At 67.9% G+C, this 47,592-nt stretch carries 45 protein-coding genes (1 of these 45 cut by a window edge); 24 read left to right on the forward strand and 21 right to left on the reverse strand.

Going from position 1 to position 47,592, the window contains the following annotated elements:
• Positions 1–328 carry the end of an amidohydrolase family protein gene (locus tag B1790_RS30580; protein WP_079927036.1) on the forward strand. The gene continues 632 nt to the left of window position 1, outside the view, so 328 of the gene's 960 nt are visible here — the last part of the coding sequence; the start codon falls outside the window, past its left edge; it ends in the stop codon at positions 326–328.
• On the opposite strand, the gene B1790_RS30585 is transcribed toward B1790_RS30580, so the two are convergent.
• The gene (locus B1790_RS30585) at positions 317–742 is read right to left on the reverse strand and encodes an HIT family protein (RefSeq protein ID WP_079927037.1); all 426 of its coding nucleotides are present in this window, start codon (positions 740–742) and stop codon (positions 317–319) included. The two genes, B1790_RS30580 and B1790_RS30585, sit on opposite strands and share 12 nt — an antisense overlap.
• A 112-nt stretch (positions 743–854) precedes the next feature.
• On the opposite strand from B1790_RS30585, the gene B1790_RS30590 reads away from it, so the two are divergent.
• Positions 855–1,472 (forward strand): TetR/AcrR family transcriptional regulator, encoded by a 618-nt coding sequence (locus B1790_RS30590; RefSeq protein WP_079927038.1) that lies wholly within the window; start codon positions 855–857, stop codon positions 1,470–1,472.
• On the forward strand, positions 1,469–2,383 hold the full coding sequence (locus B1790_RS30595) for an SDR family NAD(P)-dependent oxidoreductase (protein ID WP_079927039.1): 915 nt from the start codon (positions 1,469–1,471) through the stop codon (positions 2,381–2,383). The genes B1790_RS30590 and B1790_RS30595 overlap by 4 nt, the downstream gene beginning before the upstream one ends.
• Here B1790_RS30595 and B1790_RS30600 read toward each other — a convergent pair.
• The 3 genes from B1790_RS30600 to B1790_RS30610 all read right to left on the reverse strand — a co-directional run bounded on the left by B1790_RS30600 (position 2,370) and on the right by B1790_RS30610 (position 4,671).
• Entirely contained in the window at positions 2,370–3,278 is a 909-nt protein-coding gene (locus tag B1790_RS30600; RefSeq protein WP_079927040.1) for a hypothetical protein, read from the reverse strand. The two genes, B1790_RS30595 and B1790_RS30600, sit on opposite strands and share 14 nt — an antisense overlap.
• Before the next feature lie 127 nt (positions 3,279–3,405).
• The gene (locus B1790_RS30605) at positions 3,406–3,888 is read right to left on the reverse strand and encodes a DNA-deoxyinosine glycosylase (protein WP_079927041.1); all 483 of its coding nucleotides are present in this window, start codon (positions 3,886–3,888) and stop codon (positions 3,406–3,408) included.
• A gap of 27 nt (positions 3,889–3,915) precedes the next feature.
• Positions 3,916–4,671 carry a DUF899 family protein gene (locus tag B1790_RS30610; protein WP_079927042.1) on the reverse strand — a complete coding sequence of 252 codons (756 nt, stop codon included), beginning with the start codon at positions 4,669–4,671 and terminating at the stop codon, positions 3,916–3,918.
• A gap of 90 nt (positions 4,672–4,761) precedes the next feature.
• Here B1790_RS30610 and B1790_RS30615 point away from each other — a divergent pair, with 90 nt between their 5' ends.
• Complete coding sequence (locus B1790_RS30615; RefSeq protein ID WP_079927043.1) at positions 4,762–5,886, forward strand: adenylate/guanylate cyclase domain-containing protein; 1,125 nt, start codon at positions 4,762–4,764, stop codon at positions 5,884–5,886.
• On the opposite strand, the gene B1790_RS30620 is transcribed toward B1790_RS30615, so the two are convergent.
• Genes B1790_RS30620 through B1790_RS30635 form a run of 4 tightly spaced genes read right to left on the reverse strand, consistent with a single transcriptional unit; the run spans position 5,834 to position 10,703 of the window.
• On the reverse strand, positions 5,834–7,993 hold the full coding sequence (locus B1790_RS30620; RefSeq protein ID WP_079927044.1) for a cation-translocating P-type ATPase: 2,160 nt from the start codon (positions 7,991–7,993) through the stop codon (positions 5,834–5,836). The two genes, B1790_RS30615 and B1790_RS30620, sit on opposite strands and share 53 nt — an antisense overlap.
• Entirely contained in the window at positions 7,990–8,190 is a 201-nt protein-coding gene (locus B1790_RS30625) for a cation transporter (protein ID WP_079927045.1), read from the reverse strand. Before B1790_RS30625 ends, B1790_RS30620 begins: the two co-directional genes overlap by 4 nt.
• 42 nt (positions 8,191–8,232) lie before the next feature.
• The gene (locus B1790_RS30630) at positions 8,233–9,780 is read right to left on the reverse strand and encodes a class I adenylate-forming enzyme family protein (RefSeq protein ID WP_079927079.1); all 1,548 of its coding nucleotides are present in this window, start codon (positions 9,778–9,780) and stop codon (positions 8,233–8,235) included.
• Between the two features lie 26 nt (positions 9,781–9,806).
• Positions 9,807–10,703 (reverse strand): AIM24 family protein, encoded by an 897-nt coding sequence (locus B1790_RS30635; RefSeq protein WP_198952163.1) that lies wholly within the window; start codon positions 10,701–10,703, stop codon positions 9,807–9,809.
• Positions 10,704–10,796: 93 nt separating this feature from the next.
• On the opposite strand from B1790_RS30635, the gene B1790_RS30640 reads away from it, so the two are divergent.
• Together B1790_RS30640 and B1790_RS30645 are read left to right on the forward strand one after the other, a co-directional pair.
• The gene (locus B1790_RS30640; RefSeq protein WP_056559742.1) at positions 10,797–11,000 is read left to right on the forward strand and encodes a hypothetical protein; all 204 of its coding nucleotides are present in this window, start codon (positions 10,797–10,799) and stop codon (positions 10,998–11,000) included.
• A gap of 66 nt (positions 11,001–11,066) precedes the next feature.
• On the forward strand, positions 11,067–11,609 hold the full coding sequence (locus B1790_RS30645; protein ID WP_079927047.1) for a hypothetical protein: 543 nt from the start codon (positions 11,067–11,069) through the stop codon (positions 11,607–11,609).
• 67 nt (positions 11,610–11,676) lie between these two features.
• Here the strand turns inward: B1790_RS30645 and B1790_RS30650 are convergent, their stop codons facing one another.
• Both B1790_RS30650 and B1790_RS30655 read right to left on the reverse strand, forming a co-directional pair.
• On the reverse strand, positions 11,677–13,581 hold the full coding sequence (locus tag B1790_RS30650) for an ABC transporter ATP-binding protein (protein WP_079927048.1): 1,905 nt from the start codon (positions 13,579–13,581) through the stop codon (positions 11,677–11,679).
• Positions 13,578–15,311 (reverse strand): ABC transporter ATP-binding protein, encoded by a 1,734-nt coding sequence (locus B1790_RS30655; RefSeq protein ID WP_079927049.1) that lies wholly within the window; start codon positions 15,309–15,311, stop codon positions 13,578–13,580. Before B1790_RS30655 ends, B1790_RS30650 begins: the two co-directional genes overlap by 4 nt.
• Before the next feature lie 144 nt (positions 15,312–15,455).
• Between B1790_RS30655 and B1790_RS30660 the strand changes: the two genes are divergently transcribed.
• Both B1790_RS30660 and B1790_RS30665 read left to right on the forward strand, forming a co-directional pair.
• Positions 15,456–15,995 carry a DUF3558 domain-containing protein gene (locus tag B1790_RS30660; protein WP_079927050.1) on the forward strand — a complete coding sequence of 180 codons (540 nt, stop codon included), beginning with the start codon at positions 15,456–15,458 and terminating at the stop codon, positions 15,993–15,995.
• Between the two features lie 53 nt (positions 15,996–16,048).
• Entirely contained in the window at positions 16,049–16,546 is a 498-nt protein-coding gene (locus B1790_RS30665; RefSeq protein ID WP_369832460.1) for a DUF3558 domain-containing protein, read from the forward strand.
• Here the strand turns inward: B1790_RS30665 and B1790_RS30670 are convergent.
• Entirely contained in the window at positions 16,543–17,046 is a 504-nt protein-coding gene (locus B1790_RS30670) for a histidine phosphatase family protein (RefSeq protein WP_079927080.1), read from the reverse strand. The genes B1790_RS30665 and B1790_RS30670 overlap by 4 nt on opposite strands.
• Before the next feature lie 114 nt (positions 17,047–17,160).
• On the opposite strand from B1790_RS30670, the gene B1790_RS30675 reads away from it, so the two are divergent.
• Positions 17,161–18,312 carry an exonuclease SbcCD subunit D gene (locus B1790_RS30675; protein ID WP_079927052.1) on the forward strand — a complete coding sequence of 384 codons (1,152 nt, stop codon included), beginning with the start codon at positions 17,161–17,163 and terminating at the stop codon, positions 18,310–18,312.
• Positions 18,309–20,927 (forward strand): AAA family ATPase, encoded by a 2,619-nt coding sequence (locus B1790_RS30680; RefSeq protein ID WP_079927053.1) that lies wholly within the window; start codon positions 18,309–18,311, stop codon positions 20,925–20,927. The genes B1790_RS30675 and B1790_RS30680 overlap by 4 nt, the downstream gene beginning before the upstream one ends.
• Here B1790_RS30680 and B1790_RS30685 read toward each other — a convergent pair.
• Entirely contained in the window at positions 20,924–22,285 is a 1,362-nt protein-coding gene (locus B1790_RS30685) for an LLM class flavin-dependent oxidoreductase (protein WP_079927054.1), read from the reverse strand. The genes B1790_RS30680 and B1790_RS30685 overlap by 4 nt on opposite strands.
• 70 nt (positions 22,286–22,355) lie before the next feature.
• A complete protein-coding gene (locus tag B1790_RS30690; protein WP_079927055.1) occupies positions 22,356–23,579 on the reverse strand; it encodes an acyl-CoA dehydrogenase family protein in 1,224 nt (407 codons plus the stop codon).
• A gap of 91 nt (positions 23,580–23,670) precedes the next feature.
• Here B1790_RS30690 and B1790_RS30695 point away from each other — a divergent pair, with 91 nt between their 5' ends.
• Positions 23,671–24,927: an alpha/beta hydrolase gene (locus tag B1790_RS30695; protein ID WP_079927056.1), complete on the forward strand. Its 1,257-nt coding sequence runs from the start codon at positions 23,671–23,673 to the stop codon at positions 24,925–24,927.
• Here B1790_RS30695 and B1790_RS30700 read toward each other — a convergent pair.
• From B1790_RS30700 to B1790_RS30715, 4 genes are read right to left on the reverse strand one after another with little or no spacing between them, the layout of a single operon-like run.
• A complete protein-coding gene (locus B1790_RS30700) occupies positions 24,914–26,584 on the reverse strand; it encodes an ABC transporter family substrate-binding protein (protein WP_079927057.1) in 1,671 nt (556 codons plus the stop codon). The genes B1790_RS30695 and B1790_RS30700 overlap by 14 nt on opposite strands.
• 18 nt (positions 26,585–26,602) lie before the next feature.
• Positions 26,603–28,426, reverse strand: coding sequence for an ABC transporter ATP-binding protein (locus tag B1790_RS30705; RefSeq protein WP_079927058.1), 1,824 nt, complete (start codon positions 28,424–28,426; stop codon positions 26,603–26,605).
• Complete coding sequence (locus tag B1790_RS30710) at positions 28,423–29,304, reverse strand: ABC transporter permease (protein ID WP_198952165.1); 882 nt, start codon at positions 29,302–29,304, stop codon at positions 28,423–28,425. The genes B1790_RS30705 and B1790_RS30710 overlap by 4 nt, the downstream gene beginning before the upstream one ends.
• A 49-nt stretch (positions 29,305–29,353) precedes the next feature.
• A complete protein-coding gene (locus B1790_RS30715; RefSeq protein WP_079927060.1) occupies positions 29,354–30,331 on the reverse strand; it encodes an ABC transporter permease in 978 nt (325 codons plus the stop codon).
• Between the two features lie 192 nt (positions 30,332–30,523).
• Between B1790_RS30715 and B1790_RS30720 the strand changes: the two genes are divergently transcribed.
• On the forward strand, positions 30,524–30,775 hold the full coding sequence (locus tag B1790_RS30720; RefSeq protein WP_142271585.1) for a hypothetical protein: 252 nt from the start codon (positions 30,524–30,526) through the stop codon (positions 30,773–30,775).
• Between the two features lie 4 nt (positions 30,776–30,779).
• Here B1790_RS30720 and B1790_RS30725 read toward each other — a convergent pair whose 3' ends face one another.
• The gene (locus B1790_RS30725; protein ID WP_233165389.1) at positions 30,780–31,223 is read right to left on the reverse strand and encodes a hypothetical protein; all 444 of its coding nucleotides are present in this window, start codon (positions 31,221–31,223) and stop codon (positions 30,780–30,782) included.
• 164 nt (positions 31,224–31,387) lie between these two features.
• Here B1790_RS30725 and B1790_RS30730 point away from each other — a divergent pair, with 164 nt between their 5' ends.
• The 5 genes from B1790_RS30730 to B1790_RS30750 all read left to right on the forward strand — a co-directional run bounded on the left by B1790_RS30730 (position 31,388) and on the right by B1790_RS30750 (position 38,899).
• Entirely contained in the window at positions 31,388–32,092 is a 705-nt protein-coding gene (locus B1790_RS30730; protein WP_056560043.1) for a response regulator transcription factor, read from the forward strand.
• Positions 32,093–32,157: 65 nt separating this feature from the next.
• The gene (locus B1790_RS30735) at positions 32,158–33,717 is read left to right on the forward strand and encodes a sensor histidine kinase (RefSeq protein WP_369832459.1); all 1,560 of its coding nucleotides are present in this window, start codon (positions 32,158–32,160) and stop codon (positions 33,715–33,717) included.
• Positions 33,718–33,740: 23 nt separating this feature from the next.
• Positions 33,741–35,630: a glycosyltransferase family 39 protein gene (locus tag B1790_RS30740; protein ID WP_079927063.1), complete on the forward strand. Its 1,890-nt coding sequence runs from the start codon at positions 33,741–33,743 to the stop codon at positions 35,628–35,630.
• A gap of 55 nt (positions 35,631–35,685) precedes the next feature.
• On the forward strand, positions 35,686–36,966 hold the full coding sequence (locus B1790_RS30745; RefSeq protein ID WP_079927064.1) for a bifunctional glycosyltransferase family 2/GtrA family protein: 1,281 nt from the start codon (positions 35,686–35,688) through the stop codon (positions 36,964–36,966).
• Between the two features lie 25 nt (positions 36,967–36,991).
• On the forward strand, positions 36,992–38,899 hold the full coding sequence (locus B1790_RS30750; RefSeq protein WP_079927065.1) for a glycosyltransferase family 39 protein: 1,908 nt from the start codon (positions 36,992–36,994) through the stop codon (positions 38,897–38,899).
• 67 nt (positions 38,900–38,966) lie between these two features.
• Here B1790_RS30750 and B1790_RS30755 read toward each other — a convergent pair whose 3' ends face one another.
• Positions 38,967–40,211: a sulfotransferase gene (locus tag B1790_RS30755; protein ID WP_079927066.1), complete on the reverse strand. Its 1,245-nt coding sequence runs from the start codon at positions 40,209–40,211 to the stop codon at positions 38,967–38,969.
• 22 nt (positions 40,212–40,233) lie between these two features.
• On the opposite strand from B1790_RS30755, the gene B1790_RS30760 reads away from it, so the two are divergent.
• The 5 genes from B1790_RS30760 (at position 40,234) to B1790_RS30780 (ending at position 45,570) form a co-directional block, all read left to right on the forward strand.
• Positions 40,234–40,809 (forward strand): TetR/AcrR family transcriptional regulator, encoded by a 576-nt coding sequence (locus tag B1790_RS30760; RefSeq protein WP_079927067.1) that lies wholly within the window; start codon positions 40,234–40,236, stop codon positions 40,807–40,809.
• Positions 40,806–41,912 carry a DUF1214 domain-containing protein gene (locus B1790_RS30765; protein WP_079927068.1) on the forward strand — a complete coding sequence of 369 codons (1,107 nt, stop codon included), beginning with the start codon at positions 40,806–40,808 and terminating at the stop codon, positions 41,910–41,912. Before B1790_RS30760 ends, B1790_RS30765 begins: the two co-directional genes overlap by 4 nt.
• Positions 41,913–42,006: 94 nt before the next feature.
• Complete coding sequence (gene cysD, locus B1790_RS30770; protein WP_056559793.1) at positions 42,007–42,936, forward strand: sulfate adenylyltransferase subunit CysD; 930 nt, start codon at positions 42,007–42,009, stop codon at positions 42,934–42,936.
• Complete coding sequence (gene cysN / locus B1790_RS30775) at positions 42,929–44,818, forward strand: sulfate adenylyltransferase subunit CysN (RefSeq protein WP_255407315.1); 1,890 nt, start codon at positions 42,929–42,931, stop codon at positions 44,816–44,818. Before cysD ends, cysN begins: the two co-directional genes overlap by 8 nt.
• Entirely contained in the window at positions 44,815–45,570 is a 756-nt protein-coding gene (locus B1790_RS30780; RefSeq protein WP_079927070.1) for a 3'(2'),5'-bisphosphate nucleotidase CysQ, read from the forward strand. Before cysN ends, B1790_RS30780 begins: the two co-directional genes overlap by 4 nt.
• A gap of 4 nt (positions 45,571–45,574) precedes the next feature.
• Here B1790_RS30780 and B1790_RS30785 read toward each other — a convergent pair whose 3' ends face one another.
• Together B1790_RS30785 and B1790_RS30790 are read right to left on the reverse strand one after the other, a co-directional pair.
• Positions 45,575–45,901: a YciI family protein gene (locus tag B1790_RS30785; protein WP_079927071.1), complete on the reverse strand. Its 327-nt coding sequence runs from the start codon at positions 45,899–45,901 to the stop codon at positions 45,575–45,577.
• Between the two features lie 32 nt (positions 45,902–45,933).
• Positions 45,934–46,329 (reverse strand): PPOX class F420-dependent oxidoreductase, encoded by a 396-nt coding sequence (locus B1790_RS30790; protein ID WP_079927072.1) that lies wholly within the window; start codon positions 46,327–46,329, stop codon positions 45,934–45,936.
• Between the two features lie 237 nt (positions 46,330–46,566).
• Here B1790_RS30790 and B1790_RS30795 point away from each other — a divergent pair, with 237 nt between their 5' ends.
• Complete coding sequence (locus tag B1790_RS30795; RefSeq protein ID WP_158083898.1) at positions 46,567–47,109, forward strand: MarR family winged helix-turn-helix transcriptional regulator; 543 nt, start codon at positions 46,567–46,569, stop codon at positions 47,107–47,109.
• Between the two features lie 77 nt (positions 47,110–47,186).
• Positions 47,187–47,592, forward strand: a 406-nt coding sequence (locus tag B1790_RS30800; RefSeq protein ID WP_079927074.1) for an isochorismatase family protein, incomplete at its 3' end; no start/stop codon positions are given.

Consider the following 47,592-nt stretch of genomic DNA (forward strand, 5'->3'; position numbering starts at 1 on the left):
CGACCTGCGCATCTGCATGCTGCACGGCGGTGGGTGCGCGCCGGCGCTGGTGGGGCGTTGGGAGCACGGCTGGAAGCAGCGGGCCGACGTCCGCACCGCAGAAACCCGTTCTCCGCGTGAGGGTTTTGCCGGCTTGTGGTTCGACACCCTGACCCACGATGCGGCGGCCCTCGAGCTGCTGCGCGCGCAGTCCGATCCCACGCACCTGATGTGCGGCAGCGACTATCCGTTCGACATGGGTCTGCCGAAGCCTCTCGAGCTGCCGCACGCCGCAGGCGTCGACGATGCCACCCTCGAACGCAACGCGCGGAAGTTCTTAGGGCTTTAGGGAATCCAGCGCGTCGCGCAGGATGCGGGCCGTCTCCTCCCGATCGGGATCGCGCCGGATCACCAATCCCTTGGCGAAGGACAGCTTGTCGCCGGTCTTGCGTGGCGTGACGTGCAGGTGGATGTGGAAGACGCTCTGGAACGCCGCCTTCCCGTCGTTGACGACGACGTTGTTGCCGTCGGCGTGTAGCTCCGAGGCGCGCGCCGCCTTGGCGACGCGCTGACCGATCCGCATCATGGCGGCGACCGTGTCCGGCGGGGTGTCGGTCAGGTCCACGGTGTGCGCCTTGGGGATGACGAGCACGTGCCCGCGGACGATGGGTCGGATGTCGAGGATGGCGAGGCACTCGTCGTCCTCGTAGACGCGGATGGCCGGTGCGTCACCGGCGACGATGGCACAGAACACGCAGGGCATGAGGCCACCGTAGCGGCCGGGCTCCGGCGACTGCCTGGCCCACCGGGCTGGTGAGACCCTGTCGTGAATCCGGTGATACTCTCTGTCTGTAACGATCCTTACAGGGAGAGCGATGGCGCGAACGCAAAGGCAAGCCCAGGGTGACACCTCTCGCGGGCTCATCCTCGACACCACCGAACGACTGATGGGCTCCAACGGGTACGCCGCCACGTCGATCAGCGAGATCTGCAAGGCCAGCGGCCTGCCGGCCAGTTCTGTCTACTGGCACTTCGGGTCCAAGGAGGGGGTCCTGGCCGCGGTCATGGAACGCGGCGCCGAGCGCTTCTTCGCTGCGATCCCACAGCGCGACGAGGCCGCAAAGGACGGCGTTGCGCATCAATTCGCCGAAACTGCCCGGCTGCTGTCCCAGCACCCGGACTTTCTTCGGCTGTTCTACCTCCTCTCGCTCGAGCGCAGTGACGATCCAGGCGTCACCACTCTCGTTCGGCGGGTCCGCGACACCGCGATCGCCGGTTTCCGCACCGCGATCGCCGGACTCCTTCCCGCCGACGTGCCCGTCTCGACTGCCGACGGCGTGCTCGACGAACTCACCGCGCTGGCCGTAGCGCTCTCCGACGGCATCTTCATCGCCGACCACCTCGAACCCGACTCGACCGACGTCGAACGGATGTACCGGCGGCTGTTTCAAGCCGTCACCGCCCTGCTGCCAATTCTGTTGGAGGAAGAATGACAACGAGAACGGCCGTGATCACGGGAGCCAATTCCGGACTCGGTTTGGAATGCGCGCGAGCACTATTGGCCGGCGACGAGACGTATCACGTGGTGCTCGCCGTCCGTGACGCCGCGCGGGGGGCGGATGCCGTCACGAATCTCGGTGTGGCGCAACGCTGTACCGTGCTGCCGCTGGACCTCGCGTCGCTGGCTTCGGTCCGCGCGTTCGGCGAGCTGCTGGGTGATGCCGGGCTGCCCCCGCTGCACGCCGTCGTGTGCAACGCGGGCCTGCAGGTCCCGAGTGGAACCAGGTTGACCGAGGACGGGTTCGAAATGACATTCGGTGTCAACCATCTCGGCCACTTCGCCTTGATGCAGGGTCTGGTCCCGCAGCTGACGCGCCCCGCCCGCGTGGTCGTGGTGAGCAGCGGCACGCACGATCCCAAGAAATTCACCGGGATGCCGCACCCCGACTACTCGTCGGCCGAGGCGCTCGCGCATCCACCGGCGGACCCCGAGGGGACGCCAAATGGGCGTAGGCGATACACCACGTCGAAGTTGTGCAACCTGCTGTTCGCCTACGAGTTGGATCGCAGGCTTGGACGTGGGGGCGACGGCATCACGGTGACGTCCTTCGACCCCGGTCTGATGCCGGGCTCCGGTCTGGCCCGGAACTATCCCCCGGCGATGAGGTTGGTGTCCCGCTATCTCTTTGCGGCACTTCGCGTGCTGCCCAACGTGAACGGCACCCGAGAATCGGGCCGGCGTCTCGCGGCACTCGTAGCCGACCCTCGCTTCGACGGTGTATCCGGCGCCTATTTCGAGGGCGAGAAGGCCATCCGCTCCTCTGTCGAGTCGTATGACGAATCGAAGGCGCTCGAGCTCTGGGAAGCCAGTGAACGGTTGGTTGCGCGCGTCAGGCCTTCGTGAACGTGGGAGTGAAGACGGGCTCGGTCGGAGGCGCGTAGACCGGCTCGCCACCGGTCTCGGGGCGGTCGTCGAGCATGGCGACCACGTCCCGGGGCATGGGTGAAAGGTCGGCAGCGCGGACGAAGTCGCGGATCGTCGACCCGGTGCAGCGGCAGTCGACGTTGCGGGCGCCGAGGCCTGCCCTGATGTCGTCGACGTCGACGGTCGCGAAGTCGACCGAGAAGCGGGTCCGGTCACTGTCGTTCGGGACACTGCAGTACAGATGCTGACCGGAGAACTGCAGCATGCCCCCGACGGGAGTCACGAAGGCACTGGCCGAGAACGGGTTCACGGGTTCGGTCGGGCCGGGAAGGGGTGCCGGCCTACCCACGGCGTGGTCGTAGCAGGCGGAGTCGTTGGCGATCGCCTGGCTGAAGTACTCCAGGTGAAGGGCGATGCCGTCGCCGTCGGCGATTTCGTAGACCGGCATCCAGTGGTTGAGCTGTGCCAGGGGAGCGGCGCACCACGTGTCGCGGCGCGGTCGCCAGGCGTCGAGCCCCGCGACGAGGTGCTCATCGCCGGTGCACGCGCGAAGCCGGGGAACGCCGACGTAGGTGGTCTCGGGGTCGCCGCCGCGCTCCGTCACTAGCGCCTGGACGAAACGTCTGGACTCGGGGTGTTGGGTGAACCGTGAGGTGAGCGAGCGGAGGATCGCGGCGTGGTCGGCGGGAAGAAGGTCGAACCGGGCCAACTCGGGATTGCGGCCGCCGAAGGCGTCGCCGATCAACTCCCTGGCGAACATGGCGAACGCCACCGACGTGGGCGACGGGGAGGTGACGTTGACGGTGCCGCCGTACACCAGGGCGCGCGGAATTCGGCCGCCAACTGGCTGGTCGAACTGCACTGCAATCGGCATGGGCCCGATTCCTCTACCCGGTGACGTCACATTGGCTGCGAGTTAACTGAAGCCAACGAACTCAAGCGTAGACGCCCGACTATACCGCCGTCGAGGTTAGCGGCGCGGTTGCCACGCGCGCCGGCCGTCAGGCGGCCTCGCGCCACCTCTCCAGCTTGTCGGCAAACGACATCGGCAACGCTCCGCTGCTCGACGGCAACCGCACGGCGGGTAGTTCGGACTCGACGTGAGCCTCGAACAGTTCGAAGGCAGTCAACCCGTTGACGAAGATCCGTTGGATGCCCGGGTGCCGGCCGAACAGCGGTCCGAAGTCGTTGACTTCCAGCGTCGCCTTGTCGATCTTGGCGTCCATGCTGCCGACCCGGCGGCATCGGTGGACGACGTCCCACAGCGCGACGCCGTGACCCGTCAGCGCGTCGATCCGCTGCTGGTACGGCAGGTCGACGCCGACGTCGAAGATGCCGGCCATCAGTTGCCAGAACTGATTGCGCCGGTTGGCGTAATACTCGCCGGCGACGAGCGACCGTTCGCTGGGGAACGAGCCGAGGATGAGCACCCTGGCGTCGTCGCCGACGACGGGTGGAAGGCATTCTCGCAGCGGTTCGGTCATTCCTGCGATCCTCCCAGAGAACGGTGGTCAGTCGCCGTCGCGCCGTCCGAGTGTCGTCACCGGCGCGGCGCCGGGTCGGGTCCACTGTGGCACCGGTCGGCTGGTCGGCCCCCAGGTGGGGTTCCCGTCGGCGTCCGCGCACCACGACCAGCAGGAGGGCCGTCCCTCGGGCCAGCCGTCGGGGTTGTCCTCCCAGTCTTCGCCGCGGCCGTAGGGGGTCATGTCGAGCAGGCCCATCGAGCCGTTGACCCGTTCGTTGCCCCGTGCGGTCGTGGAATAGGTGAGGAACGTGCGGTCGCCGAGGCGCAGGTAGGAGGTGAGGAACCCCATCGGGCCGCCGGCCGGGCCGTCCACGCCGCGCACCGAATACCACGGCTCGGTGTAGCCCATGAACTGCACGTAGGGCGCAACCTCGTCCCACGCGCCTTCGGTCAGGACGGCGTACGAGACGCCGCGAGCGTTGAGGTAGACGGCGTCCTTCACGTGCCAGGCCGTGGTGGTGCAGCCCCCGCACTGCCCCTGGTGCGGTGCGCCGTCATGCCACATGTGCTTGTACACGACGAGTTCGTCTCGGCCGTCGAACAATTCGAGGAACGGAACGGGGCCCGCGGATCCGACGACCGTGACGGTGCCGTCGAACTCGACCATCGGCAGCCGTCGGCGGGCGGCGGCGATGGCGTCGCCTTCCCGGGTGTGGGCCTTTTCGCGGACCAGCAGCTCGTCGCGGGCGGTCTGCCAGGTGGCCGGGTCGACGACGGGTGGGTGGCCGGTGGGTGTGGTCATCGTGTCCTCCTCGAGCAGCGGTCAACGGTATGGACGAGCCTGCGAGCCGGAACTCATCGCGGCCGGGATGCCGTCGGATACGTTGACCCCGTGGAGGACCTAGGGGACCTGGAAGCGGCCGGCCTGCTGGACGGGTTGGAGGGCACGGCGCGAGGCGAACGGGCCGAGCTCGTCGAGTGGCTCATCTCGAAGGGCTACACCGCCGAACGGATCCGCGAGTCGTTCGCACCGATGCTGCTGGCCACCCGCGGTGCCATGGGAGACGACGGGACGCTGGTGTCGGCCCGGCAGATCAGCGAGGACGCCGGCCTCGATCTTGACTTGCTGGAACGGATGATGCGGGCCGTCGGCCTACCACGGGTGGAGGACCCCGACGCCGTCGTGTTTCCGAGATTCGACGGCGACGCCTTCGCCAATGCACGGAAGTTCCTCGACGTCGGAATCACCGCCGATCAGGTGGTGCTGATCTTGCAGGTGCTCGCCGAGGGATTGACTCGGGCGGCGGAGGTGATGCGGTACGCCGCTTTGGCCGCCGTGCTGAAACCCGGCGCCACCGAGCTCGACACCGCGAAGGCCACCGAGGCCCTGGTGGCGCAGGTGGCGCCGCTGCTTGGGCCGATGGTCGAGGACGCTCTGCGGCTGCAGCTGCTGCACATCATGGAGACCGAAGCAGTCACCAATACCGAACGGGCGGAAGGAGTTCCGCTTCCGGGCGCCCGGCTGGTCACGATCGCGTTCGCCGACCTCGTCGGCTTCACCCAGCTGGGGGAGGCCGTTCCACCCGAGGATTTGGAGAAGCTCGCTCACCGGTTGGCCGACGTGGCGCGCGAGGTCGCGGAGCCGCCGGTTCGCTACGTCAAGAGCATCGGCGACGAGGTGATGCTCGTCAGCAGCGATCCCGTCGCGATGCTCGACGCCGTTCTGGACCTGCTGGACGCCACCGAGGCCGACGAGGACTTTCCGCGGCTGCGGGTGGGGCTGGCCACCGGGATGGCGGTCAGTCGGGCGGGTGACTGGTTCGGCAGCTCGGTGAACCTTGCCAGCCGGGTGACGGGGGCGTCGCGACCCGGCGCGGTTCTGGTGTCGGAGTCCACCCGCGAGGCCATCGGCGAGGCCGACCAGTTCGACTGGTCCTTCGCGGGCGCGCGGCGCCTCAAGAACATCAAGGACGAAGTGAAGCTGTTCCGCGCCCGCCGGGCTGGCGGGAAGGGGTGAACCGCCGCAGCCGCAGGCTGTTGCTCACCACGAACACCGAGCTGAAAGCCATTGCAGCGCTGGCGATCATCGGGTTGAGCAGCCCCAAGGCGGCCAGCGGAATGGCCGCCACGTTGTAGGCGAACGCCCAGAACAGGTTGCCCTTGATGGTGCGCAGGGTGGCGCGCGAGAGCCGGATGGCGTCGGCGGCGGCCCGAAGGTCGCCGGTGACGAGCGTCAGGTCCGACGCCTCGATCGCGACGTCGGTGCCGGTGCCCATCGCCAAGCCCAGATCGGCCTGTGCGAGGGCCGCTGCGTCGTTCACGCCGTCGCCGACCATGGCGACGACCCGGCCCTCGGACTGCAGCCGCTTGACGTGGTCGACCTTGTCGGCGGGCAGCACCTCGGCGATCACGGCGTCGATCCCGACCTCTGCCGCGACCGCTCGCGCCGCGCGCTCGTTGTCGCCGGTCAACAGGATCGGTGTCAGCCCGAGGCGGCGCAGGTCGCGGATCGCCTCTGCGGCAGAGTCCTTCACGGTGTCGGCGACCACTATGACGGCGCGGATCTCGTCGTCGACGGCGATCCACACCGGCGTGCGACCAAGGGATTCGGCGTCGGCGGCAGCCGTGACGAGATCGGCGGGCGGCACCAGCGCGCGCTCGTCGCGCAGCCACGTCAGGCGTCCGGCGGACACGGTCCGGCCCTCGACGACGCCGACGACGCCCTTGCCGCCGTGGTTGGCGAAGGCGTCGACCGGGGGCAGCGCGCCGGCGGCGGCCGCTCGGGCGGCGACGGCGCGGCCGATCGGATGCTCGGAGGCGTTCTCGAGAGCGCCTGCAAGCCGAAGGACGTCGTCGTCTCCCACCACGTCGACGACGCTCATCCGGCCCGTCGTCACCGTGCCCGTCTTGTCGAGCACGACGGCGTCGACGCGCCGGGTGGACTCGAGCACCTGCGGTCCCTTGATCAGGATTCCGAGCTGGGCGCCGCGGCCGGTGCCGACCAGGAGCGCCGTCGGGGTCGCCAGCCCCAGCGCGCAGGGGCAGGCGATGATCAGGACGGCGACGGCGGCAGTCAGCGCGGCGGCCGACGAGCTGCCTGCCAGCAGCCAGCCGGCGAACGTCGCTGCGGCAACGGCGATCACGATGGGCACGAAGATCGCGGAGATGCGGTCGGCCAGCCTCTGAACGTCGGCCTTGCCGCTCTGCGCCTCCTCGACCAGGCGAGCCATCCGGGCCAGCTGGGTGTCGGCGCCCACGCGGGTCGTCCTGACGTGGAGCAGTCCGCCGACGTTGATCGTCGCACCGGTCACCTGGTCGCCGACGGCCACGTCGACCGGCACCGACTCGCCGGTGAGCATCGAGGCGTCGACTGCCGATGCGCCGCTGACGACCATGCCGTCGGCGGCCACCTTCTCGCCGGGGCGCACCACGAAGACGTCGCCGACGACCAAGCGGTCGACGGGGATCCGCTCCTCGCGGGTATCCCGGATGACCGCGACGTCCTTGGCGCCCATGTCCAGCAGTGCTCTCAATGCGGCGCCGGACCGGGTCTTCGCCCTGGTCTCGAAGTGGCGGCCGGCGAGGATGAACGTAGTGACGACGGAGGCCACCTCGAGGTAGAGCTGGTGGTGCACGTCGCCCACGAAGACCTGCTGGGCCGACCACAGATAAGAGGCGAGCACGCCGATCGAGACCAGGGTGTCCATCGTCGTGGCGCCGTGGCGCAGGTTGACGAGCGCAGCCCGGTGAAACGGCCACGCGCCCCAGGTGACGACGGGTGTGGCCAGCGCGAGGGCGAACCACTGCCACCCGACGAATTGCCAAGCCGTCACCATCGACACGACGACCACCGGCACACTCAGGACGGCGGAGACGACGAGTCGGCGCCGGTGTTCGTCGTCGTGGTTGCGTTCGGGGCGGTCCACCGTCGCGGTGTATCCGGTGGCGCGGACGGCGGCCACCAGCTCGTCGGTGGTCACGCCGTCGTCGAAGTCCACGGCGGCCTGTTCGGTCGCGTAGTTGACGCTCGCGCGCACACCGTCGATCTTGTTCAGCCGCTTCTCGATTCGCGCCGCGCACGAGGCGCACGTCATGCCGTCGACGGCGAGGGTGACGGTGCTCATGGTGTCGTGACGTCGTACCCGGCGTCCTCGATTGCCGCGCTGACGACGGCCACGTCGGGGCTGCCGTCGACTCGTACCGTGCCCGCCTCCAACGCCACGTCGACGGCCGTCACCCCTGGCAGCGCGGACACCGCCGAGGTGATGGATGCGACGCAGTGCGCGCAGCTCATACCGTGCACTTCCAATAAGACGCTCATGCCGCCACTATATACCCATAGGGGGTATGGGTAATCGAGGCGTCAGTCACCGGTGGCGAATGACGCGGCCAGTGACTTCTTGTCGACCTTCTCCCCGGCCAGCGTCGGCAGCGGCTGCGCGCGAATCTCCCAGCGCGTCGGGATGGCGAAGTAGGACAGGACTCCCGAGACGTGGCCGGCCAGCTCGTCGGCCGTCGGCGCTGCGGCGTCAGCCTGGTGGACGACCACCGCCACCAACTCCTCGCCGAGGTCGGGGTGGGGTATGCCGAGCGCGGCCACCTCGACGACGCGGGGATGGGTCGCGATCGCCGCCTCGACGTGCGGGCAGGCGATGTTCTCGCCACCCCTGATGACGACGTCCTTGCTCCTGCCGTCGATGAACAGGTAGCCGTCCTCGGTGAGGTGCCCGAGGTCGCCGGAGTGCAGCCAGCCCTCGGCGTCGACGGTCTCGGCCGCCTGTTCCGGCGAGGCGCCAACGTAGCCGTTCATCACCGTGGGTGAGCGGGCCAGCACCTCCCCGACGCCGTCGCCGTCGGGATTCGCGATCCGGATCTCGACCACGGGGTACGGCCGTCCCACCGTCCCGGGGTGAGTCGCAAGATCGCGGGCGTCGGCGACGGTGAGGAAGCCGCCGGCTTCGGTCATGCCCCAGGTGTTGCTCAGGCCCCGCTCGCGTAGCTTCGGCAGCTTGGTGCGGATTCGATCCAGCAGCGCGGTGGTGACCGGCGCCCCGCCCAGCGGCCAGGACTTCAGGCTCGACAGGTCGCGAGACGCGAAGTCGGGATGTTCGAGGACGCGAATTGCCATGGTGGGCACCGCTCCCCAGACTTGGATGCGTTCGCGCTCGATCAGTGCGAGGATCCGTCCCGCGTCGAATCGGCCTTCGGTCATGACGATCTTGCCGCCGGTCAGAAAATGGGTCAGCAGGCTGGACAGCCCGCCGACGTGAAACATCGGCGTCGTCGCCAGGCTGACGACCTGGACCGAGCCGTCGTCGAGCAGGTGGGGTAGCCGGCCGGTGCGCTGCATGATGTCGTGCTGGTTGTAGATCACCGAACGACGGGACAGCTCAACGGCTTTCGGCATGCCGGAGCTGCCGGAGGTGAACAGGACCAGCGCGGCCGCGTCGCCGTCGGATTCGACGGCGGGGGAGGCTTCCATCCCGGGTCCGTCGAACACTGCGCGCAGCTGGTCGAGCGGGCTGACCGGCACCGGCACGTCGAGGGTGGTGTCGGCGAGTGCGTGCGTCGGAGCGAGAACGCGTACGGCGTGGTCGATTTCGGCACCGCTCCACCACCGGTTGGCCAGCACCGGCACCGCGCCCTCGAGCCACAGCGCCCACAGGGTGACGACCCACTCGGGGCTGTTGTAGCCGAAGACCAGCACTCGGTCACCGGGCCGGATGCCGAGGTCCGTGAGGTAGGCCCTGGCTGCCTGGGCGGCGGCGCGGAACCCGGCGAAGGTGACGCGGCGCTCACCGTGGACGAGGAACGTCCTGTCGGTCCACACCTCGGTGCCGGCCATCAACTCGGAGAAGCTGTTCGGCGTTTGGTCGTAGACCAGGCCCGGGTGGCCGCCGTACGTGCTCATCCGGACCTCGGTTCCCCACACGCGCGTCACGCCGTCGGGATCTGAATGCCCTCCGAGGGCTGCACGATGACGAAGCCCTGGCCGTGGAACGAGACCTGGACCGCCTCGCCGGAGCCGCGGCCGATCAGTGCGCCCGCCTTGAAGCTCGCCTTCAACTGAGTCTGCAGATTCGCCGACCACGCGACGACGGCATTGGTGTCGGCAAAGGTCGGCGCTTCGGCGGCGTTCAGCACCACCGGGGGGCCGTCGGTCGTCAGTGCCACCCAGCCGGTGCCGCGCAGGGTGGTGTTGAACAGCCCACCCGTGGCCATGCTGCCGCCCTTCACCCGCTCGATGTTCCACTGCAGGCTAGAGGAGAACGCCAGCACGTTCTTGCCGCTGATCGACAGACCAGAGTTGTTCAGGTTCAACAGGTGTACGTCGTGGGCGAGCTCGGCGAGGAACACGTCGCCCTGCCCCTGGCATCGCATGAGCGGGACGCCCTCACCGGTCAGCGCCTTCTTGATGAACTTCGACGCGCCGCCACCTTCGAAGGAGAAGTCGACGTTGCCCTGGTAGGCGACCATCGAGCCCTGCCGCGCCATGAACGGCTCGCCGAGGCGAACACGAAGCAGCTTCGCGTTCTGGTTGGCGATCGGCTTGGACTCCTTCTCGCTGAACCGGCCGTCGACGAGATCGCCGGTGATGCCCTCGAATCCGTCGCCGCCGACCGACTGGCCGGGGTCGTAGACCGACGCCTGCGGGGCCTGGTCCTGCACCTGCGCTTGGGCTTGGGCTTGCGGCGAGGGTGCGCCGCCAAGTGGCGCCCGGCCGGCCTGGCCCTGGTGGGACACCTGATCGGACCATCCCTGGCCGTCCCACCAGCGGTAGTCGAAGCGGCCCTCGGGGTCGGGCTGCCAGCTTCCTTGTCCGGGTCCAGTCACCGTGTCACTCCTTGGTTCGACGTCAATGTCTCTTGTCCCGACCCTAGGCCAACTCCCACCCTTCGAGGGCCGCCGTCCTGGCATGCTGGGCAGATGTCCAAGGAGATCGACCCGGCGCGTGCCCGTAGCGCCATCGAGGTCGTCAAGCAGCACCCCGGAATGGTTCTCTTCCTCGCCTCGCCGGGAATCGTCGCGGTCGTCGCGGTGTGGCTCCTCGCCGGTGCGGGCTGGGGGATTCTGCTCCTGCTCGCGCTGGTCGTCGGTGGTGGCGTGGCGGTCGCGCGCAAGCTGCGCTGACCCCGTCCCCGTTCGCCCTGGGAGGATTCTGCCCCGCTACGGCTGTAACAACGTAATCATGTAATCATGAAACAACATCACCGCGGCCGCTCCGGCGGCTGGCAACAGTCCCAACAGCCCGACGCCACCGACGCCCCCGACTGGATCGCCGGACGCCTACCCGAGGGCTGGTTCTCGGGTGACCCCACGGTCGTCGTCGACCGCGAAGAGATCACCGTCATCGGCACGCTTCCCGTCACCGACGGCGAGGAGAGCGACGCCCGAGCCTCCGGCCGCGCCGCGCGCTTCCGGGAGGAGACCCGTTCCGAGCGGATGCGCATCGCGGACGAAGCCGAGCACCGCTACGGCCGCAAGGTGGCTTGGGGCGTCGAGGTCGGTACGGAACGAATCCTGTTCACGCACATCGCCGTACCGGTCATGACACGCCTGCGCCAGCCCGAACGCCAGGTGCTCGACACCCTGGTCGACGCCGGGGTCGCCCGCTCGCGCTCCGACGCGCTGGTCTGGTCGGTCCGACTCGTCGGAGAGCATGCCGACGAATGGCTCGGCAAGCTGCGTGACGCGATGACCACGGTCGACGACCTCCGCGCCGAGGGCCCCAAGCTCTAGCGCCCCTTGCGATTTCGGCGCGCTCGTCCGCGGTGAGCGCGGATCAGCGCGCCGAAATCGCGACTGGCTAGGCCTGGGTCATCGACCAGTACTCGCCGTGGCGGGCGATCAACTCGTCGTGAGTGCCCCGCTCGACGATCCGCCCCGCCTCCATCACCAGGATGACGTCAGCGTCGCGGATCGTCGAAAGGCGGTGCGCGATGATGAAACTCGTCCGGTCGCGGCGAAGTTCGGCGGTGGCCTGCTGGATCAGCAGCTCGGTGCGGGTGTCGACGGAACTGGTGGCCTCGTCCAGGATCAGCAGGCTCGGTTGCGCCAGGATCGCCCTGGCGATGGTGATCAGCTGCTTCTCGCCGGCGCTGATGTTGCCGCCGTCGTCGGTGATCCAGGTCTGATACCCCTTCGGCAGCGTCGCGACGAACCGGTCGACGTGCGCGGCCTGCGCGGCCTCGATCACCTGCTCCTCGTCGGCGTCGGGGCGACCGTAGGCGATGTTGTCGTAGATGGTGCCGCCGAACAGCCAGGTGTCCTGAAGCACCATGCCGATGCTGGACCGCAGCGCGTGGCGGCTCATCGCGGTGACGTCGACGCCGTCGATCGTGATGCGGCCGGAGTCCACCTCGTAGAACCGCATCAACAGGTTCACCAGCGTCGTCTTGCCTGCGCCGGTGGGGCCGACGATCGCCACGGTGCTGCCGGGTTCGGCCACCAGGGACAGGTCCTCGATGATCGGGGTCCCCGGCCGGTACTCGAACCCGACGTGTTCGAACACCACCCGCCCCGGTCCGCGCCGTTCAGGTGAGGAGTCCGTCGGGTCCGGCGTCTGCTCGTCGGTGTCGAGAAGGTCGAAAACCCGCTCCGCGCTGGCAATTCCGGACTGCAGCGTGTTGTACATCGACGCCACCTGCGTCAGCGGCTGGTTGAACTGGCGGACGTACTGGATGAAGGCCTGGATGCTGCCGAGCGAGATTTGGCCGGTTGCCACCTGCAGTCCGCCGACGACGGCGACGGCCACGTAGCTGAGGTTGCCGACGAACGTCGTCGCGGGGGACACCAGGCCGGAGAGGAACTGGGCGCCGAAGCTGGCCTGGTACACCTCGTCGTTGAGTTCGCGGAATCTATCCTCGGCTATCGCGCGGTGGCCGAAGGTCTTGACGACGGTGAACCCGCTGTACGTCTCCTCGACGTGGGCGTTGAGGCGCCCGGTGTTTCGCCATTGCGCGATGAACTGGTCCCGGCTGCGACGGGCGATCGTGCGCGTCGCCCACAACGACAACGGAACGGTCAACACCGTGATCAAGGCGAGCAGGGGCGAGATGGTCAGCATCATCACCAACACCGCGACCACGGTCAGCATCGACGTGAGCAACTGGCTGATCGTCATCGACAACGACGACTGAATGTTGTCGACGTCGTTGGTGACCCGGCTCAGCACCTCACCGCGTTGGCGCGAGTCGAAGTACGACAGCGGCAGGCGGTGCACCTTGTCTTCGACGTCGGAGCGCACCGCCACCATGGTCCGTTGGATGATCACGTTGAGCAGCCGGGCCTGAATCCAGATCATCAGGGCGGCAACCAGATACAACGCGAGCGCCAACGACAACGTCCGGCCGACGGCGCTGAAGTCGACCCCCTGCCCCGGCACCACGTTCATGCCGGACAGCAGGTCGGCGAAGGTGCCGTCGCCGCGCGCCCTCGCCGCCTCGATCGCCTGCTCCTTGGTGAGGCCTGCGGGTAGTCGGCGGCCGATGACCCCACTGAACAGCAGGTCGGTGGCATGCCCAAGGATCAGCGGTCCGACCACCCCGATACCGATTCCGACGACGCCGAGCAACAGCACGATGGCGGTCGGAATTCGTTGCGGGGTAAGCCTCCTCAGCAGCCGCGCCGCGGACCCCCTGAAGTCCTTGGGGCGCTGCGTCGGTGCGTCGCCGCCGGCGGCCTTGAGTTGGCGGCCCACCGGTCCGGTCACCGGGCCACTCCGGTGATCGCCTGGGAATCCGCAAATTCCGCGTACACGGGGCAGTCGAGGAGCAGCGAGTCATGCGTGCCGACGCCGACGACGGTGCCGTCGTCGATCACGACGATCTGGTCGGCGTCCACCACCGTCGAGATGCGCTGCGAGACGATCACGACGGTCGAGTCGGCGGAGACCTCTGCGAGAGACGCTCGGACTCGCGCGTCGGTGTGCACGTCGAGGGCGGAGAAGGCGTCGTCGAACAGATAGACCGCCGGGCGGCGGATCACCGCCCGCGCGATCGCCAGCCGCTGCCGCTGCCCGCCGGAGAAATTGATGCCGCCCTGAGCGACTCGCATCTCCAGCCCGTCGGCGTGCGCCGCGACGAAGGAGTCGGCCGACGCGACGCGCAGCGCGGCCCACATCTCGTCGTCGGTCGCGTCGGCCTTGCCGTAGCGCAGGTTCTCGGCGACCGTCCCGGAGAACAGGTAGCCGCGTTGGGGGACGAGTCCGATCGTCGACCACAGCGCCTCGACGTCGTAGTCCCGCACGTCGACCCCGTCGACGGCGACGGAGCCCTCGGTGACGTCGAACAGCCGGCAGATCAGCGAGATCAGCGTCGACTTGCCGGAGCCCGTCGACCCCACCACGGCCGTCGTGGTTCCTGGCCGGGCCACCAGGGAAACCCCCTGCAGCACAGGACGGTCGGCGCCCGGGTAGCGGAAGGTGGCATCGACGATCTCGACGGCGCCCCGCGCGACGGCCGGGGTCTTGGGCGTCTCAGGGCTGGTGATCGCGGGCGCGGTCGCGAGCACCTCGGTGATGCGCTCGGCGCACACCGACGCGCGCGGCAACATCACCAACAGGATCGTCGCCATCAGGACGGCCATCAGGATCTGCATGAAGTAGGACAGGAACGCGATGAGCGAGCCGACCTGCATCTCGCCCGAGTCGATGCGCATCCCGCCGAACCAGATCAACGCGACGCTGGACACGTTGATCACCAACGTGGTGAACGGCAACATCAGCGCCTGCAGGCGGCCGACCGTCATCGCGGTGTCGGCGAGGGCCTCGTTGGCCTCGCCAAATCTGGTGCGCTCGAACGGCTCCCTGGCGAACGCGCGGATCACCCGGATGCCGGCGAGCTGTTCGCGCATCACGCGGTTGATGCCGTCGATCTGGTGTTGCATGCGGCGGAAGATCGGCAGCAGCTTGGTGACGATCCAGTAGTTGGACAACCCGAGCAGCGGCACGCTGATCATCAACAGCCACGACAGGCCGGCATTCTGATGGATGGCCATGGCGATGCCGCCGACGCACATGATCGGCGCGGCGATCAGCATGGTGCACGTCATCTGCAGGAGCACCTGGATCTGCTGGACGTCGTTGGTCGTGCGGGTCAGCAGGGTGGGCGCGCCGAAGCGGGCGGTCTCCTCGGCGGAGAGGCCGGTCACGTGGTGGAACATCGCCGATCGCAGATCGCGGCCGAACCCCATGCCGACCCGCGAACCGAAGTAGACGGCACCGATCGCGCACAGCACCTGCAGGGCGGTGACCCCGAGCATCATCGCGCCGAGTTCGACGATGGTGGTGGTGTCACCCTTCGCGACGCCGTCGTCGATGATCGCCGCGTTGATCGTCGGCAGATACAGCGACGCCAACGTGCTGACCATTTGAAGTCCGCCGACGACGGCGACCGGCCCGCGGTACGGCCCCGCGTACCGTCGCAGCAACGCCCAGAGCATTCCGCAACTGTCGCACACCTCCCTGCGCGCGCCCACACCCGTGGATTTCCTTAGAAAACTCCAGGTCAGTCGGCATGTCGGTGGTTGTGGCCCAAGGCTGCCGCTACAGTGTCGGGCGTGACGGGAAGACGTGGCCACCGCAACATGAAGGCGTTGACGGTGCTTGCCGCCGCCGTGATTCCGCTGGTTGCGGCGTGCTCCGGCAGCTCGGACCAGCCGGCCGGCCCGGATGGGTCGTCGGCGCCCGCGCCAGCTGCCGACGCCAAGCACGGAGCGATGTTTCCCGAGTGTGGCGGCATCACCGACGAGACGATGGCGCAGCTGACCAAGGTCAACGGACTGGTCAACACGTCCAAGACGTCGGTGGGATGTCAGTGGCTGCTCGGCGGCGGCATCCTCGGGCCCCACTTCTCCTTCAACTGGTACCGGGGCAGCCCAATCGGCCGCGAGCGCAAGACCGAGGAACTGTCGCGCAGCAGCGTGGAGGACATCAACATCGAAGGCCATGACGGGTTCATCGCCATGAACGCAGACCCGACGCTGGGCACCTCGCTGTGCGAGATCGGCATCCAGTTCGACGACGACTTCATCGAGTGGTCGGTCAACTTCACCGAGAAGCCCTTCCCCGACGCTTGCGACGTCGCCAAGGAACTCACCCGCCAGTCGATCGTGAACTCGAAGTGAGCGCGCCTAGAAGGGTCATGGCCGTCTTGGTCGCCATCTTGGCGACCGTGACGATGCTCGTCGGCTGTTCCCGCGACGTGTCCGGCCAGGCCGTCAAGGCGGGGTCCGGTGGCAACACCCCCCGCAACGACAACTCCGCCAAGACCTATCCCAACCTGCTCAAGGAGTGCGACGTCCTGACGACCGACGTCCTCGCCAAGACCGTGGGCGCCGATCCGCTGGACATCCAGAGCACTTTCGTCGGCGCTCTGTGCCGCTGGCAGGCGCTCAATCCCGCCGGGCTGATCGACATCACCCGGTTCTGGTTCGAGCAGGGCAGCCTTGACAACGAACGCAAGGTCGCCGACTTCCTGAAGTACCAGGTGGAGAGCCGCTCGGTGGCGGGCGTGCAGTCGATCGTGATGAAGCCCAACGACGCCAGCGGCGCATGCGGCGTGGCGAGCGACGCGGCGGGCGTGGTCGGGTGGTGGGTCAACCCGCAGGTACCCGGCATCGACGCGTGCGGGATGGCGATCAAGCTGATGGAGCTGACGCTCAACACCAACAACTAGCGCGGCACGTGGAAGTCGACCAGGGTCGCGCCGCCTAGTTCGAGCCGTGCCCATGGCAGCTGGGTCGTAAGGACCGCGATCGCCGACGTCGGGTACTTCTCTGTCATACGTTCCAGTGCATCTGCGTCGGAGCCCGGGCCGGCGAGTGCGAACGCCACTGCCGACGTAGTGGGCTCGTGGCCGACCACCAGCAGCGTCTCGACGTCGTCGCCGATGCCGTTGACCAGGTCGACCACCGTGCCGGGCCTAGAGTCGTAAAGAGAGTCCTCGTAACGGACGTCGGCATCGATCCCGGTGCGCGCCAACGTCTCGCGCGTGCGGGTGGCCGTCGAGCACAGCACGGCGTCGACCTTCCCGACGTTGGCCCTGATCCAATCACCGGCCAGGGCGGCCTCCCTGATGCCTCGCGGAGCGAGTGGACGCTCGTGGTCGGCGACCCCGTCGGGATAGTCGGACTTCGCGTGCCGGAGCAGCACCAGAGTGCGTACGGGTGTCGTCATCGACATCACGTTACCCACATGCCGACCGAGGTCCGCTGACTTGTCAGACGGTGGACCTACACTCGCCATGCCCGTCAAAACTTTCGCCCACGAGTAGAGAGCTGAGGAGTCCGGATGCGCTTCCTGCACACCGCCGACTGGCAGCTCGGGATGACCCGCCACTTTCTGAACGGCGAGGCGCAGCCGCGATATTCGGCCGCGCGCCGTGACGCCGTCGCCAGCCTCGGTGCCGTAGCCAAGGAGACGGGCGCAGAGTTCGTCGCCGTGGCCGGTGACGTCTTCGAACACAACCAGCTGGCGCCGCGCGACGTCAGCCAGTCGCTGGAGGCCATGCGCGCCATCGGCGTGCCGGTGTATCTGCTTCCCGGCAACCACGATCCGCTCGACGCGTCGTCGGTCTACACCAGCGCCTTGTTCGCCGCGGAACGGCCGGACAACGTCGTCGTGCTGGACCACGCCGGGACGTTCGAGGTGCGTCCCGGTCTCGAAATCGTTGCGGCGCCTTGGCGTTCCAAGAAGCCGACGACCGATCTCCTCGGTGAGGTTCTCGAGGGTCTGAACCCCGACGGGGTGACGCGCATCGTCGTCGGGCACGGCGGCATGGATCTCTTCGAGCCGGACCGCGACAAGCCGGCCTTGATCCGGCTGGCCACCGTCGAAGCGGCACTCGAGCGGGGAGCCGTGCACTACGTCGCCCTCGGCGACAAGCATTCCCGTACTCAGGTCGGGTCAACGGGCCGGATCTGGTACTCGGGTTCCCAAGAGGTCACCAACTACGACCACATCGAACCCGATCCTGGTCACGTCCTGGTGGTCGACGTCGACGAGCAGGACCCGGCTCACCCGGTTAAGGTCGACAGCCGCAGGGTCGGCCGGTGGAGGTTCGTCACGCTTCGCCATTCCGTCGACACCGCAAGGGAAGTCGTCGACGTGGACATCAACCTCGACCAGCTGCCCGACAAGGAACGCACGGTGGTGCAGATCGCGTTGACGGGCACGTTGACGGTGACCGACAAGGCGGCGCTCGACGCCTGCCTGGACAAGTACGCCCGGTTGTTCGCCGCGCTCGCGACGTGGGACAAGGAAACCGACCTCGCGGTCATGCCCGCCGACGGAGAGTTCGACGACCTTGGCATCGGTGGCTTCGCGGCCGCCGCGGTCGACGAGTTGGTGGCCACCGCACGTACCGACGGTGCACGGGCCGACCACGCCAGGGCGGCGTTGGCGCTGCTGCTGCGGCTCACCGATCGGGGGAACGCGGCATGAAGTTGCACCGCCTCGTCCTGCGCAACTATCGCGGTGTCGCCCAGCGCGACATCGAGTTTCCCGACCGCGGTGTCGTCGTCGTGTCCGGCGCCAACGAGATCGGCAAGTCGTCGATGATCGAGGCGCTCGACCTGCTGCTGGAGGCCAAGGACCGCTCGACCAAGAAGGAAGTCAAGCAGGTCAAGCCCACGCACGCCGACGAGGGCGCCGAGATCACGGCCGTCATCTCCACGGGCCCCTACCGCTTCGAGTACTTCAAGCGTTTCCACAAGAAGCCGGAGACCCGGCTGACCGTGTCGGCGCCGCAGCGTGAGCAGCTCACCGGCGACGAGGCGCACGAGCGCGTGCTCGCGATCCTCGCCGAGACCGTCGACACCGAGCTGTGGCAGGCGCAGCGCGTTCTGCAATCGGGATCGACTGCGTCGGTTGACCTTTCGGGATGCGACGCATTGGCTCGCGCCCTCGACGCTGCGGCCGGCCAAGCGGTCACGCTGTCGGGGTCCGAGCCGTTGCTCGTCGACCGCATCGACGCGGAGTTCCGGCAGTACTTCACGACGACGGGCCGCGCGACGGGTCCGCTGGCGGCGGCGGTCACCCGACTGCGCGACGCTCGCCAGGCCGTCGAACAGTGTCACGCCGCGGTCGGTGAGGTGGACGAGGCCGTCGTCAGGCACGCCAAGCTGTCCGAGGAGCGGGATCGCGTCGCGCGCGATCGCGTGCAGTCCGATGCGCGACTGCAGGTCGCGAGGACCGCGGCTGCTGCGGTCAAGCAACTCGAGGACCGGCTGACCCACGCACGTGCACTCGCCGAACCCGCCGAGATGGCACGGACGGCATCGGAGGCCGCGCTCGGCGAGAGGCGCCGCCTCCGTGCCGAGCTGACGGAGCGGACCGCCACCATCACCGCCCTCGAGGCGGCGGTGACGGCCGCCGCCGACGACGAGGTGGCCGCCAATGACACCGCCGTCGCGGCCGCCGCAGCTGCCGAGGCCGCGCGCGTCCACGCCGCGGAACGCTTGGCCCGCGTGGAGGCCGTGCGTCGCACGGCCGAGCGGGTCGCTCGCCGCAGCGAGGCGGCGAGGCTCGATGGCAAGCTCGGCAAGATCGACGCCGTCGCCAGGGAGTTGGCTGGCGTCGAGGCGGAGCTGGCTCAGATCACCCTGACCGACGACGTGATGCGGGACGTCGAGATGGCCGCACTAGCCACCGAGCGCGCCGCCTTCCAGGCCGAATTGGCCTCGGCACGTGTCGAACTCGACGCGGCGGTCGACATCCAGGTCATGGTCGACGGTCAACCGGTTGAGCTCTCGCCGGGGGTCACTTGGACCCAGAACGTGACGACGTCGGCCGCGGTCGAACTGCCGGGGGTGGCGACGGTCCGGCTGATTCCCGGTGCGCCCGCAGCAGATTCGCAGGGCCGGCTGGACAAGGCCCGGGAAATGCTGGCCGCACTGTTGGACGAGGCCGGCGTTGCCGACGTCGCGGCGGCGCGGGTCCTCGACGCCAAGAGGCGCGAGCTGCTGGCACGGGTGGACCGGTTGTCGGCGACCGGCGACGCGCTGGTCGGCGAGGACTCGGTTGCCGACCTGCGCGCCCGCCTGGTCGCGCTGACCGAGGCGCTGGGGGAGGGTTCCGATGCAGACCCCGGCGTCGACGACGTGCGGGCCGAGCTCGAGGCGGCGACCGAGGCGTACCGGTCGGCGCGAGCCAACGAGGAGGCGCGCCGGGAGACCGCGACGACGGCTGCCTCGCAGGCGATGCGCGTCGCGGGGGCGGCGACGGTGCTTCGATCGAAGTTGGACACCGCCCGCGACGAGGTGGCCGCTGCAACGGAACGCCTTGCCCGGCAGCGTGACTCGCAGTCCGACGACCAGCTGGTGATCCAGGCCGAGGCTGACGCCGAGCGGGCGCGGGGGGTGACGGCTGGAGTTCTGGCGATCGAGGCCGAACTCGCCGAAGCGGGTCCGGCGGCGGTGGCGGCGGAACTCGCCGACGCCGAGCGGGGCGCGGCCGCACTCGAGGAGCGACATGCCGCGGTGACGGGTGACCTTCGCGAGGTGGCGGCACAGCTGCGGGTGTACGGGTCCGAGGGCCGCAAGGGCCGACTGGACGAGGCGGAAACCGAGTGCGAGCACGCGGCGACCGAGCACGACCGGATCCAGCGCAGGGCGGGGGCAGCTCAGCTGCTGCAGTCGGTGATGACGCGCCACCGCGACGAGTCGCGACAGCGCTACGTCGACCCGTTCCGGAGTGAGGTCGAGCGGCTGGGCCGCATCGTGTTCGGCTCGGACTTCGAAGTCGAGATCGACGCCGACCTGCGCATCCTCAGCCGCACCCTGGACGGTTGCACGGTGCCGTTCGACTCGTTGTCCGGCGGCGCCAAGGAACAACTGGGCATCGTCGCCCGCTTGGCCAGCGCCGCGCTGGTCGCCAAGGAAGACGGCGTCCCGGTGGTCATCGACGACGCGCTGGGCTTCAGCGATCCGAACCGACTGGCCAGGATGGCCGAGGTGTTCGACGCCGTCGGCGGCGACGGCCAGGTGATCGTCCTGACGTGCAGTCCCGAGCGGTACGCCGGGATCGTCGACGCCCGCCATCTCGAGCTGAGCGCCTAGCTCGCCACCGAGACGTTGCGCCGCCGGGGTGACTCGAATGTCGCCGCCGGTAGCCCGAGGTGGTCGCGCAGGGTGTTTCCGGTGTACTGCTCGCGAAACAGCTTGCGACGCTGCAGTTCCGGCACCACCGAGTCGACGAAGTCGTTGAAGGTGCCCGGAGACTGGGCTGCCGAGACCATGAACCCGTCGGCTTCACCGGCGGTGAACGACTCCTCGATCTGGTCGGCGACCTGCTTGGCCGTGCCGACGAACTGAGGCAGCAACACGCCCTGCGCGTACCACTTGCCAATGTCGCGCAGCGTGAGGTGGTCGCGGTTGGCCACCCGGCGAGCGGTGTCGAAGAGGCCCTGGGTCCCGCTCACGGCGATGTCCTCCACGGGCGCGTCGAGGTCGTACCGCGAGAAGTCGTGGTCGGTGTGCACCGACAGGGTGATCAGCCCCGAGATCGGGTCGGCGAGTTCGTTGTGGAAGGCCTGCTTCTCCCTCGCGATGGACTCGGTCTCCCCGATGAACGGGATGAACGCCGGGAAGATCAGCACGCCGTCGGGGTCGCGGCCGTAGTCCGACGCGCGACTCTTGATGTCGTCGTAGTAGGCCTTTCGGCCCTCGGGGGTGGGGTCGATCTCGAAGATCGCCTCGGCCCACCGCGCGGCGAAGTCCCTGCCGGTGGGCGACGATCCGGCCTGGATCAGCACCGGTCGGCCCTGCGGTGAGCGGGGCACGTTCAGTGGTCCGCGGGTCCGGAAGTACTCACCGTCGTGGTCCACCCGGTGGACCTTGTCCGGGTCGGCGAAAACCCCGCCCTCCTTGTCGAGCACCAGCGCGTCGGCGTCCCAGCTCGACCACAGTTCCAGGGCGGTGCGGACGAATTCTTCGGCACGTTCGTAGCGGTAGTCGTGGCCGAGGTGCTCGTCGTAACCGAAGTTCTGGGCCTCGCTCTGCGTCAGTGACGTGACTATGTTCCACGCCACCCTGCCGCTGCTGACATGGTCGAGGCTGGCGAAGATGCGCGCCAGTTCGTACGGGTGAAAGTAGGTGGCGGACTTGGTGATTGCGATGCCCAGCTTCGACGTCACGGCCGCGATGCTGGCGGCCACGATCGACGGGTCCAGTGTCGCGGTGGCCTGCGTTCCCCGCCGCAGCGGTTCGGTGACGTCGTCACCGAAGCGGGCCGGCGCGGCCAGCAGGTCGGCGAAGAAGACGAAGTCGAACTTGCCGCGTTCGAGGATTCGCCCGATGCGGTGATAGTAATCGGGCGTGGTGAAGGCGGTGTCGCTGCCAGGGTGCCGCCACGCGGCGTGGGAGTGCGTGACCTGGGAGGCGATCTGGAATCCGCCCAGGTGGAGTTGACGTGTCATGGGGTTCCCTTCGTGCGACTTCGGCGTGATTTCCGGCGGTGAGCGCCGGTTATCACGCCGAAATCGCGTGTTAGAAGTAGGCGTTGGCGGGCAGCGGGGTGTCGTGAAGCAGGTTCGCTCCGATCGCGACGGCCTTGTAGGCCACCGGGTTGTGCAGCGTGATGGTGCGGATGTTGCGCCAGTGCCGGTCCAGCCCCTTCTGCCGGCTCGCGGCACTGGCCCCGCCGAGCTCCAACAGCCGCGTCGCGGCCTCCGGAGCGATGGCGTCCAGGTGGACCTTGACCTGTGCGACCTTGATCTGGGCGTCCTGAGCCAACTGGGCGTCGGGGTTGCCGTCGGGGGTCGTCGCGGCGGAGGTGGTCGCCACCGCGATGGCCTCGGCAGCGTCGAGAACCGCCGCCTTGGCGACGTACGCCGTGCTGGCGAGCTCGCCGAGCAGCCGCTGCAGGAGCGGATCGTCGGTGGGCCTGTCGGTGGGGGCATGGCTGAAGCTGCGGTCGCGTGAACGCAGCAGCGTGACCCCGTCGTCCACGACGCCGGCGAGGATGCCGGCCACCACCGCATGGATGAAGAGCTGTAGCGAGGCGTATTGAACCGACGGCACCGCCTCGGCGTCATACGGCGAATCGGCGAGGATCTCGTCGGTGGTAACCGCCACGTTCTTGAAGACCGTGGTCCCCGTGCCGGTACGCCGTTGACCGAAGCCGTCCCAGTCGTCGATCAACTTGACCCCTGTGCGGTCGGCGGGCACCACGACGGTGGCAACGGAGTCGTGGTCGGTGGTGGCAGTCACGGTCAGGTAGTCCGAGAACAGCGTGCCGGTGCTGTAGAACTTCTCGCCTTCGAGGCGGTAGCCGCCCGCCGGATCGGGTAGCAGGCGCGTGTTGAACACGAGGCTGCCGACGGCGTTGGACCCCTTCTCGCTGAACGCGTTGCCGAAGAGTTGGCCGTCGGCGACCTTGCGCAGCCACTGCAGCGAGGCGGGATCACCGGCTGTGCGCAGCCGTTCCTCGGTGAACCAGAAGTGCGTTCGGAAGATGTGTGCCACAACGGGATCAGCGCGTGCGACGTCGATGATCGCGGAAAACAGCTGAGGCACAGTGAGTCCCGCTCCGTCCAGCTCGTGCGGCAGCCGCAGGGTGCCGAAGCCGGCGCGCTTCAGTGCGGCGACTTGGTCAAAGGGGTTCTCGTCGTTCAGGTCTCGGTCCTTGGCCCCTGCCGCAATGCGGCCGAGAAGCTCGTCCCATTGGGGTGAGCCGGGGCGGATGCGGGGGTTGTTCTCGACGGTGGTCATGACAACGTTTCTACGGAACGCCGCACCCCGCGACACTGCTTTGGCTCACCCCGAACCTAAGACTCACCCGCCAGGGGCACAATGGTGATCGATGACCATGAATGCCGGGCGCCGGCGAATCCAGGACGGGCTGGCCGCCTTGCCGGGGGTGACCTCGGTGCGCAGGCCCGTCCTCGACGGCGGGCCCGACGAGTTCGACCTGTTCTACGTGCGGATGGGGGAGCGGTCGGATCACCCGCTGCTGTTCATTCCCGGTGGACCGGGTGCGGCGTCGATCGCGCTGTACCGCAGCCTGCGCAAACACGCGGTTGCCGACGGCCTCGACGTGATCATGGTGGAGCATCGCGGCGTCGGGATGTCTCGGCACGACGACTCGGGCTCCGACCTACCGCTCGAGGCGTTGACGATCGAAGCCGTCGTCGGTGACCTCGCCGCGGTCCTCGACCACGCCGAGGTCGACAAGGCCGTGGTCTACGGAACGTCGTATGGCACGTACCTGGCGGCTGGGCTCGGCGTCCGGCACCCCGACCGGATCCACGCGATGATCCTCGACTCCCCGCTGTTGTCGGCCGACGACGTCGACGAGGTCCGCACGGCCGTCCGCCAGGTCCTATGGGACGGCGTCGACGAGGAGACCACCGAGCTGGCCGAAAAAGTGCACCAGCTGGTCGCCGACGACATGCTGAGCCCGGCCGCCACCCAGCTTGCCGCCGACATGTACGGGCTCGGCGGCCCCGAGCTGCTGGGCCGCCAGCTCGACCTGCTGCTGAAGGGCCAGGACTGGGTGTGGGGTGCCGTCGGACTCGGCACGCGCCTGATCGTCGAGCGCAAGACGCCGTTCCACAACGAACCGGACCTGGTCGGCCGAATTGGCTACCGCGAGCTCAACTACGGCGCGGTGCCCGACGGCAAACCTCTCGACCCGGCCGTTGCACTGCGCGAAATGGCCACTGGAGAAGTGGATTTCGTCGAGGAGCCCTACGATCTGATCTCCGCGATGCCGGGCTTCACGTGGCCCACGGTGGTCATCTCCGGCGGTCGGGACTTGACCACGCCGCGGGTGGTGGCGTGCCGGATAGCCGACCTGATTCCTCACTCGGTGCTGGTCGAGATGCCCACCACGGGACACAGCATCATCGACACCAAGGAGCGTTCGGCGCTCGACATCGTGGCGGCGGTCTACGCCGGCGAGATGTCCGAATTACCAAGTCGATCAGCCGAACTGGACGCCGTGCCGAGCCTGCTCAGCGTTCGTCTGCTCAAGCGGCTGATCACCGCGGCCTCGGTCGCGGAGTCGGTGGTGCCGTCGGCGGTACCGCGTGCGGTCCGCAACGTCACGACTTCATGAAGCCGATCGCGGTGTAGTCGACGTCGGCCAGTCCGGCCGCGCCGAAGTTGGCCAAATTGCTTCGGACCGCAATGTTTCCGGCGGACTGGAACAGCGGCAGGCTGGCGCCCTCGGCCCAGACCAGTTCGTCCACCTCGTTGGCCAGAGCGCGTGCCTTGTCGGGGTCGAGTTCCGAGAGCGTCTCTTCGATCTTGGCGTCGATCTCTGGACTGCCGATCTTGCCGAAGTTGCTTTCGCCCTTCGACGCATAGATCTGAGTGAGGCCGGACAGCGGGAAGGCGTCGGCCACCCAGGTGAATTGGGCGATGTCGAAGTTGCCGACGGTGACGTAATTGGTGAAGAAGCCACTGCCGCCCTTGGCCTGCAGATCGAGGTTGACTCCGATCTGCGCGAGGCTGTTCTGCGCGATCTGCGCCACCTGGCGCGTGCTCTGCGCGTCGTAGAACATGTCGCGGATGACGAGTTGCTTGCCGTCCTTCTCGCGGAATTGGCCGTTCATCCGCCACCCGAGGTCGTCGAGCTCCTTCTTCGCCGCTTCGGGGTCGAACGCCACGACGCCGCTGTTGTCCTGGTAGCCCTTCTGGCCCGCCACGTAGATGTGGTTGTTGAGCGGTGCCGGGTTGTCGGCCAGTCCGCGCTGCGCAACGTTGGCGATGGTCTGCCGGTCGATGCCCTTCGAAATCGCGTTGCGAAGGGCGGGGTCGGCGAGGATTGACCCCGGCGCGCCGTTGAAGGTGAAGTGATACCAGCTGGTACTGGGTGCTCGCCGGATCGTGACGCCGGCGGTGCGCTTGGCGATCGTCACGTCGTCGAGTGACGCGAGCCCCGTCGCGTCGATGGCGTTGTTCTGCAGCGCGGGCAAGCGGGCCGCGTCGTCAAGGACCAAGAAGGTGATCGTGTCGAGGCGTGGCGGCGTTCCCCACCACTTCGGGTTGCGGCCCAGGGTGATTCGCTGCGCCGTGCGATCGAGCGCGGTCACGATGAATGGTCCAGCCGACGGCCCGGGGCCGGTCAGCTGGGCGGTGTTGAAGGCTTCCGGGGTGGCGGTCACGCTCTTGGGTGAAAGGACGCTGTTGCCCGAGAGCATGCCCTTCCACTCGGCGTAGGGCTTGGCGAACGTCATGATCGCCTGCCGGTCGTCGACGCCCCGCGTCACCGATGCGACCCGATCGCTGCCGCCGGGCGCCGAAATCGCGAAGTCCTTGTTCTTGCCGCTGGTCGCCTCGATCTGGGACTTGATGTCTTCCCAGGTAATTGGGGTGCCGTCGCTCCATACCGCCTTGGGGTTGATCGTGTACGTCACGACCTGCGGGTTGGTGCCGGTCAGTTCGACGTTGGTGAAGTAGTCGGTGTTGACCGACGCAGTGCCGTCGGCGGCGATGCGGAACGCCCGAGGCATGGTCGCCCGGGAGATCGCGGCCGCGTCGGAGGTGGGCCCGTTGATGTGCATCGTGTTGAAGTTGTCCGGGAAGTTCGTCAACGGGATGCGCAGGTTGCCACCCTCCTGCAACGAAGCAGGGTCCTGCGGATTCATGTCGTTGGTCGAGCCGATCTCGGCCTTGCCGCCGGCGGACGGCGCCTCCTGGCCGCCACCGGAGCACGCGGTGAGCACGAGTCCGGCGACGAGAAGTGCGCTGGCGAGGCGTCGGATCTGCATGGGACAGACTCTAACCGCTTACGGCTGCGGCACGGCGGCCAGCAACTTCTCTGTGTATTCGTGCTGCGGGTTCGCGAAGATCTCGGCGGCGTCGCCGGACTCGACGATCGACCCGTTGAACATCACCACCAGCCGATCGGCAAGATGCTTGACCACCGACAGGTCGTGTGAGACGAAGAGATACGACAATCCGAACCTCTCCTGCAGATCCAGCAGCAGGTTGACGATGCCTGCCTGGATCGAAACGTCCAGGGCGGAGACCGGTTCGTCGAGCGCCAGGATCTTCGGTTGCAGCGCCAACGCGCGGGCGATGCCGATGCGCTGCTTCTGGCCGCCGGAGAATTCGGCGGGGTACCTACCGGCGTCTTCGCGTCGTAGCCCGACGGTGCTCAACAGCTCGGCGACGCGCTCGTCCACGTGCTTCTTGTCGAAGCCGTTGGCGGTCAACGGTTCCGCCAACGCGTCGAAGACGGGCAGTCGTGGATCGAGGGAGGCGACGGGATCTTGGAACACCACCTGCAGATCGCCCCGCAATGCCCGCCGCGATTGCCGGTCAAGGGTGGCGACGTCCTGACCGAGGACTTCGATGGAACCACCCTGTGGCGCAGTGAGTTCCAGAACCTGGTGCAACGTGGTCGACTTCCCGGACCCGGATTCACCGACGATGCCAAGGGTTTGGCCCTGACGCAGTTCGAAGCTGATGCCGTCGACGGCCCGCACCTCACCGATCCGGCGTCGGAACACCGAGCCCTTGGTCAGGGTGAACGTCTTGACGAGGTTCTCGACGCGGAGCACGACGGGTGCGTCGGGATCGGCCGCCGCGTCGACCGGCGCCGTCGAGACGCCGTAGACGTCGGCGGCCGAGCGGCCCGCGACGTCCTCGGTGCGGATGCACGCCGCCGTGTGGTCGGGGGCGACGGAGACGAGCTCGGGTTCGGCGGAGAGGCAGTCGTCGACGACCATCGGACACCGCGGCGCGAACGGGCAGCCAGGGGGGAGCGCCGCCATCGACGGTGGCGCACCGGGAATCGGCACCAGCCGCGATCCCTGCGCGGCGTCGAGGCGGGGCACCGAACCCAACAGTCCGACGGTGTACGGCATGACCCGGCTGCGGGCCAGGTCGGCCACCGGTGCCGTCTCCACGGCCCTGCCCGCGTACATCACCAGCGCGCGGTCGGCGAACTCCGACACCACGCCAAGGTCGTGGGTGATGATCAGCACGCCTGCGCCCGTCACGTCGCGGGCCGTGCGCAGCACGTCGAGGATCTGGGCCTGGACGGTGACGTCGAGCGCCGTCGTCGGCTCGTCGCAGATGATGAGGTCCGGGTCGTTGGCGATCGCGATCGCGATCACCACGCGTTGCCGCTCGCCGCCGGACAACTCGTGGGGGAAGGACTTGGCGCGTCGTTCGGGCTGCGATATCCCCACCAGCTCGAGCAGCTCGACGGCCCGTGTCGCGGCGGCCGCGCGGCCAATGCCGCGCTGGTGCACGCGAAGTGCTTCGGCGATCTGCTGGCCGACGGGGTAGACGGGGGTGAGTGCCGACATCGGATCTTGGAAGACGGTGCCGACGACCCGGCCCCGAATGCGTGACATCCGTTGGTCGTCGAGCCCGATGAGTTCGTCACCCTGCAGGCGCACCGATCCGGAGACCTGCGCGTACTCCGGAAGCAGGCCGACGACCGCCATCGCCGTCGCCGACTTGCCTGCGCCGGACTCGCCGACGAGCGCGACGACCTCGCGGGGTTTGACGTCGAACGTCATGCCGCGCACGGCCGCGACGTCTTCGGCGTCGGTGGTGAAGCCGACGCGCAGGTCCGTCACCTGGAGCAGTTCGGTCATTTGCGCCGCCGCCGACGGGGTTTCGCGCTCGGGTCGATCGCGTCCCGCAGTCCGTCGCCGATGACGTTGGCGCACAGCACGATCAGCACCAGGATGCCCGCCGGAAACAGGAACACCCATGGGAACGTGGTCACCGAGGGGGTGCCGTCGGCGATCAGCGTTCCCAACGAGACGTCGGGCGGCTGGATGCCGAAACCGAGGAACGACAGTCCGGTCTCGGCGAGAATCGCGACGCCCACGTTGAGCGTGGTGTCGATGATGAGGATGGATGCGACGTTCGGCAGCACGTGGCGCACGATGATCCGCCGATTCGACACACCCATGTACCTTGCCGCGGTGACGAATTCGCGCTCGCGAAGGCTCATCGTCATCCCGCGCACGATGCGCGCGCTGATCATCCAGCTGAACGCCGCCAGCAGCAGGATCAGCGACACGATCCGGCCCGACTGCCCCAGGCGTGGGGTGACGATGGCGATGAGGATGAAGCTCGGCACCACCAGGAGTAGGTCGACCACCCACATCGCCGTGCGGTCCCGCCAGCCGCCGAAGTAGCCGGCGACCGCGCCGACGGTGGCCGCGATGATCGTCGAGAGAAACGCCACGCAAACACCGATCAACAGGGACTTCTGCATGCCGCGCAGCGTCTGAGCCAACAGGTCCTGGCCGAGGCCGTTCGTGCCGAACCAGTGGCTGGGGCTTGGCGGCTGTTGCAGTGCGAGGAAGTCCAGATCGGTGTAGCTCCAGGGCAGGAATGGCGGCAGCGCGTAACAGCCGACGAGCATCACCGTCAGGACGGCAAGGGCCGCCACGGCGAGGCGGTTGCCGAGGAAGCGGCGCGTCGTCAGCGTGCGTCGGGAGGCGAATGCGCCTGCGTCCATGCCTGATTGCGCAGTGGACGACGCTTCCGTCGTGACCGGTTCGGTCATCTCAGGCCACCCTCACCCTCGGGTCCAGCGCGGCGTAGATGACGTCGGACAGCAGGCCGGCAAGCAGAATGGTCGCTCCCGTGAAGACCGTGATCGCGGCGACGATGTTGGTGTCCTGAGTGGCGATGCCCTGAACCACCCACTCGCCCATGCCGTGCCAGCCGAAGATCTTCTCGACGAACACGGCGCCGGTGACCAATCCGCCGACGCCGTAGGCGAACAGGGTGGCCATCGGGATGAGCGCGGTGCGCAGGCCGTGTTTGAACAAGGCCTGCCGTCGAGTCAGCCCCTTGGCGCGGGCCGTGCGGATGAAGTCTTGGCCCAACACGTCGAGCATGGCGTTGCGTTGATAGCGACTGAAGCCGGCGATGGAGAACAACGCCAGGGTGGCGGTCGGAAGGACGAGGTGCTGAAGGCGGTCGACGAACTGCCCCCAGGCGCCGCCCGCCGTCGTGCCGGACGTCTCACCGGTGTATTCGAACAGGTTGAACCCCAGTGCCGTGTTGGCGCGCAACGCCCCGAGGATCAACAGGTTCGCGACGACGAACGTGGGCATGCTGATCAACAGCAGGGACAGCACCGTGATCACGCGGTCGGAGACGCGGTACTGCCGAACGGCGCCCCACGCCCCGACCACCACCCCGATCAGGGTGCCGAGCACCGAGCCGAGGAACACCAGCCGCAGGCTGACGCCGATGCGCCGCCACAGCTCGTCGGACACCGGTTGTCCTGCGACGGTCGTGCCGAAGTCGCCGTGCGCCGCGTCGGACACCCAGTGGACGTAGCGCAGCGGGATTGGCTTGTCGAGTGAGAGCTCGGCGGCCTTGGCGTCGATGACGGATTGAGGCGGCCTGGGGTTGCGGCCTTCGAGGCTGTCGAGCGGTTTGAACGACCATGACGCCAGCGCGAAGGTCAGGAATGACGCCAGGGTCAGGAGCACGACGTAGTTCAGCGCCCGGCGGGCGAGGAAACGCGTCATGACGCGCCCGTCGGAAACTGCATGGCCACAGGGTAGGAGATGAACGCCCAATTGCCGCCCTCCGGCCCACGGAAGTCTTGACTGGGAATGCGCTTCGTGTTTGATGCGCGTCTGCTGCGGTTATCCGACGTACAGCGGGGGCCGGCCGGGCTCCCGGGTAAGCCCGAACAGCCCCGAATGGGAGGGACCACCATGAACGGCAAGACTATGAAGGTGATGGCCGCGAGCGTCGGTGCTGGCGCGCTGATTGCGGGTGGCGCGTTGACAGTGGCCACGACGAGTGCGGCGGAGCCGGCGACCCCGGGCCCCGTACCCACCGAAGAAGCCACGATGGGCGAGACGACGACGGAGACGACGGCGCCCGAGACGCCGACGACGTCGTCCGCAGTACCCGAGATCGAGGGCCCCGCGGAACTTCCGCCGGAACAGGACGACGCGCTCTAAGCGCTCAGCTACCCGGCGACAGGGGAGGCCCCATGGTGGACACCGTGGCGGTCTCCCCTTTTCGTGTGGCCGTGATGACAACCGTGTCGCCGACGGCGAACGGCGGTGCGCTGGCACCCTCGACTTCGTGGATGACGTAGGTCTGAGCGAAGCCGTCGGCGCTGCGGGTCGTCACCGAGGTCGGCGAAATCGCGGTGATCTTGCCGGTTTGGGTGATCCGAGTTTCGAACGCGCCGTTCTCGGCAACCACGTACTCGCCGTGCAGCGAGAGTGGTTCGGAATTGGAGCGATGGGCCGCGGGCGGCGGTCCGCCGAAGCCGCCGAACCCGCCCGAGTTGGGGTGGTATCCCGTCTCGGTCGCCGCGGCGATGGCCGCTCCACCGACCCCTGCCACGGCGGTCGCCACCGCAACGGCGCCGATCGTCTTGCGCATGCCCCAGGTGTTCACGAGAACCACTCTGCCGGTCCAAGCTATGCGCCAGCTGTGCAGCCCATTTCACAGCTCGCGCATAGGGTGGGCACAGGACGTGCCCATCGCACCGGCCGACAATGAGGACGATGACCACCATGAACGGCGCCGACCGCGAACATGCCGATCCCGCGCGGCTGGTCATGCGCAGGTCCGACGGCAAGCCGATCAACGTGCTGGTGGTCGACGACGAGCCGGTGCTCGCCGAACTCGTGTCGATGGCGTTGCGCTACGAGGGCTGGGACATCTCGACGGCAGGCGACGGAGAAACGGCGATCGCCTTGGCACGCGAGAACCCGCCCGACGTCGTCGTGCTCGACGTGATGCTGCCCGACATGAGCGGTCTTGACGTGCTGCACGAGCTGCGCGCCCAGATTCCCGGACTCCCGTTGCTGCTGTTGACGGCGAAGGACTCGGTCGAGGACCGCATCGCAGGCCTTACCGCCGGCGGCGACGACTACGTCACCAAGCCATTCAGCCTCGAAGAGGTCGTGCTGCGGCTGCGCGCGCTGCTCAGGCGCACCGGGGTGGCCGACGAGACGGGCGGCGCCCAGATCGTGGTCGGCGATCTGGTGCTCGACGAGGACAGTCACGAGGTCACCCGCGCGGGCGAGCCGATTACGTTGACGGCCACCGAGTTCGAGCTGTTGCGGTTCATGATGCGCAACGCCAAGCGGGTTCTGAGCAAGGCGCAGATCCTCGACAGGGTGTGGAGCTACGACTTCGGTGGCCGCTCCAACATCGTCGAGTTGTACGTGTCCTACCTTCGCAAGAAGATCGACAGCGGCCGTGAGCCGATGATTCACACGTTGCGCGGCGCTGGGTACGTGCTCAAGCCACCGCGATGAGTCGGGACGCTGGCGACTCGGGGTCGCACAGTCGGATCCTGTCGCCGCGCACGTGGTCGCTCCGCATGCGGCTGCTCCTTACCCAGGTGGTGTTGCTCGCGGCGGTGTGCGCGAGCATCGGTATCGCGACCGAGTTTGCGCTGCAACGCTTTTTGGTGCGTCAGCTCGACAATCAGGTGGTCGAGGCGGGGAAGCGCTCGGCGGCCATCTTCGAGCTCCCGCCGCCGATGTTTCGACCGCCCCCCGACTGGGCGGAGGACTCTGACCGGGGGCGTGACTCCATTCCGTCCCGCTATCGCTTCTTCGACCCGGAGGCAGGCCCAGGCCCCGGTTTTCTGAACGCGCCAGGGCAAGCCACGCAGACCGTGGGAGCCGTCGTGTCCCCGTCCGGGGCGGTCGACGCCGGCGTCATCACCAGCGACGGAGGCCGGGCGGAGATCAGCGCCGCCGCGGCCGCGGCGCTGGCGAAGGTGCCGCCGACCCGCACTCCGGTCACGATCGAACTCAACGGCTTGGGTCGGTATCGGGTGATTGCGCTGCATGCCCGCCACGGTGACGAAACGATCGTGACGGGATTGCCGACCGCTGTCGTGGACGACACCTTGCTGTGGGTCGTCGGGATGTTCTGCGTCCTCGCGGTGATCGCACTGATCGGCGCCGCCACCGCCGGTCTGCTCGTCATCCGGCGGCAACTCGCGCCGCTGTCGAGGGTCACCTCCGCCGCCAGAGACGTCGCGACCCTCGAGCTCGACAAGGGTGAGGTCAACCTGCCCAGTCGCATCGTCGAGGTCGACCCGAAGGGCGTCAACACCGAGGTGGGCCAGCTCGGGACGGCGCTGAACACGATGCTCGACCGCGTCGCCGGGGCGTTGTCCGCGCGCCATGCCAGCGAGACGCGTGTGCGTCAGTTCGTCGCCGACGCGAGCCACGAGTTGCGCACTCCGCTCGCCGCGATCCGCGGCTATACCGAACTGGCGCAACGGAAGAGCCGCGAGCTGCCCGCCGACGTCGCCCATGCGATGAATCGGGTGGAGTCCGAGACCGGACGCATGACGCACCTCGTCGAGGACTTGCTGTTGCTCGCCCGGCTGGACTCGGGACGGGCCTTGGTGCGCGAACCGGTCGACGTAACGAGGCTCGTCGTCGACGCGGTGAGCGACGCCCACATTGCGGGTCTCGACCATGATTGGGCGCTCGACCTCCCCGAGGAGCCGGTCGTCGTGGTCGGTGACGAGGCGCGGCTGCAGCAGGTGCTGGTCAACCTGTTGGCCAACGCCAGGATTCACACCCCCGCGGGAACCGCGGTCACCACGTCACTGTCCCAGGAGGGTGGCACGGCGGTGCTGACCGTGGCCGACGACGGCCCAGGAATCGCCGCCGATTTGCTGCCGGAGATCTTCGAGAGGTTTGCAAGGGGTGACTCGTCGCGGTCGCGGCGCACGGGAGCCCCCGCCGCGAGCGGCAGCACCGGTCTCGGCCTTGCCATCGTCGCCGCGGTGGTCAAGGCGCACGACGGGACGATCGAGGTCCGAAGCGAGCCCGGCCAAACGGAATTCGTCGTCCGCCTCCCCGTTCCCCCCGACAGTTCACAGCCTACGTACAGGCCGAACCAATCGCCCGCATAGCCGACTCACCGAAGATCGATGGAGTGACCGCCGTTCTCACGCGCCCTGCGCACGCCGACGACGGCGCCACCGAACCCGACGACCTGCGCCGTCAGCGCCTCACGGTCGGTGAGCGGGTGGCGCTCGGCGTCCTGCTGGTGACCACGGCGGTGCTCTACCTGTGGAATCTGTCAGTCAACGAGTGGGCCAACGGCTTCTACTCGGCGGCCGTGCAGGCGGGCGCGGAGAACTGGACGGCGATGCTGTTCGGCTCCAGTGACGCGGGAAACGCGATCACCGTCGACAAGACACCCGCCGCGCTGTGGGTGATGGACGTGTCGGTCCGGCTGTTCGGGTTCAACTCGTGGAGCGTGTTGGTGCCGCAGGCGCTGGAGGGGGTGGCTGCGGTCGCGCTGCTATACGCCGCGGTCCGCCGCGCGGCCGGTCCGTCGGCCGCGTTGCTCGCCGGTGCGGTGTTCGCGCTGACACCCGTCGCGGCGCTGATGTTCCGGTTCAACAACCCCGATTCCCTGCTGGTGCTCGCCCTGGTGGCCGCCGCGTACTGCGTGCAACGCGCCTGTGAGCGGGATGCGAACCGCTGGTGGATGATTGCCGCCGGGGCGGCGGTCGGCGTCGGATTCCTGGCCAAGATGATGCAGGCCTTCCTGGTGCTGCCGGCCTTCGGCATCGCCTACCTCGTCGCCGCGGCCGTGCCACTGCGCACGCGGTTGACCAGGTCAGCCGCTGCGGTCGCGGCGTTGGTGGTCAGCGGCGGCTGGTACCTGCTGCTCGTCGAGCTGTGGCCGGCGTCCTCACGCCCGTACATCGGTGGGTCGCAGGACGACAGCATCGTCGAACTGGCGTTGGGCTACAACGGAATCGGCAGGCTCACCGGCGAGGAGACCGGCGGCCTGGGCAACATGAACTTCGACGTCGGCTGGGGCAGGCTGTTCGGCGCCTCGATGGGCACCTACAGCGCCTGGCTGATCCCCGCCGCGCTCATCTGTCTCGCCGCCGGGGTGCTCATCACTCGCCGTGCTCCCCGGACCGATCCGGCACGTGCGGGCCTGATCATCTGGGGTGGCTGGCTGGTGGTCACCGCCGTGGTCTTCAGCTACGCCAACGGCATCCTGCACCAGTACTACACGGTCGCCCTCGCGCCTGCGATCGGCGGGTGCATCGGGATCGGTGCAGTGTTGCTGTGGCGCAACAGGTCCGACGTGCGCTCCACCGTCGCGATGGCTGGCACCACCCTGGTGACGGTCATCCTCGCCGCGGTGCTGCTCGCTCGTCGCCACGACTGGCTGCCCTGGCTCGGCACGGCGGTTGCCGTCGCTGGCGTCGCCGCCGCGGTACTACTTCTGGTCGTGAGCCGGCTCCCGCGTCGTGTCGCCAGCGGCGTGGCCGCGCTTGCCGTCCTGGCCTGCCTGGCCGCACCGACCGCCTACGCGCTTGCCACGGTCGCCACCCCACACACCGGAGCGATCCCGTCGGTCGGGCCGGCGCGTGCCCACGGTTCGTTCGGCGGCCCCGGGGGTCCCGGCGGCGGCTTCCTCGACATTCCCAAGCCTGGACCGGGGCTGACGGCTCTGCTGTCCGACGGCGCCGACGGTTTTCGGTGGACGGCCGCCGTGGTGGGTTCGAGCAACGCGGCGGGCTACCAGTTGGCCGCAGATGCGCCGGTGATGGCCGTCGGAGGGTTCAACGGCACCGATCCCGCCCCGACGCTCGCCGAGTTTCAACGCGACGTGGCCGACGGTCGAATCCACTACTTCCTTCGCGCGCACTCGATGTTCGGCATGCCGGTGGGCCGCGGTACGACTGGCAGTCGGGAAGCCGCGGACATCGGCGAATGGGTCGAGGCGCACTACTCACCGATGACGGTCGACGGCGTCGTCCTCTACGACCTGACCGAGGTGCCCAATCACTCATAGCCGACGCATAGCTCGCGCAAACAGTCACCACGAGCAGCCGAACGACGATGGAGACATGACGGACATTCAGGAAGCCGACCTCACGGAGGTCGCGATGGTTCCCAGGGCCACGGCGTTCGGATCGCGGCCGAATGCCGCGCAGGAGGCCCGCCGGCTCGGCGTTCCGGTGCTCGACGTCGTGATCCCGGTCTACAACGAGCAGGCCGCGCTCGCCGACTCGGTGCGCAGGCTGCACCGCTACCTGAGCGAGAGCTTCCCGTACCAGGTGCGGATCACCATCGCCGACAACGCCAGCATCGACGAGACCCCCCGCATCGCCGCGGAGTTGGCGGAGGAACTCGACGGCGTCCGCGCGGTGCGGTTGGAGGAGAAGGGCCGCGGCCGCGCACTGCACCACGTCTGGTCGCACTCCGACGCCATGGTGCTGGCCTACATGGACGTCGACCTGTCGACGGACCTGGCTGCGGTAAGCCCGCTCGTCGCCCCGCTCATCTCCGGGCACTCGGATCTGTCGATCGGCACCCGGCTCGGTCGCGGGTCACGCGTCGTGCGCGGGCCCAAGCGCGAGTTCATCTCGCGCTGCTACAACCTGATCCTGAGGTCGACGCTGCACGCTCGGTTCTCCGACGCTCAGTGTGGATTCAAGGCGATTCGCGCCGACGTCGCGCACCGGTTGCTGCCGCACGTCGCCGACACCGGCTGGTTCTTCGACACCGAACTGCTGGTGCTGGCGGAGCGCAGCGGCCTGCGCATCCACGAGGTTCCGGTCGACTGGGTCGACGACCCCGACAGCCGGGTGGACATCATCGCGACGGCCACCGCGGACCTGAAGGGCGTGGGCCGGCTGCTGCGAGGCTTCGCCAGCGGTTCGATCCCAGTGAATGCCATTGCGGCGCAACTGGCTCCGTCGCAGTCATCGGCTGCCGCGCCCAATTCGCTGTTCCGCCAGGTGGTGCGGTTCGGTGCGGTCGGCGTGCTGTCGACCGTGGCCTACCTGCTGTTGTTCATGGTGCTTCATCCGTTGATCGGCGCCCAAGTGGCGAACTTCGTGGCGCTGCTGGTGACGGCGATCGCCAACACCGCGGCCAACCGCAGGTTCACGTTCGGCGTCACCAGCAGCGCGACGAAGGCGGCCCGCCACCACGTCGAGGGGCTCATCGTCTTCGGCATCGCCCTGGCGATCACCAGCGGCGCGTTGGCAGGCCTGCACGCCTTCGTCGACCAACCTCACCGCATGCTCGAACTCTCCGTGCTGGTGCTGGCCAATTTGTTGGCCACCGCCGTCCGCTTCGTCCTGTTGCGCGGCTGGGTGTTTCACCCCCGCCGGACGCACTGACCCCACTGACAACGAGGATTTCACCGTGACACTCACTGCCGAAGACGTGCAACCGGACGTCGTCGTCCACGAATCGGCTGCGGCCGATCCGCGCTGGACGCGCCCCGCGTTCTGGGCGCTGCTGGTGGGCACCGGTGTGCTCTACCTGTGGGGCCTCGGTTCGTCGGGCTGGGCCAACAGCTACTACGCCGCCGCCGCTCAAGCCGGCACCCAGGATTGGAAGGCGTGGCTGTTCGGCTCGATGGACGCCGGCAATTCGATCACGGTGGACAAGCCGCCCGCCGCGATGTGGGTAATGGGCTTGTCGGGCAGGCTGTTCGGCTTCAACGAGTTCACCATGCTGCTGCCCGAGGCGTTGATGGGCGTCGGCGCCGTTGCGATGCTGTACCTCACCGTGAAGCGCACCAGCGGGCCGTCCGCGGGCCTGATCGCCGGCCTGGTGCTGGCGCTGACCCCGGTGGCGACACTGATGTTCCGCTACAACAACCCCGACGCGCTGCTGGTGCTGTTGCTGATCGTCGCGGCGTACTGCACCGTGCGGGCCGTCGAGGCGGACACCGTACGCCGGATGACGATGTGGATGGCGTGGACGGGGTGTGCGATCGGCTTCGCCTTTCTGACGAAGATGCTGCAGGCCGTCCTCGTCGTGCCGGGCCTGGCGGTGGCCGTGCTGGTCGCGGCGCCGTTCGGAGTGTGGAAGCGGCTTGGCGCGTTGCTCGTCGGCGGTGCGACGATGATCGTGTCGGCCGGCTGGTACATCGCGATGGTCAGTGTGTGGCCCGCCGATTCCCGGCCCTACATCGCCGGCTCGACCGACAACAGCTTGCTGCAGTTGGCCTTTGGCTACAACGGCATCGAACGCATCGCAGGAAACGAGGGTGGCGGACCCGGTGGCGGAGGCCCAGGACCGGGACACGGACCCGGCGGTGGCGGCATGAACTTGTTCTTCGGCGGCGACCCTGGCATCGGCCGACTGTTTGGCGCTTCGATGGGCGTCGAGGCGTCCTGGCTGTTGCCCGCGGCACTCATCGGTTTGGTCGCAGGACTGTGGCTGACCCTGCGTACACCGCGCGCCGACCGGGTCCGGGCCGGCCTGTTGCTCTGGGGCGGTTGGCTTCTGGTGACCGGTGTGGTGTTCAGCTTCATGGCGGGCACCGTGCATCCGTACTACAACGTCGCGCTCGCACCCGCGGTCGCCGCGCTGGTGGGCATCGCCATCGCACAGCTCGTCGCGCGTCGCGAATCGTGGCTTCCCCGCGTCGTCCTCGCGGTGATGCTGCTGGCCACCGGGGTGTGGTCCTTCGCGCTGCTGAACCGGACTCCCGAGTGGTGGCCGGCGATCCGCTGGGCCGTGCTCGTCGGTTCGGTGGTGCTGGCGCTGCTGCTCGTCGTCCGGGCACACCGTCTCGGCAAGGCCACCGTGGCCGTCGTGGCGGCGACGGTCGTCGTCGGCCTCGGTGGCCCGGCGGCGTTCTCGATCTACAACGCAGCCAGCGCGCACAACGGTCCCGGCACGATGTCGGGCCCGCAGAAGGCGGGTGGCTTCGGCTTCGGCGGCCCCGGCAAGGGTGCACCCGGCATGCCGGGACGCGCCGACGGCCCACAGTTGGAGGCGCTTCTCAAGAGTGCGGACAATCGTTGGGCCGCAGCGGGTATCGGTTCGATGTCGGTGAGCGATCTAGAGCTCAAGACCGGCACGTCGCTGATGTCCATCGGCGGGTTCGCCGGCGGCGACCCGTCACCGACGCTGGCGCAGTTCCAGCAGTACGTCGCCGACGGACAGGTCCGGTACTTCCTTGCCGACTCGGGCCGCGGCGGCCCCTTCGGGCATCGCGCAGGCGCGGCTGCGGACATCACCGCGTGGGTCGAGAAGACGTTCACCAAGACCGAAGTCGACGGTGCGACGGTCTACGACCTGCAGTCACCGGCATAAGGCCGCTTGGTTCTCGCCGAGTGTGAATCCCCGTCGCGGGATTCACACTCGAGGCCGTGCCGAGGCGTCAGGACAGGAAGCGCTCGGTGTACGGCGCGAAGCGCTCGCGGACGTTCGACTCGTCGAGCCCGAACATCTCGCATGACGTCGCCACCCGACCGAGTCGATTGCGTTGGTGGCCAGCGAGATACTCCGTCACCGCCGCCCGCGAGACGTCGGTCACCGGCTCACCGGCCAAGGCATGGATCCGTTCGGTGACGCCGAGTTCGTCGGCCATGAAGTCGTCGAAGCGCACGTCGACCGAGCGGTCGGGTCCGATGGTCCCGCGGTCGCGCATGAACACCGACAGCATCGAGTCGAGCCGGTCGACCCACGACGCCGCAATGCGCTCGACGGGCACCCGGCTGCGGTGCATGCGCGCCGAGTAGGTCACCATCGCGATCATCGACAGCACCACCGGCAGGGGATCGCGGTGCGTGCACACGACGACGGCGCCAGGGAACACCTTGTCCAACACGGTCAGCTGCTCGAGATGCTGCGGCGACTTGAGCAGCCACCGCCGCCCGCCGCGCAGGAACTGCAGCGCCTTGAGTTGGGTGGCCAGGTATTCGTAGTGCGGTGTCTGATCGTGCGACAGGTAGTGGTCGCGCCAGCGCGGTGCCTCGCAGAGGGTCTCCATCAGCATGGTGGAGACGTCGTTGGCGAGCAGCTGAATCTCTTCGTGTACGTGGTCGGTGGTCATCTCGTGCATGAGGGGGAAGTGCGGCATGACGAGGTTCATCACATCGACGGCCATGTCCATCCGGCTGCGCCGCGGGTCCGGCTCGATGCCGGCCTCGGACGCCAACGGAAACGGTTCGACGCCTTCCCAATACGGCAACGTCCGGAAGGTCGGGCCGGCTCCCAACAGGTTGTGCAGATGTGTCGTGCCCGTGCGGGGGAGGCCCACGATGACGACGGGCGGTTCCAACTCGACGTCGTGGATCTCGGGGTGCCTGGTCAGCAGATCGGTCAGCAACAACCGGTTCTTCAGCACCTGCAGCAACTGGCCGTAGAAGTTGACGACGCCCACTTGGGTGAGGCCGTCGACGTCGCGGACGTCGGCCAGATAGAGCTCGAGACGTTCCCGGTAGTCGTCGGCGCCGAAGTCGTCGAGCCCGGTGTCGGCCATTGCCTTGGCGTGCAGGGCATTCGAGTCAAGGTGACAGACGGGCGCCAAGGACGCGATCATGTCACGCATCCGATCGGCCTCGGGGGTGAATCGCGGCTCGGCGAGGTCGTCGAGATGGACTGTGGCGTCGGTCACACCCATTTATGTTACTGTGCGTTCCGTAATGACGACGGACTTTGGCCGACCGCGCGACCCGCGCATCGTCGGGGCCGTGCTCGAGGCCACGGTGGCGCTCCTCGGGGAGACGGGCTACGTCGAGCTGTCGGTCGACGCGATCGCCAAACGGGCCGGCACCAGCAAGCCGGCCATCTACCGACGCTGGCCAAGCAAGGCGCATCTAGTCCACGAGGCGGTCTTCCCGCTCGGTGAGGCCACCGAACTGCCCGACACCGGCTCCCTGGCAGGCGACGTCCGCGCCATGGTCCGGCGCAGCGCCGACGTGCTTACCACCCCCGCGGCCGGGGCTGCACTCACAGGACTGGTGGGCGAGCTTGCCGCCGACCCGACTCTGCATGCCGCTCTGCTGCAACGCTTCTCGGGAATCCTGTCCCAGGGCTTGGCGGACCGGCTCGCCGACGCCGTCACGCGCGGTGAAGTCCGGCCGGACGCCTCTGCGGACGAACTCGTCGAAGCCGTCGCCGGCATCACCTTCTTTGCGCTGCTCACCCATGGGCCCGCGCTCGACGACGCATGGGTGGACCGAACCGCCACCCTCATCACGAGAGGCATCAGCACATGACCACGCACGAGTCGACCACCGCCTGGCGCGAGCTCTTGGAGACGCTGGGTGGTCTCGACGCCTCGTTCCTCGCAGGCGACCGCGCCGTCGCCGACGACCGGCACGTCGCCGACGGGTACCGCATGTTGGCGACGACGCTCGGAGTCGCGTTCGACACCTACCTGTTCGCCGACCCCAGTCGACCCACCTGGGTGGAGATCAACACGCCCGTTCGGCCCGACCGTCGATGGGGCGGCGACAACACCGACGCCTACTACCTCGTGTGCCCGGTCGACCCGACCCGGCGCTACCGAATCAGCGGCAATCGTGGCGACAGCGTGTACTTCTCGGTGACCGCTTACAACGAGCCGTCGCCGGGCGCCTGGTCGGACAGGATCGTCGCGCTGGTCCGCGACGACGACCTCGAACTGGACGCCGACGGAAACTTCTCCTTCGAGATCGGGCCGACGCCGGACGCGGCGGTGTTGATGACGCGTGACTATCAGGCCGACCCGCGGACCGGCCGACCGGTCGAGTGGCGCATCGAGGCACTCGACGAACCCGACCGCTTCCGTCACGGCGATGCCGAAACCGCGGCAGCGCTGCGGGCCAGTGCGGCCTGGATGCGGACGATGTTCGCGATCGTGCCTCTGGCCGTTGGCATGCGAAACGACGACGCCCGCAGCCTCGGACACGAAACGGCGCATGCGGCAAACGAATTCGCTGAGCCCTATCAGGTGCTCGACGCCAACTTCGGGTGGTCTGCCCGCGATTCCTGCTACTCGTATGGCAGCTTCGTGCTCGCCGACGACGAGGCGCTGGTGATCACTCATCGGCCGCCCGCCTGCCGGTTCTGGAATCTGGTGGTGTGGAACCGGTTCATGGCCACTCCCGGGGTGGCCGACGCGCGCAGTTCGGTCAACGGCCACACCGCGGTGCCCAACGCGGACGGCTCGGTGACCATCGTGGTGTCCAAGGGTGTGACGGCCCATCCGAACTCGCTGACCACCCTGGACTACCCGCTCGGCAACCTGGCGTTCCGGTGGTTCCTGGTGGACGCTGTGCCGGTGCGGCCGGTAGCGCGCCTGGTCAAGGCGTCGGACGCGCCGACGACGGTGGATTAGCGCGTCCTCGTCGTTGACATGCCGCGCGAACGCCGGTTACATTCCTGGGCATGGTTGTAATTCTGGTTAACTTCACCAACTTAGTGGTGAAGGCATGACCGCGGCGCAGGAGCTCGACCGGACGGCGGGCAAGTACGAGCTCAGCCACCTGCGGTCGCTGGAGGCCGAGGCGATTCACATCATTCGTGAGGTCGCCGCCGAGCTCGAGAAGCCGGTCCTGCTGTTCTCTGGCGGCAAGGACTCGATCGTCATGCTTCACCTGGCGCTCAAGGCCTTCCGGCCCGGCCGGCTGCCGTTTCCCGTGATGCACGTCGACACCGGGCACAACTTCGACGAGGTGCTGGCCGTTCGGGACGAACTGGTCGAGAAGTCTGGCGTCCGGCTCGTCGTGGCCAAGGTGCAGGACGACATCGACGCGGGACGGGTCGTCGAGACCATCCCGTCGCGCAACCCGATGCAGACGTTCACGCTGCTGCGGGCGATCCGAGAGAACAAGTTCGACGCCGCCTTCGGGGGAGCGCGTCGCGACGAGGAGAAGGCACGGGCCAAGGAGCGCGTGTTCAGCTTCCGCGACGAGTTCGGACAGTGGGACCCCAAGGCGCAGCGGCCCGAACTGTGGAACCTGTACAACGGTCGCCATCACAAGGGGGAGCACATCAGGGCGTTCCCGATCTCCAACTGGACCGAGTTCGACATCTGGTCCTACATCGGCGCCGAGAAGATCACGCTGCCGTCGATCTACTACGCGCACGAACGTGAAGTCTTCGAGCGCGACGGAATGTTGTTGGCGGTTCACAAGTACCTGCAGCCCCGCAAGGACGAGAAGGTGATCGAGAAGGTCGTGCGATTCCGCACGGTCGGCGACGTCACGTGCACCGGCTGCGTGGAATCCACCGCGCGCACGGTCTCCGAGGTGATCGCCGAGACCGCGGTCTCGCGGCTGACCGAACGTGGTGCCACGCGCGCCGACGACCGGATCTCCGAAGCGGGGATGGAAGACCGCAAGCGCGAGGGCTATTTCTGATGGGGCGAGCGAAGCGACGGGGGAAATAGACATGGCAACGTTGTTGCGTTTGGCCACGGCCGGCTCGGTCGACGACGGAAAGTCCACTCTCATCGGCAGACTGCTGTTCGACAGCAAGGCCGTCATGGAGGACCAGTTGGCCTCTGTGGAGCGGACCTCGAAGGAGCGCGGTCACGACTACACCGACCTCGCGCTGGTGACCGACGGCCTGCGTGCCGAGCGGGAGCAGGGCATCACCATCGACGTCGCGTACCGCTACTTCGCCACGGCCAAGCGGAAATTCATCATCGCCGACACCCCGGGCCACGTGCAGTACACCCGCAACATGGTGACGGGTGCCTCGACCGCGCAGCTGGTCATCGTGCTGGTCGACGCACGGCACGGCCTGCTCGAGCAGTCCCGGCGGCACGCATTCCTGGCGTCCCTGCTCGGCATTCAGCACATCGTGTTGGCGGTCAACAAGATGGACCTGGTCGACTGGAGCCAGGAGCGGTTCGAGAAGATCCGCGACGACTTCCACGAGTTCGCCGCGCGCCTCGACGTGCAGGACGTCACGACCATTCCGCTGTCGGCCCTCAACGGCGACAACGTGGTCACCAAGTCCGACGCCTCGCCCTGGTACGAGGGTCCGGCCCTGCTGAGCCACCTCGAAGAGGTGTACATCGCCGGTGACCGAAATCTGGTCGACGTCCGGTTCCCCGTGCAGTACGTCATCCGGCCGCAGACCCGCGAGCACGCCGACCACCGCAGCTATGCCGGCACCATCGCCAGCGGCGTGATGCGCACGGGTGACGAAGTCGTGGTGCTGCCGGCTGGGAAGACCAGTCGCATCACCGAAATCGAGGGTCCCGCAGGGCCTCTCGACGAGGCGTTCGCCTCGATGGCGGTGTCGATCAGCCTGGCCGACGACATCGACATCTCGCGTGGCGACATGATCGCCAGGCCCAACAACCAGCCGCACGTCACCCAGGACTTCGACGCCACGGTGTGTTGGATGTCCGACGACGCGGCGCTCGAGCCCGGTCGCGACTACGTCATCAAGCACACGACCCGGACGACGCGCGCCAGGGTGACGGCGCTTGACTACCGGCTCGACGTCAACACGCTGCACCGCGACAAGAGCGCAACGGCGTTGAAGATCAACGAACTCGGCCGCGTGACGCTGCGGACACAGGTGCCGCTGCTGCTCGACGAGTACGCCCGCAACGCCGCCATCGGGTCGTTCATCCTGATCGACCCCGACACCAACGGCACGGTGGCCGCGGGCATGGTCCGCGACACCACCCCGGCGGCGACCCGCACGGCCACGCCGAATGCCGTCCGCCATCAGAATCTCGTCACCGCCGAGGACCGGTTGTCGCGGGGGAGCACGGTGTGGTTCACGGGGCTCTCCGGCTCAGGGAAGTCGTCGGTCGCCATGCTGGTCGAACAGAAGCTGCTCGAAAGTGGGCGTCCCGCTTACGTTCTCGATGGTGACAACCTGCGCCACGGGCTCAACGCCGACCTTGGCTTCACGATGGCCGACCGCGCCGAGAACCTGCGGCGGCTGGCGCACATCGCCACGCTGCTGGCCGACTCCGGGCAGATCGTACTGGTGCCTGCGATCAGCCCGCTCGAGGAACACCGGGCGCTGGCCCGCAAGGTTCACGAAGATCAGGGTTACGACTTCTTCGAGGTCTTCTGCGACACCCCGCTGCAGGATTGCGAACGTCGAGACCCCAAGGGGCTCTACGCCAAGGCCCGACGCGGCGAGATCACGCACTTCACCGGGATCGACAGCCCGTACCAGCGGCCCAAGAACCCGGACCTGCGCCTCACGCCGGACTGCGAAGTCACGGAACTGGCGCAGTACGTCGTCGACATGATCGACGCGAAGAAGTGAGCCCTACCGATCACGAGTTGGCTGCACGGCTGGCGACCGAGGCGGGTGAGCTGCTCCTCGGTGTGCGAGCAGAGCTGGCCGACGCCGACGCCGCCGAACGAAAGGACGCCGGGGACAAACGTGCCCATGCCTTTCTGATGACGGCGCTGGCGGCCGAGCGGCCGAATGACGCGGTGCTGTCCGAGGAGGCGACCGCCGAGGAGCGCGCCAACTCCAAGCGCCTCACTGCCGATCGGGTCTGGATCGTCGACCCCCTCGACGGCACCCGGGAATTCGGCGAGCTCGGTCGCGACGACTGGGCAGTGCACGTGGCGCTGTGGCAGTCGGGTGAACTGGTCGCCGGTGCGGTTGCCCTGCCCGCGCAAGGTGTCACGTTGGCGACGCCGAACGTTCCGCCGCCCGCTGCCTCGCCCGGTCCGCCGCGGGTCATCGTGTCCAGGACTCGTCCGCCGGCGATCGCGCTTGCGGTGCGGGAGGCGCTGAACGGCACGTTGGTCGAAATGGGTTCGGCGGGAGCCAAAGTGGCGGCGGTCGTGCAGGGTGTGGCGGACGCCTACGTGCACGCCGGCGGTCAGTACGAGTGGGACTCGGCCGCTCCCGTCGTGGTGGCCCGGGCGGCGGGTCTGTTCACGTCGCGTCTGGACGGATCACCGCTGCAGTACAACCAGGCCGACGTGCTGCTGCCCGACCTGATCGTCTGTCGTCCCGAGCTGGCCGACGCCGTCTTGGCGGTTACCACCGCCAAGGGCTGATCGTTCATCGGCTGTAGTCCGTCTTCAGCATCCACCGGTCCACATGCGCCGTCCGGACGCCGTCACGGTGAAGTGGGTCGGCATTGGCGAGAGTCGTAGCCGCATCGATACTCTCAGCGCGTAGGGCATATAAGCCGTTGCCGGTGTTGTGGAGGTCGCCGTCCACCAGCGGCCCGCCAAACAGTAAGTGGTCCGCGGCGTACTGCTGCTTCAGGAACTCGAGGTGCGCCGGAAGCGTCGTGCGCAACGCCTCAGCCTTACCCTCGTTGAGCTCGGTGCGTACCAGGAAGACGAGCTCGTGGGTGTCATCGGCCGTCGGCATGGTGGTCATTGGGGTGGCTCCTTGTCGTGTTTGGGGTGTCGTCAGAGGTGGGCGGTGCGCTTGGGCGGCGCCAGTTGGGTCTCGCCGTTGAGCGGCTCGCCGCGGAGGTTCCAACTCCACGAGGTCGTCGGGGTGACGCGCAGGTGTGGTTGCTCGCCGTTCACGACCTCGGCGCTGCCGTAGATGCGCAGGAACCGCGGGCTCCATGGTTCCGTGGACACCACGTCGTCGATCACCAGCGCGACGTGGTGGTTCCCCGCCGAGACGTTCTGGTGCCGGCGGGTGGTCGCCGGTTGGAACCCCCCGATGTGGATGTGGGTGCCGTCGAATTCGAACGTCACCGGGACGACGTCGGGCTGACCCTCGCCGTCGACGGTGGCGATCCGGGCCAGTGGCTGCGTCTTCATGTAGTCGATCTCCTCGGGCGTGAAGCTCATCGTGTTCTCCTCGTTCGTGGTCGCTCACTGCGACATCCGTTCAAACCGGGAAGTGCGGTCAGTCATTCCCAATATACTTGCTTGCGTTAGCAAGTATAAATGGTCGACGGCTTGGCGTCTCCTCGTTGCGCGCGCAAGCAACCATGCAGCGCCGTGATCGCGGTGGGGGCAGCTCGGCGATCTATCCTGGAACCGCGGCGCAACACGAGGACGTGCTGCAGGAGAGGAGCGCCGCCGATGGCCGCGAAGCGTGCGGTGGGAACTGCGGGGAGCGACGACGCGCAGCGGTTGCGCGCGGTCGTCGCCCAACTGGACGACGCGGCGATGCTCTGGCAGGACTTCTTGTCCGCCTACCGAACCATCGTCGACGCCATGGCCGACGAGATGATGCGTGACCACGGTCTGCCCCTGGAGTGGTTCGACGTACTGATCCATCTCGCCGACGTGCCGGACGGACGGCTGCGTCAGCGCACACTGCGGGACCGGTTGTTCCTCAGTGAAAGCGGTCTGAGCAGGTTGTTGCTGCGCATGGAGCAGGCGGGGCTCATCGCTCGGAGCACCGCGGGCGACGACAAGCGTGGAGTGGAGATCACGTTGACCACGAAGGGTCGCAGTGCGGTGATCGAGGCTGCCGAGTCACACGTCGACAGGGTGTCGCGACTGTTCACGGGCAAGCTCACCCGCACCGACCTCAACGCGTTGACCCGGATCCTTCCGAAACTTCGAGCGGACGACGGAGACTCGGAGTTGCCACCACACGGGCACCGCTTACGACGCTGATCCCGCACCACCCCGTCGGCGCAGTTTCGAACCCCGAACACGGGGACGGGCCGTCCGCCGGTCGGTAGGTTGATGCGATGAGCAATCCCACCCTGCGCACGCTGTCCGAACTCCCCTCGACGCCGGCATCCCTGGCCGAGTCGACCCTGGTGCTGATCGACTGCCAGAACACCTACACCCAGGGCGTCATGGAACTCGAGGGCGTGCAAGCGGCGCTGGACGAAGCAGCGGCCCTGCTCGATCGTGCGCGGTCGGCCGGGATCCCCGTCATCCATGTCCAGCACTCCGACGGCCCCGGGTCGCTCTACGACATCGAGGGGGAGAGTGGCGCCATCGTCACGCGCGTCGCCCCGCGTGACGGTGAAGCCGTCGTGACGAAGCAGTATCCAAACTCGTTCGTGGAGACCGACTTCGACGACAAGTTGAAGGCAGTCGGCGCCAGCAATCTGGTGATCGCCGGTTTCATGACGCACATGTGCGTCA

The organism is Mycobacterium sp. AT1, from assembly GCF_002043095.1.
Classification (GTDB): domain Bacteria; phylum Actinomycetota; class Actinomycetes; order Mycobacteriales; family Mycobacteriaceae; genus Mycobacterium.

What these genes read in the sequence shown, in the direction of transcription:
- B1790_RS30585 (WP_079927037.1), bottom strand. Translation starts at nt 742, where the DNA reads ATGCCCTGCGTGTTCTGTGCCATCGTCGCCGGTGACGCACCGGCCATC.
- B1790_RS30590 (WP_079927038.1), top strand. Translation starts at nt 855, where the DNA reads ATGGCGCGAACGCAAAGGCAAGCCCAGGGTGACACCTCTCGCGGGCTC.
- B1790_RS30595 (WP_079927039.1), top strand. Translation starts at nt 1,469, where the DNA reads ATGACAACGAGAACGGCCGTGATCACGGGAGCCAATTCCGGACTCGGT.
- B1790_RS30600 (WP_079927040.1), bottom strand. Translation starts at nt 3,278, where the DNA reads ATGCCGATTGCAGTGCAGTTCGACCAGCCAGTTGGCGGCCGAATTCCG.
- B1790_RS30605 (WP_079927041.1), bottom strand. Translation starts at nt 3,888, where the DNA reads ATGACCGAACCGCTGCGAGAATGCCTTCCACCCGTCGTCGGCGACGAC.
- B1790_RS30610 (WP_079927042.1), bottom strand. Translation starts at nt 4,671, where the DNA reads ATGACCACACCCACCGGCCACCCACCCGTCGTCGACCCGGCCACCTGG.
- B1790_RS30620 (WP_079927044.1), bottom strand. Translation starts at nt 7,993, where the DNA reads ATGAGCACCGTCACCCTCGCCGTCGACGGCATGACGTGCGCCTCGTGC.
- B1790_RS30625 (WP_079927045.1), bottom strand. Translation starts at nt 8,190, where the DNA reads ATGAGCGTCTTATTGGAAGTGCACGGTATGAGCTGCGCGCACTGCGTC.
- B1790_RS30630 (WP_079927079.1), bottom strand. Translation starts at nt 9,780, where the DNA reads ATGAGCACGTACGGCGGCCACCCGGGCCTGGTCTACGACCAAACGCCG.
- B1790_RS30640 (WP_056559742.1), top strand. Translation starts at nt 10,797, where the DNA reads ATGTCCAAGGAGATCGACCCGGCGCGTGCCCGTAGCGCCATCGAGGTC.
- B1790_RS30645 (WP_079927047.1), top strand. Translation starts at nt 11,067, where the DNA reads ATGAAACAACATCACCGCGGCCGCTCCGGCGGCTGGCAACAGTCCCAA.
- B1790_RS30655 (WP_079927049.1), bottom strand. Translation starts at nt 15,311, where the DNA reads ATGCTCTGGGCGTTGCTGCGACGGTACGCGGGGCCGTACCGCGGGCCG.
- B1790_RS30660 (WP_079927050.1), top strand. Translation starts at nt 15,456, where the DNA reads ATGAAGGCGTTGACGGTGCTTGCCGCCGCCGTGATTCCGCTGGTTGCG.
- B1790_RS30665 (WP_369832460.1), top strand. Translation starts at nt 16,049, where the DNA reads ATGCTCGTCGGCTGTTCCCGCGACGTGTCCGGCCAGGCCGTCAAGGCG.
- B1790_RS30670 (WP_079927080.1), bottom strand. Translation starts at nt 17,046, where the DNA reads ATGACGACACCCGTACGCACTCTGGTGCTGCTCCGGCACGCGAAGTCC.
- B1790_RS30675 (WP_079927052.1), top strand. Translation starts at nt 17,161, where the DNA reads ATGCGCTTCCTGCACACCGCCGACTGGCAGCTCGGGATGACCCGCCAC.
- B1790_RS30680 (WP_079927053.1), top strand. Translation starts at nt 18,309, where the DNA reads ATGAAGTTGCACCGCCTCGTCCTGCGCAACTATCGCGGTGTCGCCCAG.
- B1790_RS30685 (WP_079927054.1), bottom strand. Translation starts at nt 22,285, where the DNA reads ATGACACGTCAACTCCACCTGGGCGGATTCCAGATCGCCTCCCAGGTC.
- B1790_RS30690 (WP_079927055.1), bottom strand. Translation starts at nt 23,579, where the DNA reads ATGACCACCGTCGAGAACAACCCCCGCATCCGCCCCGGCTCACCCCAA.
- B1790_RS30695 (WP_079927056.1), top strand. Translation starts at nt 23,671, where the DNA reads ATGACCATGAATGCCGGGCGCCGGCGAATCCAGGACGGGCTGGCCGCC.
- B1790_RS30700 (WP_079927057.1), bottom strand. Translation starts at nt 26,584, where the DNA reads ATGCAGATCCGACGCCTCGCCAGCGCACTTCTCGTCGCCGGACTCGTG.
- B1790_RS30705 (WP_079927058.1), bottom strand. Translation starts at nt 28,426, where the DNA reads ATGACCGAACTGCTCCAGGTGACGGACCTGCGCGTCGGCTTCACCACC.
- B1790_RS30710 (WP_198952165.1), bottom strand. Translation starts at nt 29,304, where the DNA reads ATGGACGCAGGCGCATTCGCCTCCCGACGCACGCTGACGACGCGCCGC.
- B1790_RS30715 (WP_079927060.1), bottom strand. Translation starts at nt 30,331, where the DNA reads ATGACGCGTTTCCTCGCCCGCCGGGCGCTGAACTACGTCGTGCTCCTG.
- B1790_RS30720 (WP_142271585.1), top strand. Translation starts at nt 30,524, where the DNA reads ATGAACGGCAAGACTATGAAGGTGATGGCCGCGAGCGTCGGTGCTGGC.
- B1790_RS30730 (WP_056560043.1), top strand. Translation starts at nt 31,388, where the DNA reads ATGCGCAGGTCCGACGGCAAGCCGATCAACGTGCTGGTGGTCGACGAC.
- B1790_RS30735 (WP_369832459.1), top strand. Translation starts at nt 32,158, where the DNA reads ATGCGGCTGCTCCTTACCCAGGTGGTGTTGCTCGCGGCGGTGTGCGCG.
- B1790_RS30745 (WP_079927064.1), top strand. Translation starts at nt 35,686, where the DNA reads ATGACGGACATTCAGGAAGCCGACCTCACGGAGGTCGCGATGGTTCCC.
- B1790_RS30755 (WP_079927066.1), bottom strand. Translation starts at nt 40,211, where the DNA reads ATGGGTGTGACCGACGCCACAGTCCATCTCGACGACCTCGCCGAGCCG.
- B1790_RS30760 (WP_079927067.1), top strand. Translation starts at nt 40,234, where the DNA reads ATGACGACGGACTTTGGCCGACCGCGCGACCCGCGCATCGTCGGGGCC.
- B1790_RS30765 (WP_079927068.1), top strand. Translation starts at nt 40,806, where the DNA reads ATGACCACGCACGAGTCGACCACCGCCTGGCGCGAGCTCTTGGAGACG.
- cysD (WP_056559793.1), top strand. Translation starts at nt 42,007, where the DNA reads ATGACCGCGGCGCAGGAGCTCGACCGGACGGCGGGCAAGTACGAGCTC.
- B1790_RS30785 (WP_079927071.1), bottom strand. Translation starts at nt 45,901, where the DNA reads ATGACCACCATGCCGACGGCCGATGACACCCACGAGCTCGTCTTCCTG.
- B1790_RS30790 (WP_079927072.1), bottom strand. Translation starts at nt 46,329, where the DNA reads ATGAGCTTCACGCCCGAGGAGATCGACTACATGAAGACGCAGCCACTG.
- B1790_RS30795 (WP_158083898.1), top strand. Translation starts at nt 46,567, where the DNA reads ATGGCCGCGAAGCGTGCGGTGGGAACTGCGGGGAGCGACGACGCGCAG.